At 60.9% G+C, this 57,085-nt stretch carries 48 protein-coding genes and 1 pseudogene (2 of these 49 cut by a window edge); 20 read left to right on the top strand and 29 right to left on the bottom strand.

The window, feature by feature from the left end:
• On the top strand, window positions 1-511 hold the 3' end of the coding sequence (locus ATI14_RS23375; RefSeq protein ID WP_080520558.1) for a molybdopterin cofactor-binding domain-containing protein. The gene continues 3,014 nt to the left of window position 1, outside the view; only the last 511 of its 3,525 coding nucleotides appear in the window; its start codon lies off the left edge, out of view; the stop codon is at window positions 509-511.
• A gap of 23 nt (window positions 512-534) precedes the next feature.
• Here the strand turns inward: ATI14_RS23375 and ATI14_RS23370 are convergent, their stop codons facing one another.
• Window positions 535-1,176, bottom strand: coding sequence for a TetR/AcrR family transcriptional regulator (locus ATI14_RS23370; protein WP_016969398.1), 642 nt, complete (start codon window positions 1,174-1,176; stop codon window positions 535-537).
• A 160-nt stretch (window positions 1,177-1,336) separates the two neighbouring features.
• On the opposite strand from ATI14_RS23370, the gene ggt reads away from it, so the two are divergent.
• Window positions 1,337-3,061 (top strand): gamma-glutamyltransferase, encoded by a 1,725-nt coding sequence (gene ggt / locus ATI14_RS23365; RefSeq protein WP_016969397.1) that lies wholly within the window; start codon window positions 1,337-1,339, stop codon window positions 3,059-3,061.
• 59 nt (window positions 3,062-3,120) lie between these two features.
• Here ggt and ATI14_RS23360 read toward each other — a convergent pair whose 3' ends face one another.
• Together ATI14_RS23360 and pnuC are read right to left on the bottom strand one after the other, a co-directional pair.
• Entirely contained in the window at window positions 3,121-3,645 is a 525-nt protein-coding gene (locus ATI14_RS23360) for an AAA family ATPase (protein ID WP_016969396.1), read from the bottom strand.
• A complete protein-coding gene (pnuC, locus tag ATI14_RS23355; protein WP_080520557.1) occupies window positions 3,642-4,205 on the bottom strand; it encodes a nicotinamide riboside transporter PnuC in 564 nt (187 codons plus the stop codon). Before pnuC ends, ATI14_RS23360 begins: the two co-directional genes overlap by 4 nt.
• Before the next feature lie 314 nt (window positions 4,206-4,519).
• Here pnuC and ATI14_RS23350 point away from each other — a divergent pair, with 314 nt between their 5' ends.
• Window positions 4,520-5,350, top strand: coding sequence for an undecaprenyl-diphosphate phosphatase (locus ATI14_RS23350; protein WP_016970869.1), 831 nt, complete (start codon window positions 4,520-4,522; stop codon window positions 5,348-5,350).
• Window positions 5,347-5,730, top strand: a complete 384-nt coding sequence (locus ATI14_RS23345; protein WP_016970868.1) for a DUF1294 domain-containing protein — start codon at window positions 5,347-5,349, stop codon at window positions 5,728-5,730. Before ATI14_RS23350 ends, ATI14_RS23345 begins: the two co-directional genes overlap by 4 nt.
• On the opposite strand, the gene ATI14_RS23340 is transcribed toward ATI14_RS23345, so the two are convergent.
• From ATI14_RS23340 to ATI14_RS23330, 3 genes are all read right to left on the bottom strand, one after another.
• Window positions 5,719-6,075, bottom strand: a complete 357-nt coding sequence (locus ATI14_RS23340) for an MmcQ/YjbR family DNA-binding protein (protein ID WP_016970867.1) — start codon at window positions 6,073-6,075, stop codon at window positions 5,719-5,721. The genes ATI14_RS23345 and ATI14_RS23340 overlap by 12 nt on opposite strands.
• Complete coding sequence (locus tag ATI14_RS23335) at window positions 6,072-6,980, bottom strand: LysR substrate-binding domain-containing protein (RefSeq protein WP_016970866.1); 909 nt, start codon at window positions 6,978-6,980, stop codon at window positions 6,072-6,074. Before ATI14_RS23335 ends, ATI14_RS23340 begins: the two co-directional genes overlap by 4 nt.
• 172 nt (window positions 6,981-7,152) lie before the next feature.
• Window positions 7,153-8,532, bottom strand: a complete 1,380-nt coding sequence (locus tag ATI14_RS23330; RefSeq protein ID WP_080520556.1) for an NAD-dependent succinate-semialdehyde dehydrogenase — start codon at window positions 8,530-8,532, stop codon at window positions 7,153-7,155.
• Between the two features lie 157 nt (window positions 8,533-8,689).
• Between ATI14_RS23330 and ATI14_RS23325 the strand changes: the two genes are divergently transcribed.
• The gene (locus ATI14_RS23325) at window positions 8,690-9,616 is read left to right on the top strand and encodes an AraC family transcriptional regulator (protein WP_016970865.1); all 927 of its coding nucleotides are present in this window, start codon (window positions 8,690-8,692) and stop codon (window positions 9,614-9,616) included.
• On the opposite strand, the gene ATI14_RS23320 is transcribed toward ATI14_RS23325, so the two are convergent.
• Entirely contained in the window at window positions 9,582-10,772 is a 1,191-nt protein-coding gene (locus ATI14_RS23320) for an MFS transporter (RefSeq protein WP_080520555.1), read from the bottom strand. The two genes, ATI14_RS23325 and ATI14_RS23320, sit on opposite strands and share 35 nt — an antisense overlap.
• A 232-nt stretch (window positions 10,773-11,004) precedes the next feature.
• Here ATI14_RS23320 and ATI14_RS23315 point away from each other — a divergent pair, with 232 nt between their 5' ends.
• Window positions 11,005-11,616 (top strand): FMN-dependent NADH-azoreductase, encoded by a 612-nt coding sequence (locus ATI14_RS23315; protein WP_016970863.1) that lies wholly within the window; start codon window positions 11,005-11,007, stop codon window positions 11,614-11,616.
• A 228-nt stretch (window positions 11,617-11,844) separates the two neighbouring features.
• The gene (locus ATI14_RS23310; protein WP_080520554.1) at window positions 11,845-12,882 is read left to right on the top strand and encodes an alpha/beta hydrolase family protein; all 1,038 of its coding nucleotides are present in this window, start codon (window positions 11,845-11,847) and stop codon (window positions 12,880-12,882) included.
• On the opposite strand, the gene ATI14_RS23305 is transcribed toward ATI14_RS23310, so the two are convergent.
• The 3 genes from ATI14_RS23305 to ATI14_RS23295 form a co-directional block, all read right to left on the bottom strand.
• Complete coding sequence (locus ATI14_RS23305; protein WP_016970861.1) at window positions 12,876-14,051, bottom strand: MFS transporter; 1,176 nt, start codon at window positions 14,049-14,051, stop codon at window positions 12,876-12,878. The genes ATI14_RS23310 and ATI14_RS23305 overlap by 7 nt on opposite strands.
• 250 nt (window positions 14,052-14,301) lie before the next feature.
• Entirely contained in the window at window positions 14,302-15,888 is a 1,587-nt protein-coding gene (locus ATI14_RS23300) for an ABC-F family ATPase (RefSeq protein ID WP_026083083.1), read from the bottom strand.
• 141 nt (window positions 15,889-16,029) lie between these two features.
• Window positions 16,030-17,268 carry an MFS transporter gene (locus tag ATI14_RS23295; RefSeq protein WP_016970859.1) on the bottom strand — a complete coding sequence of 413 codons (1,239 nt, stop codon included), beginning with the start codon at window positions 17,266-17,268 and terminating at the stop codon, window positions 16,030-16,032.
• A gap of 83 nt (window positions 17,269-17,351) precedes the next feature.
• On the opposite strand from ATI14_RS23295, the pseudogene ATI14_RS31515 reads away from it, so the two are divergent.
• Window positions 17,352-17,483, top strand: a pseudogene (locus ATI14_RS31515) (SAM-dependent methyltransferase); the annotation flags it as partial.
• 140 nt (window positions 17,484-17,623) lie between these two features.
• Here ATI14_RS31515 and ATI14_RS23290 read toward each other — a convergent pair.
• Window positions 17,624-18,010: a TIGR03067 domain-containing protein gene (locus ATI14_RS23290; protein ID WP_016970857.1), complete on the bottom strand. Its 387-nt coding sequence runs from the start codon at window positions 18,008-18,010 to the stop codon at window positions 17,624-17,626.
• A 288-nt stretch (window positions 18,011-18,298) separates the two neighbouring features.
• On the opposite strand from ATI14_RS23290, the gene lpxO reads away from it, so the two are divergent.
• Entirely contained in the window at window positions 18,299-19,198 is a 900-nt protein-coding gene (gene lpxO, locus ATI14_RS23285; protein ID WP_016970856.1) for a lipid A hydroxylase LpxO, read from the top strand.
• A 20-nt stretch (window positions 19,199-19,218) separates the two neighbouring features.
• Here lpxO and ligD read toward each other — a convergent pair whose 3' ends face one another.
• Window positions 19,219-21,702, bottom strand: coding sequence for a DNA ligase D (gene ligD, locus ATI14_RS23280; protein ID WP_080520553.1), 2,484 nt, complete (start codon window positions 21,700-21,702; stop codon window positions 19,219-19,221).
• 15 nt (window positions 21,703-21,717) lie between these two features.
• Window positions 21,718-22,551 carry a non-homologous end joining protein Ku gene (gene ku / locus ATI14_RS23275; RefSeq protein ID WP_016970855.1) on the bottom strand — a complete coding sequence of 278 codons (834 nt, stop codon included), beginning with the start codon at window positions 22,549-22,551 and terminating at the stop codon, window positions 21,718-21,720.
• Between the two features lie 184 nt (window positions 22,552-22,735).
• Here ku and ATI14_RS23270 point away from each other — a divergent pair, with 184 nt between their 5' ends.
• A complete protein-coding gene (locus tag ATI14_RS23270) occupies window positions 22,736-23,050 on the top strand; it encodes a hypothetical protein (RefSeq protein ID WP_016970854.1) in 315 nt (104 codons plus the stop codon).
• A 12-nt stretch (window positions 23,051-23,062) separates the two neighbouring features.
• Window positions 23,063-24,220, top strand: a complete 1,158-nt coding sequence (locus tag ATI14_RS23265) for a PQQ-dependent sugar dehydrogenase (protein WP_016970853.1) — start codon at window positions 23,063-23,065, stop codon at window positions 24,218-24,220.
• Between the two features lie 162 nt (window positions 24,221-24,382).
• Here ATI14_RS23265 and ATI14_RS23260 read toward each other — a convergent pair whose 3' ends face one another.
• Entirely contained in the window at window positions 24,383-24,862 is a 480-nt protein-coding gene (locus tag ATI14_RS23260; protein ID WP_016970852.1) for a nuclear transport factor 2 family protein, read from the bottom strand.
• Window positions 24,863-24,916: 54 nt separating this feature from the next.
• A complete protein-coding gene (locus ATI14_RS23255) occupies window positions 24,917-25,480 on the bottom strand; it encodes a TetR/AcrR family transcriptional regulator (RefSeq protein ID WP_016970851.1) in 564 nt (187 codons plus the stop codon).
• A gap of 125 nt (window positions 25,481-25,605) precedes the next feature.
• Here ATI14_RS23255 and pssA point away from each other — a divergent pair, with 125 nt between their 5' ends.
• The 3 genes from pssA (at window position 25,606) to ATI14_RS23240 (ending at window position 34,542) form a co-directional block, all read left to right on the top strand.
• Window positions 25,606-26,949, top strand: coding sequence for a CDP-diacylglycerol--serine O-phosphatidyltransferase (gene pssA / locus ATI14_RS23250; RefSeq protein WP_016970850.1), 1,344 nt, complete (start codon window positions 25,606-25,608; stop codon window positions 26,947-26,949).
• Window positions 26,950-27,114: 165 nt separating this feature from the next.
• Entirely contained in the window at window positions 27,115-30,564 is a 3,450-nt protein-coding gene (locus ATI14_RS23245) for a hypothetical protein (protein WP_130886704.1), read from the top strand.
• 306 nt (window positions 30,565-30,870) lie between these two features.
• Entirely contained in the window at window positions 30,871-34,542 is a 3,672-nt protein-coding gene (locus ATI14_RS23240) for a hypothetical protein (protein WP_231124373.1), read from the top strand.
• 53 nt (window positions 34,543-34,595) lie between these two features.
• Here ATI14_RS23240 and efeO (ATI14_RS23235) read toward each other — a convergent pair whose 3' ends face one another.
• The 4 genes from efeO (ATI14_RS23235) to efeU are packed head-to-tail and all read right to left on the bottom strand — an operon-like array spanning window position 34,596 to window position 38,823.
• The gene (efeO, locus tag ATI14_RS23235; RefSeq protein WP_016973977.1) at window positions 34,596-35,414 is read right to left on the bottom strand and encodes an iron uptake system protein EfeO; all 819 of its coding nucleotides are present in this window, start codon (window positions 35,412-35,414) and stop codon (window positions 34,596-34,598) included.
• A gap of 31 nt (window positions 35,415-35,445) precedes the next feature.
• Complete coding sequence (gene efeB / locus ATI14_RS23230) at window positions 35,446-36,750, bottom strand: iron uptake transporter deferrochelatase/peroxidase subunit (RefSeq protein WP_031320369.1); 1,305 nt, start codon at window positions 36,748-36,750, stop codon at window positions 35,446-35,448.
• 14 nt (window positions 36,751-36,764) lie between these two features.
• Window positions 36,765-37,967: an iron uptake system protein EfeO gene (gene efeO, locus ATI14_RS23225; RefSeq protein ID WP_016973979.1), complete on the bottom strand. Its 1,203-nt coding sequence runs from the start codon at window positions 37,965-37,967 to the stop codon at window positions 36,765-36,767.
• A gap of 10 nt (window positions 37,968-37,977) precedes the next feature.
• The gene (gene efeU / locus ATI14_RS23220; protein WP_016973980.1) at window positions 37,978-38,823 is read right to left on the bottom strand and encodes an iron uptake transporter permease EfeU; all 846 of its coding nucleotides are present in this window, start codon (window positions 38,821-38,823) and stop codon (window positions 37,978-37,980) included.
• Between the two features lie 166 nt (window positions 38,824-38,989).
• Between efeU and ATI14_RS23215 the strand changes: the two genes are divergently transcribed.
• Window positions 38,990-40,006 carry an AraC family transcriptional regulator gene (locus tag ATI14_RS23215; RefSeq protein WP_016973981.1) on the top strand — a complete coding sequence of 339 codons (1,017 nt, stop codon included), beginning with the start codon at window positions 38,990-38,992 and terminating at the stop codon, window positions 40,004-40,006.
• A gap of 264 nt (window positions 40,007-40,270) precedes the next feature.
• Here the strand turns inward: ATI14_RS23215 and ATI14_RS23210 are convergent, their stop codons facing one another.
• Both ATI14_RS23210 and fabF read right to left on the bottom strand, forming a co-directional pair.
• Complete coding sequence (locus tag ATI14_RS23210) at window positions 40,271-40,651, bottom strand: RidA family protein (protein ID WP_016973982.1); 381 nt, start codon at window positions 40,649-40,651, stop codon at window positions 40,271-40,273.
• 72 nt (window positions 40,652-40,723) lie between these two features.
• Window positions 40,724-41,992, bottom strand: a complete 1,269-nt coding sequence (gene fabF, locus ATI14_RS23205) for a beta-ketoacyl-ACP synthase II (protein ID WP_080520551.1) — start codon at window positions 41,990-41,992, stop codon at window positions 40,724-40,726.
• A 107-nt stretch (window positions 41,993-42,099) separates the two neighbouring features.
• Here fabF and ATI14_RS23200 point away from each other — a divergent pair, with 107 nt between their 5' ends.
• Window positions 42,100-42,582 carry a winged helix-turn-helix transcriptional regulator gene (locus tag ATI14_RS23200; protein ID WP_080520550.1) on the top strand — a complete coding sequence of 161 codons (483 nt, stop codon included), beginning with the start codon at window positions 42,100-42,102 and terminating at the stop codon, window positions 42,580-42,582.
• Here the strand turns inward: ATI14_RS23200 and ATI14_RS23195 are convergent, their stop codons facing one another.
• The gene (locus tag ATI14_RS23195) at window positions 42,583-43,905 is read right to left on the bottom strand and encodes an OprD family porin (RefSeq protein ID WP_016973984.1); all 1,323 of its coding nucleotides are present in this window, start codon (window positions 43,903-43,905) and stop codon (window positions 42,583-42,585) included. It lies immediately after the preceding gene.
• 386 nt (window positions 43,906-44,291) lie between these two features.
• Here ATI14_RS23195 and ATI14_RS23190 point away from each other — a divergent pair, with 386 nt between their 5' ends.
• Window positions 44,292-45,239: a LysR family transcriptional regulator gene (locus ATI14_RS23190; RefSeq protein ID WP_231124372.1), complete on the top strand. Its 948-nt coding sequence runs from the start codon at window positions 44,292-44,294 to the stop codon at window positions 45,237-45,239.
• Here the strand turns inward: ATI14_RS23190 and ATI14_RS23185 are convergent.
• Window positions 45,224-45,997 carry an SDR family NAD(P)-dependent oxidoreductase gene (locus ATI14_RS23185; RefSeq protein WP_016973986.1) on the bottom strand — a complete coding sequence of 258 codons (774 nt, stop codon included), beginning with the start codon at window positions 45,995-45,997 and terminating at the stop codon, window positions 45,224-45,226. The two genes, ATI14_RS23190 and ATI14_RS23185, sit on opposite strands and share 16 nt — an antisense overlap.
• A gap of 220 nt (window positions 45,998-46,217) precedes the next feature.
• On the opposite strand from ATI14_RS23185, the gene ATI14_RS23180 reads away from it, so the two are divergent.
• A complete protein-coding gene (locus ATI14_RS23180; protein WP_016973987.1) occupies window positions 46,218-47,114 on the top strand; it encodes an AraC family transcriptional regulator in 897 nt (298 codons plus the stop codon).
• A 163-nt stretch (window positions 47,115-47,277) separates the two neighbouring features.
• Window positions 47,278-48,033, top strand: a complete 756-nt coding sequence (locus tag ATI14_RS23175) for an SDR family NAD(P)-dependent oxidoreductase (RefSeq protein WP_016973988.1) — start codon at window positions 47,278-47,280, stop codon at window positions 48,031-48,033.
• A 110-nt stretch (window positions 48,034-48,143) separates the two neighbouring features.
• Here ATI14_RS23175 and ATI14_RS23170 read toward each other — a convergent pair whose 3' ends face one another.
• The 5 genes from ATI14_RS23170 to ATI14_RS23150 form a co-directional block, all read right to left on the bottom strand.
• A complete protein-coding gene (locus ATI14_RS23170) occupies window positions 48,144-49,013 on the bottom strand; it encodes an isocitrate lyase/PEP mutase family protein (RefSeq protein WP_016973989.1) in 870 nt (289 codons plus the stop codon).
• A 139-nt stretch (window positions 49,014-49,152) separates the two neighbouring features.
• Window positions 49,153-50,139: a nucleoside hydrolase gene (locus ATI14_RS23165; protein ID WP_080520549.1), complete on the bottom strand. Its 987-nt coding sequence runs from the start codon at window positions 50,137-50,139 to the stop codon at window positions 49,153-49,155.
• A gap of 33 nt (window positions 50,140-50,172) precedes the next feature.
• Window positions 50,173-51,183: a LacI family DNA-binding transcriptional regulator gene (locus ATI14_RS23160; protein ID WP_016973991.1), complete on the bottom strand. Its 1,011-nt coding sequence runs from the start codon at window positions 51,181-51,183 to the stop codon at window positions 50,173-50,175.
• Between the two features lie 160 nt (window positions 51,184-51,343).
• Window positions 51,344-52,672, bottom strand: coding sequence for an OprD family outer membrane porin (locus ATI14_RS23155; RefSeq protein ID WP_016973992.1), 1,329 nt, complete (start codon window positions 52,670-52,672; stop codon window positions 51,344-51,346).
• A 125-nt stretch (window positions 52,673-52,797) separates the two neighbouring features.
• The gene (locus ATI14_RS23150; protein WP_016973993.1) at window positions 52,798-54,192 is read right to left on the bottom strand and encodes an MFS transporter; all 1,395 of its coding nucleotides are present in this window, start codon (window positions 54,190-54,192) and stop codon (window positions 52,798-52,800) included.
• Window positions 54,193-54,607: 415 nt separating this feature from the next.
• On the opposite strand from ATI14_RS23150, the gene ATI14_RS23145 reads away from it, so the two are divergent.
• The gene (locus tag ATI14_RS23145) at window positions 54,608-55,414 is read left to right on the top strand and encodes an EAL domain-containing protein (RefSeq protein ID WP_016973994.1); all 807 of its coding nucleotides are present in this window, start codon (window positions 54,608-54,610) and stop codon (window positions 55,412-55,414) included.
• Here the strand turns inward: ATI14_RS23145 and ATI14_RS23140 are convergent.
• Window positions 55,394-57,085 carry the 3' portion of an efflux RND transporter permease subunit gene (locus ATI14_RS23140; RefSeq protein WP_016973995.1) on the bottom strand. Its footprint extends 1,374 nt past the window's final position, so the window shows 1,692 of its 3,066 coding nt (coding positions 1,375-3,066); its start codon lies off the right edge, out of view; its stop codon occupies window positions 55,394-55,396. The two genes, ATI14_RS23145 and ATI14_RS23140, sit on opposite strands and share 21 nt — an antisense overlap.

The following is a 57,085-nucleotide window of genomic DNA, read 5'->3' as shown; positions in this document are numbered from 1 at the left end:
ATATTTGAGCACGGGCTATTCGCAGGCCCACGGCGTGGCGGCAGGGCCCATGGGGCCGGTGGTGAGCGAGCTGTCGAAGCTGCCCAAAACCGATATTCGCGCGATGGCGGTGTACCTGGCTTCGCTCAACGGTGATGCGGCGGCCAAAGCTCAAACCGTGGCGGCGAGCGTGCCGAATCCGAATGGCCGCCGTGTTTTTGAAGGTTCATGCAAGGCTTGCCATGCCGATGGCCTGGGGCCGAAGTTATTCGGCGTCAGCCCGTCACTGGCCACCAATACTAATGTGCACAGCGATCGGCCGGATAACTTGATCAAGGTGATCCTGCAAGGCATCAGCAACCCGGCGACCCGGGATCTGGGGTATATGCCGGGGTTCAAGGACAGTTTGTCGAATGGCCAGGTGGCGGATTTGGTGGCGTATCTGCGCGGGCAATTTGCGCCGAATGCGCCGCAGTGGCAGGGCTTGGAGCAGAAGGTGGCGCACCTGCGGGCCAATCCCGGTACCCACTGACACGCCACAGTTTGATTCGGTTTCTACAGTGGCGTAACGCCGCGTATCACCAGGTCGGTGATGAAGGCCAGCCAATCCCGCTGCTGCCCCTTGTCCGCCAGGTCTTCACCCAGAAACGAACTGAGGGTATGGCGGTTGGAGTTATAGAAGTAACAGAGCGAAGCAATCATCAAATACACATGCTTGAGGTCCACATCCTCGCGGAACACGTCTTGGGCCTGGCCTGCTTCAATGATGGGCCGCAGCACGCCCACCGCTTCGCCGGACAACCGGCGCATTTCCCCCGATTGCTGCGCGTGCTTGCCCTGATGCAGGTTCTCGACGCTCAGGATCGCCACGAATTCCGGATGCTTGACGTAGTAGTTCCAGATAAACGCCACCAGGTCGCGCAAGGCCTGCGCGGGTGCGGTGAGGTCGAGCTTGAGCTTGCTTTCGGCTTTGTTGAATTGCTCGTAGATGTGTTCCAGCACGCAGACGAACAGGTGTTCCTTGCTGCCGAAATAGTAATAAAGCATGCGGTCGTTGGAGTCGGCTTCCTTGGAGATGGTGTCGACGCGCCCGCCGGAATAACCGTCGCGGGTGAACACCTTGACTGCCGCCTGCAAGATGCGCGCGCGCGTCTGGTCCGCCTGTTGGGCACGAATGCCGGTCTTCTTGATCACCATGTGAAAGCGCCTTGCACGACAGTCAGGGCGCGAAATATAGCATGGGGTTTTTCGCGTCCGTTCTGTGACCGACAAGTTCTGTAATAAAAACGCCATTGCGCTGGGGCTTGGATCCAGGAAGGGCTATTTTGGTGCGTCTCAATAACTAGAGTAGCCATGGATGAAATACCAACCGTTCAATCGCACATTAATTGCCACTGCGCTGGTCTTGACGGTCAGCGGCGTGCAAGCCGCGTCCCAGGCCCCGGTGGCGGGTGAAAATGGCATGGTGGTGACCGCCCAGCATTTGGCCACTCATGTGGGGGTGGATGTGCTCAAGGCCGGCGGCAACGCGGTGGACGCAGCCGTCGCCGTGGGTTACGCGCTGGCGGTGGTGTACCCGGCTGCCGGTAACCTGGGCGGCGGCGGTTTCATGACCGTGCAACTGGCCGACGGGCGCAAGACCTTCCTCGACTTCCGCGAAAAAGCCCCGCTGGCGGCGACTGCCGACATGTACCTGGACAAGGACGGCAAGGTCATCGACGGCCTGAGCGCCAAGGGCCATCTGGCCGTGGGCGTGCCCGGCACCGTGTCCGGCATGGAGCTGGCCCTGAGCAAATACGGCACCCTCAAGCGTGCGAAGGTGATTGCCCCGGCGATCAAGCTGGCGGAAAACGGCTTTGAGCTGGAGCAGGGGGATATCGACCTGCTGCACACCGCCACCGGCGAGTTTGAAAAAGACAAAGACATGCGCGGCATCTTCCTGCACAACGGCCAGCCGATGCAGGTCGGCCAGAAGCTGGTGCAGAAAGACCTGGCCAAGACCCTCAAGGAAATCTCCGCCAAGGGCAGCGATGGTTTCTATAAAGGTTGGGTGGCCAAGGCACTGGTGGATTCCAGCCAGGCCGGCAAAGGCATCATCACCCAGGCGGACCTGGACAAGTACAAGACCCGTGAACTGGCGCCCATCGAGTGCGATTACCGTGGCTACCACGTCGTCTCGGCGCCGCCTCCGAGCTCCGGTGGCGTGGTGATATGCCAGATCATGAACATCCTCGAAGGCTACCCGATGGCCGATCTGGGCTATCACTCGGCCCAGGGCCTGCACTACCAGATCGAAGCGATGCGCCACGCCTACGTGGACCGTAACAGCTACCTCGGCGACCCGGATTTCGTGAAGAACCCGATTGCCCACCTGCTGGACAAGGACTACGCCGCCAAGTTGCGCGCCGCCATCGAGCCGCAGAAAGCCGGGGATTCCCAAGCGATCAAACCGGGTGTGTCGCCCCATGAAGGCAACAACACCACGCACTATTCCATCGTAGACAAGTGGGGCAACGCGGTATCGGTGACCTACACCCTCAACGACTGGTTCGGCGCGGGTGTGATGGCGAGCAAGACCGGGGTGATCCTCAACGACGAAATGGACGACTTCACCGTCAAGGTCGGAGTGCCGAACATGTACGGGCTGGTGCAGGGCGAAGCCAACGCTATCGCGCCAGGCAAGGCGCCGCTGTCGTCGATGAGCCCGACCATCGTGACCAAGGACGGCAAGGCCGTGATGGTCGTCGGTACGCCGGGCGGCAGCCGCATCATCACCGCCACCTTGCTGACCATCCTCAATGTCATCGACTACAAGATGAACATCCAGGAGGCCGTGGACGCGCCGCGTTTCCACCAGCAATGGATGCCTGAAACCACCAACCTCGAGACCTTCGCGGTCAGCCCCGACACGCAGAAGATCCTCGAAAGCTGGGGTCACAAGTTTGCCGGGCCACAGGATGCCAACCACTTGGCGGCAATCCTGGTGGGCGCTCCGTCGCTGGGTGGCAAGCCGGTCGGCAATAATCGTTTCTACGGCGCCAACGACCCGCGTCGCAACACGGGCCTGTCGTTAGGCTATTAAAGCCTCACACGCTCAAAAATGTGGGAGCGGGCTTGCCCGCTTCCACAGGGTACGTAGGGTTATGGTAGAAACAACTGCGCTACCGCTGTAAACGCTGCCCGCCTGCGCTCATCCCAATCCCCTCGAATCACCACCACCGGCTGCCGGTGTTGTTGCATCCACTCCAGGCTGTCTTGAAAAAAAGCCCGACGGTCCGCCAGGTCCGGTTGGCAGCGCTGGCCGTCGGCGGTCCATTCCACGTCTTCGGGGGACAACAGCAGGTGCAGGTCGTAGTGGCGCGCGAGCAATTCGCTGTCGAGCCAGGCCGGGTAGTCGCCGAACAGGGTCTGGCTCCACAGCTTGTTGGTCAGCAAATGGGTGTCGAGGATCAGCAGCGCAGGCCGTTCGGCGCGGGCCGCATCCTCCCAGGCCAATTGGCCACGGGCGATGGCCGGGATGTCTGCCAGGGTCGTGTCGCGTTGATGGTGGTCGATGAAATACCGCACGTATTCGCCCACCATCCGGCCACCAAAGTGCGCTTGCAGTTCTGCCGCCAGCCAGCTTTTGCCGCTGGATTCGGGCCCGGCCAGTACCACTGTCTTCATGCGTGCAGCGCCGGGTCGGCGCGCCATTCACGCCAGCCCTGCACGGCGATCGCGGTGAACAAGGCATACAGCGCGGCGGTGAGGTACAGACCCTTGTAGAGGAACAGGCCGACGAAGATCACGTCGACCGCAATCCACAACGGCCAGCACTGCACGCGTTTTTGCGCCATCCACATTTGCGCCACCAGGCTGAAGCCGGTGAGGGCCGCGTCGAGCCATGGCTGGGCGGCGTCCGTCCAATGGGCCATGGCGGCGCCGAGCAAGAGGCTGAACACGGCGCCGACCGCCAGGCTGAGCATGATCGCCGGCACGCCGAGGCTGGTCACTTGACGGCCTTGTTTGACGTCGCCGGCACGGGTCCATTGCCACCAGCCGTACACTTGCAGGGCGGCGTAGACCACTTGCAGCAGCATGTCGGAGTAGAGTTTTACGTCGAAAAATACCCAGGTGTAGAGCAACACCATCACCAGGCCAATGGGCCAGCACCAGGGGTTCTGTTTGACCGTCAGCCAGACAGCGATCACCCCCAGGGCGGCGGCGAACAGTTCAAGCCCGGACATGGCGGTTCCTTGGAGGAGTGGGAGAGGGCGGTGATTGTAACCAGAGGTGAGCCATCTTCAAACTGCTGCAGGCCGACTGTTCATCGTCCTGTCACCCCCTGCTTTTTATAATTGTGGGTGCCGCATCGACATTTCCGACTTGTCTGATAGGCTTTCGGCCAATGATCGAAAAGCCTGAGTACTGCCTGATTTTTCACGGAATTTTTGCAGCCCAGCGTTCATCATTCCATGCCTGGCCTTCAGTGCATCTTGCGTCAGTGAACCACTAAAAAAGACTAACGAGGCATGCCGCGCGCGTGACCTTTGGGGGAAACATGGATCTTTGGACCGCCATTCAGGCATTGATACTGGGCGTGGTGGAGGGGCTGACGGAGTTCCTGCCGATCTCCAGCACCGGCCACCAGATTATCGTCGCCGACCTGATCGGTTTCGGTGGCGAACGCTTTGAAGCGTTCAACATCATCATTCAATTGGGCGCGATCCTGGCAGTCGTCTGGGAGTTCCGGCGCAAGATTTTCGACGTGGTGATCGGCTTGCCGACCCAACCCAAGGCTCAGCGTTTTACGCTCAACCTGATCATCGCCGTGCTGCCGGCCATCGTGCTGGGCGTGATTTTCGCCGACCTGATCAAACACTACCTGTTCAATCCGATCACCGTGGCGGCAGCGTTGGTGGTGGGCGGCGTGATCATGTTGTGGGCCGAGCGCCGCCAGCACGCGGTGCATGCCGAGACTGTGGACGAAATCACCTGGAAGGACGCGGTCAAGGTGGGCTTCGCCCAATGCCTGGCGATGATCCCGGGCACGTCGCGTTCCGGCGCCACCATCATTGGCGGTCTGCTGTTCGGCCTGTCGCGCAAGACCGCCACCGAGTTCTCGTTCTTCCTGGCCATGCCGACCATGGTCGGGGCGGCGGTGTATTCGGGCTACAAGTACCGCCACCTGTTTCAGCCAGATGATTTGCCGGTGTTCGCCATCGGCTTTGTGACTTCGTTTGTCTTCGCGATGATTGCCGTCAAGGCCTTGCTCAAGTTCATCGCCAGCCACAGCTATGCGGCATTTGCCTGGTACCGGATTGCGTTCGGCCTGGTAATTCTGGCGACCTGGCAGTTCGGCTGGATCGACTGGTCTGCGGTCAAGCCATGAACATTCAGCACCCGCGCTTGAAGGCGCTGATCTTCGTGTTGCTGTGCGCTGCGCCGCTGCTGGGCTCGGTGCTGCTGTGGCACCGCGGTGAAACGCTGATTCCGCTGGTGGCCTATGGCGTGGTCAGTGTGGTGGCGTTTTTCCTGTATTGGGGGGACAAGCGCAAGGCTCAGACCGACGGCCCGCGTGTACGCGAAAACATCCTGCACGCCGTGGAACTGGCCGGCGGCTGGCCGGGCGCGTTGATCGCCCAGCAAGTGTTTCGTCACAAGACGCGCAAGGTGTCTTACCAGGTGTTGTTCTGGGTGATCGTGCTGCTGCACCAGGTGTTCTGGCTCGATCAGTTGTTTCTGGGCGGCACGTTGCTGTCAGTCCTCTAGCAGCAAGCCGATCTGCGTGCGCTTGGGCAGTTTGCTCACCACCAGCTGGTGGGAACGCTGCAACAGGCCACGCAGTTCTTCGGCACCCAGCGGGTAGGGCGTGTTCATGATCACCCACTGGGCCCGCGCCAGGTACGGCGCCGGGTGAATGCCGGGACGGTCTACGTGGCCGAGGAATAATTCCTTGTCGACCTTGAATGCCAGCGACTCGCCGCGCAGGTTCTGCAGGGCGAACATCTTGTTGCCGGCAATCGAAAACACTCGCACGCCGCCCCATTTATAGTCTTCCCGCGCACCCGGCAGGCTCAGGCAGAACGCGGCCACCTGGGCTTCGGTCATTTTCATAACAAGCGATCTCCGCAGCCGTTGAAGGCTTCTTCCAGGTAGTCGATCCACGCCCGAATGGCCGGCAGCACGCCACGCCGGTGCGGGTACACCGCCTGCAGCCAGCCGCCCGGCGAGGACCATTGCGGCAGCAGTTGCACCAATTGGCCGCTGGCCATTTCCTCTTCGCAATACATCATCGGCAGCACGGTAATGCCCAGGCCCTGCAGGGCGCAGGCTTTGCGTACGATGAAGTCATCGATGCCCAGGCGTGCTTCCAGTGCCAGGTCCTGGGGGTTGCCTTGCGGGTCGATCAGGCGCAAGTGCACCAGGCGGTCGGCCTCCAGCGCGCCGAGCACCGGCAACTGCTTGAGGTCCTCCAGGGTGTTGACCTGCTTGCCTTGCAGCAGCGCGGGGCTGGCGACCAGCAGCGTCTGGGCCTGACGCAGGCGTTTGGTCACCAGCAGCGGGTCTTCGTCGCCCAGCTCTCGCACGCGCAGGGCCACGTCAATGCCTTCGGCGACCAGATCGACGCGGCGGTTGACCAGGGTCATTTCAAGTTGCACCAAAGGGTGGGCCGCCAGAAAGCCTGCGACCATACCCGGCAACATGTGCTGGGCCATACCCACCGGGCAGCTGACGCGCAGCCGTCCACGGGGTTCGCTGGACATGCTGGCCACGGCCTCGTCGGCCATTTCCGCTTCCAGCAGCATCGCCTGGCAATGGCGCAGGTAGCGCTCGCCGACGGCGGTGAGGGTCAATTGACGGGTGGTGCGTTGCAACAGGCGAGCACCGAGGCGTTCTTCCAGCTCGGCGATGCGCCGTGACAACCGTGATTTCGGAATTCCCAGGGTGCGGCCCGCCGCCGCAAAGCCGCCGGCTTCCACGACTTTGGCGAAATAGTAGAGGTCGTTGAGGTCTTGCATGGTCAACCTGTTGTCCTGTCAGTGGGACGAACTATCCGCGTCTGACGGGAGCAAATCCACTACAAATGTAAACGGGTAGAGGCCTGATTGTGGCGAGGGCGTTTGCTCGCATTTTTTTTGGGGGCGCTGCGCACCCCAGCGGGAGCAAGCTCCCTCGCCACAGGTGGTGGGTTTAGAACTGCGCGCCCGCCGTCAGCACATACTTGACGTGCACGTACTCCTCAATCCCGTAATAACTGCCCTCACGGCCATACCCGGACTGCTTGATGCCACCAAACGGAACCGACGCAGTGCCGACCGAGCCCGAGTTCAAAATCACCATGCCGGCCTCCAATTGGCGTGACAGGCGCAGCGAACGGCCCAGTGCGCTGGTGTAGGCGTAAGCCACCAACCCGAACTCGGTCTGATTGGCGCGGGCGATGACTTCCTCTTCATCCTTGAAGGAATAGAGAGCGAACACCGGGCCGAAAATCTCCTGAGTGGCCAGTGGCGAATCATCCTGCAAACCGGTCAGCACCGTGGGCTCGTAGAACAGGCCGCCCCTGGCGTGAGGCTTGCCGCCCATCAGCACCCTGGCGCCGGCGGCTTTGGCGTCTTCCACCAGGCTCACCACCTTGTCGAAGCCCAACTGATTGACCAGTGGCCCGACCACAAAGTCTTCACGCAGGCCTTGATCGACTTCGATGTTGGCGACAGCGGCCTTCACGCGCTTGATGAAGTCTTCAAGAATGCTGTGTTGCACAAAAATCCGGTTGGGCGAAATACACACCTGCCCGGAGTTGCGCAGCTTGGCGCTGACCAACCCCTTTACCGCCTCATCCAGGTTGGCGTCCTGGAACACGATAAAGGGTGCATTGCCGCCCAACTCCAAAGTCATTTTCTTCACCGTCGCCGCGCATTGGGCTGCGAGCAGTTTGCCCACCGCCGTCGAACCGGTGAAGGTGATTTTGCGGATACGCGGGTCGCCGGTCAGGATCAGGCCGATTTCCTTCGGGTCACCGACCACCACTTCCAACACGCCTTCGCCGATACCGGCCTTGCGCGCGTGTTCCAGCAGTTTGAACGCTGTCAGCGGCGTGTCTTCCGCGGGCTTGATCACCATGGTGCAGCCGGCGGCCAGGGCGGTGGCGACTTTGCGGGTGATCATCATGAACGGGAAGTTCCACGGGGTGATCGCGGCGACCGGGCCGATGGCTTCCTTGGTGACCGTCACGCTGGCATTGCGGTCATGGGTGGGAATCGTGTCGCCGTACACGCGTTTGGCTTCTTCGGCGTACCACTCGATAAAACCCAGGCCGTAGTCGATTTCCCCACGGGCTTCGGTCAGGCATTTGCCGTTTTCACGGCACAGCAGTTCGGCGAAGGCTTCCTTGTCGGCCTTAACGCTGTCGTGCCAGCGGCGCAGGATCGTGCTGCGTTCACTGGCCAGTTTCGCCGACCAGTCGGGGAAGGCAGCGCAAGTGCGGTCGACAGCGGCCCTGACCTCGGCTGCCGAGCTGTTGGCAACGCGGCCGACTTCTTCACCGTTTGCAGGGTTGTAGACGATAAGCATGGGGAATCTCCGAGGGCTGAAAGTGCTGTTTCAGGCTACGGAAAAGGGCGGTTCGGGCGAATATCCATTCCAATGTGCTGATTGCCTGATCCTATGAGTCAGTAGCCACGGCCGGATGCGCGCAGTATCGTGCGGTTTTGCGCCGGAGCCTGTGAACATGGGCCGTACCCAACGCATCATCGAATTGATGGGCCGCCTGGCACCTGTCGAAGGCTATAACCTGACCGCTCTGGACGACGTACGCTTCCTGCGCTCGAACCGGCCCCTGCACCGCGTGCCGGTGCTGTACGACCCCGGCATTGTGATTGTGTGCCAGGGGCAAAAGCGCGGGTATCTGGGCGATGAGGTTTACCTGTATGACGCCCAGCATTATCTGGTGGTGTCGGTGCCGGTGCCGTTCACCATGGAGACTGAAGCCACGCCTGAGGAACCCATGCTGGCGGTGTACCTGCGCCTGGATTTCACCCTGGCGGCGCAGTTGCTGGTGGCGCTGGAAGACTTCCCGGAACTGGTCGAGGCCAAGCCGCGCGGCATGTATTCCTCGCCCATGGACGACAAGCTCAGTGACTCGCTGCTGCGCTTTCTGGAGGCGATGAGCACGCCGATGGATGCGCAATTGCTCGGCCCGGCGCTGGTGCGCGAGATCTATTACCGGATTATCACGGGCGAGCAGGGCGGGTCGATGCGCGCGGCGCTCACGCGTCAGGGCCAGTTCGGCAAGGTGGCGCGAGCGATCCGCAAGATCCACGCGTGTTATCACCAGCACCTGGATGTGGAAGCGCTGGCCGGGGAGGCGATGATGAGCGTGCCGAGCTTTCATGCGCACTTTCGCACGGTGACCGACACCTCACCCATGCAGTACCTCAAGTCCACGCGCCTGCACCAGGCGCGTTTGCTGATGCTGCGCAGTGACATCACGGCTGCCACGGCCTGCGCCAGGGTGGGCTATGAAAGCGCCTCGCAGTTCAGCCGTGAGTTCAAGCGCTTCTTCGGGCGCACACCGCAGGAAGAAATCCAGTGGATGAAACGCACCTACGCGCTGCCGGCGCCTACGTCGGCGTCGATTTACGTGTCGTCCCACTGAGCATCGTGATCAACAGGGCCAGCCCGGCAAACCCGGCGCCGGTCAGGGCCTGGCCTTGCCAGCCGTAATGGTCCGAGGCAAACGCTCCGGCCGCCGAGCCCAGGGCGCCGCCGATAAAATAGACCACCATGAACACGGTGTTCAGGCGGCTGGTGGCGGAGGGTTCCAGTGCCAGTACGCGAGTCTGGTTGGCCAACTGGTTGATGCGGTTGCCCAGGTCGAGGAAGGTCGCGGCCACCAGGATCGGCGCCCACCAGCCACGCGGACCGAAGGCGAAAATCAGCACGAAAGCGCTCAACACGGTGCCGATGCCCACCAGTTCCAGCAGGCTTCTATGGCGCTGGGTCAGTTGGCCGATTTTGGCGGCACACAGGATGCCGACAATCGCCGACAACCCGAGCAGGCCGGCCTGCGCGCTGGAAAAACCATAAGGCGGCGCAGCGAGCAAGGCGGCCATCGAGCCCCAGAACACGTTCAGGGCGCCGAACACCAGCGCCGCCTTGATCGCCGACTGGCGCAGGGTCGGATACTGCGTGGCCAGGCCCCATAAGGATTTGAGCAAGGCGCCGTACGCCAATTTACTGGTGGAAACCGACACCGGCATGCGCGTCAGGATCGCCATGAACAGCAACACATCCAGCGCCGCCGCCAGCGCAAACATGCCGCGCCAGCCCAGCCAGCCGCTGACCACGCCGCTGACAGTCCGGGCCAGCAAGCCGCCGGCCGATAAACCGCTGACCATCAAACCCAACACTGCGCCTTTTTGTGACGGTTCGCTGAGGTCGGACGCCGCCGGAATGATCACCTGGGCGCTGATGCCTGATAGTCCCAGCAGCACGCTCGCCACCAGCAGCAAGGAATACGAGGGCGCCGTGGCCGACGCCAGCAGCGCGACGAAGTTGATGCACAGCACGGCCAGGATCAGCGTGCGCCGGCTGATGCGGTCACCCAGTGGCACAAACAGCAGCAAGCCGCTGGCGTAGCCGAGCTGGGTGAGCATCGCGATCTGCCCGACGTGGGCGGTAGACACCTCAAAGGTATTGGCAATCAGCGGCAGCATCGCCTGGTTGTAGTAGATGGTGGCGACTGAAAACCCGCAGCAGATGGCGAGCAGCAGGGTCAGGCTTTTGGTCAGGGTCGGTGCGTTTGCGTGCATGGTGCGCCCAGTGGCTGTCGGAACTGCGGCGAGAATGAAGTGAAGCGTGGCTGAAATCCAGCGTTGCAGAGGATTGGGCAATAACCCCGTTGGATTGGATTTCGGTTGAGATGGGATTGTCCTGTCAGTGAGACGAACAATCGCATTTTAGCCCTCTAATCGTCTATTGGCGCCACCTGTAGGATTAACCTCAATTGATCGCCCAGTGGCGATCCTCACTTGGAGATCCCGTATGAAACTGTTGCATATCGATTCCAGCATCCTCGGCGACAACTCGGCTTCCCGCGCGCTCAGCGCCGGTGTGGTCAAGGCCTGGCAAGCGGCCGAGCCGGGTGTGCAAGTGACCTACCGTGACCTGGCAAGCGAAGGCATCAGCCACTTTTCCGGCCTGACCCTGGGCGCGCTCGGTACCGCCGCCGAATTGCGTGATGCCGTGCAGAAGCACGAAGCGGACTTGAGCGCGCAAACCCTGGCCGAATTCCAGGCTGCCGACGCGATCGTATTGGCGGCGCCGATGTACAACTTCACCATTCCAACCCAACTGAAGGCCTGGATCGACCGCATTGCCGTTGCCGGTCAGACCTTCCGTTACACCGAAAACGGCCCTGAAGGCCTGTGTGGCGGTAAAAAGGTCATCATCGTTTCCACCTCCGGCGGCCTGCATGTCGGCCAGCCTACCGGCGTGGCTCATGAAGACTATCTGAAAGTGCTGTTGGGCTTCCTTGGCATCACCGATATCGAAATTGTGCGGGCCCACGGCCTGGGCTACGGCGAAGAAGTGCGCAACAAAGCCTTGAGCGACGCTAACGCCGTGATCAACGAACAATTGTTCGCTGCCGCGTAAGGCTTGTGTAAATTTCGCCTGCTCCCGGTATCAATCTGAAACCGGGCGCCTAAACTCTGTATTCTGGTCGCCTGAAACGACCGGAATACGGAGTTTTTTCGTTTGCCCGCTGTCTTTACTTTGGCCCAGGTTATGCAGGCATGGGTTTATCACCCGGTGCGAGCACCTTGAACCATGGACTTTTCATATAGACATGCTGGTAGTCGTGCGGCAAAGGTGGACATCCCCATGATGCGTCTTTGTGCTGTTTTGGTTCTTTTCCTGCTCGGTGGCCTGATTTCAGTGCAAGCCGCCCCCGCGCCGCACCCGCACTGGAGTGTGGGCTTTCACCGCATGAAGTTTCTCGACCCGCTGGATCTGCAGCCGATGAGCGCCATCGCGTTTTATCCGTCCACGGATGTCGAGCAAACCACGCAACTGGGGCCTTACCACGTTGCCGCCGCTCAGGATGCCAAAGTCGCCATCGGGCGTTTCCCGATGCTGATGCTGTCTCACGGCAACACCGGTACGCCACTGGCGCTGCACGACCTGGCGACATCGCTGGCGCGCAAGGGCTTTGTGGTGGTTGCGGTGCTTCACCCTGGTGACAACTACAAGGATCACAGCCGACTGGGCACATTGAGCAACCTGTATGGCCGCCCGATTCAAATTTCCGAAGCCATCAGCGCCACCTTGGGCGACCCGATGCTGTCGCCGTTCGTCAACGTTGATCAGGTGGGCGTGATCGGCTACTCGGCCGGTGGCGAAACCGCGCTGATCCTGGCAGGCGCCAAGCCGGATTTCGACCGCCTGCGCCGTTATTGCCTGGAACGCCCGGAAGATCGCGATGCCTGCACCACCAAGGGCGAACTGGTGGTTGACCGTGACGACCTGCAACCCCAGGCCGACCCGCGTATTCACGCGTTGATGCTCATGGCGCCGCTGAGTTTGATGTTTGGTCGCCAGACCCTGGCGGACGTCCATGTGCCGGTGCTGCTGTACAGCGGCGATGGCGACAAACTGGTGCCCGTGGACAAAAACGCGGCGGCGCTGGCGCGCAAACTGCCGGAACCACCGGATTTCAAACTGCTGGCCGGCGCGGGGCACTTTGTGTTCATGGCGCCGTGTGACAGCGACCAACTGGCGGCCATGCCGGCAATCTGTACGGATGCCGACGGCGTCGACCGCGAAGGCATTCACCGTGATCTGATTTCAGAGGCAGGGCGTTTTTTCGTCCACACGCTGGGTCAATCGACCCGCGCCGGTTTGCAGACGGCTGATCAATAAGCGCGGCGTTTGAGCATCAGCGTGAGGCTCAGCGCGGCCACTGACAGCAGCGCGGCACAGAAGAAGATCCAGCCGTAGCCGAGGTTGAGCGCCACGGCCCCCATCAACGGCCCGGCGATAGCCAGGGCCAGGTCAAAAAACACCGCGTACGCACTCAACCCGGCGCCACGGCTGCTGTTGGGCACCTGTTTGATGGCTTCCACGCCCAGTGCCGGATACACCAGCGACAAACCGAAACCGGTCAGCCCGGCGCCGATCAGCGCGACGCCGGTAGACGGCGCCAGCCACAGCAGCGTGAGGCCCAGGGTCTCGATGCTCATGCAGGCAATCGCCGCGCGGAACCCGCCAAAGCGGCTGATTGCCGAGATAAACACCAGCCGCGACAGAATAAAACACAGGCCAAACACCGTGAGGCAGTACGCTGCGCCGGCCCAGCCACGGTTGAGGTAGTACAGCGTGATGAAGGTGGTCAGCGTGCCGTAGCCGATCGATGCCAGGCACAGGCTGGCGCCAAACGGTGCGATACGGCCGAACACGGCCCAGAAGGGTAGCCGCTCGCCCCGTACCACCGGCACCGACGGTTTTTTACGAATCAGCAACAGCCCCAACGCTGCCAGCACCGACAGCGCAATGCCCAGGCTGGTATAGCCATAATCCGCGACCATCACTACACCCAGCGGCGCGCCGATCGCAATGGCGCCGTAGGACGCGATGCCGTTCCATGAGATTGAGCGCGCGGTGTGCTCGGCACCCACCGCCCCCATGCACCAACTGATGGTGCCCACGCCGATCAGGCCCTGGGCCACACCGAGCAACAAGCGGCCGACGATAAGAATGCCCAGGCTGAGCGCCGGCAGGTTGTCGACCAGCGTTGCAAGGAACGTCAGCACACCGCTGACCAGAATTCCCGCCAACCCCAGCACAATCGCGCGCTTGGTGCCCACATTGTCCGACATGCGCCCTGCCATCGGGCGGCTAAGCAGGGTGGCCAGGTATTGCGAGCCGATGGTCACCCCGGCCACCACGGCGCTGAAGCCCAGTTGCTCGTGGACATAGCCTGGAATCACCGCAATCGGCAGGCCGATGCAGATAAAGGCGATGAAGGTGTAGAAGACGATAGAGACGATCTGCAGGGTGATCGACAGGGAACTGGGGGCGGCGGCAGGCATGGTCACTCGTTCGCGGGCGGGCGGTGACGGCATGATGGCAAGGGATTGGGGGAAAGGAAAGCAGGCTAACTATGGAGAGCAGGCCTGTTGTGACGAGCAGGCTTGTCCTGCATTGGGGCGCGCAGCGGCCCTGAAATCAAACACCGCGTTTTGCCAGGCAGAACGCGGTATTTTTATTGGGGCCGCTTCGCAGCCCAACGCAGGACAAGCCTGCTCGCCACAACGAGCCGGCCAGCCATGCAGGGCGTGTTTAGAACACTACGCCCTGGCTGCGCAGGTAGTCGTCGTAGGTGCCGCTGAAGTCGATCACGCCGGTGGCGCTCAGCTCGATGATGCGGGTGGCCAGGGACGATACGAACTCACGGTCGTGGCTGACAAAGATCAGCGTGCCCGGGTAATTTTCCAGCGCCAGGTTCAGCGCTTCGATGGATTCCATGTCCAGGTGGTTGGTCGGTTCGTCCATGATCAGCACGTTCGGCTTTTGCAGGATCAGCTTGCCGAACAGCATGCGGCCTTGCTCACCACCGGAAATCACCTTGACCGACTTCTGGATCTCGTCGTTGGAGAACAGCATGCGGCCCAGGGTGCCGCGGATCATTTGCTCGCCCTGGGTCCACTGGCCCATCCAGTCGAACAGGGTCACGTCGTCTTCGAAGTCATGGGCGTGGTCCTGGGCGTAGTAGCCCAGTTCCGCCGCGTCGGTCCACTTGACGCTGCCGGCATCCGGGGTCAGTTCATTGACCAGGGTGCGCAGTAGGGTGGTCTTGCCGATACCGTTCGGGCCGATGATCGCCACGCGCTCGCCGGCTTCCACCTGGAAGCTGAAGTCCTTGAACAGCGGCTTGCCGTCGAAACCCTTGGCCATTTTTTCGACCATGACGGCCTGGCGGTGCAGCTTTTTGTTCTGCTCGAAACGGATGAACGGGCTCACACGGCTCGAAGGCTTGACCTCGGCCAGCTGGATCTTGTCGATGGCCTTGGCGCGGGAGGTGGCCTGCTTGGCTTTCGAGGCGTTGGCCGAGAAGCGGCTGACGAAGGATTGCAGCTCGGAGATCTGCGCCTTCTTCTTGGCGTTGTCCGACAGCAGTTGCTCCCGGGACTGGGTCGCCACAGTCATGTACTCGTCGTAGTTGCCCGGGAACAGGCGCAGCTCGCCGTAGTCCAGGTCAGCCATGTGGGTGCACACGCTGTTCAGGAAGTGACGGTCGTGAGAGATGATGATCATCAGGCTCGAGCGCTGGGTCAGGATGTTTTCCAGCCAGCGGATGGTGTTGATGTCCAGGTGGTTGGTCGGTTCGTCGAGCAACAGCACTTCCGGGTCGGAGAACAGTGCCTGGGCCAGCAATACGCGCAGTTTCCAGCCTGGGGAGACTTCGCTCATCGGGCCGAAGTGTTGTTCCAGGGGAATGCCCAGGCCCAGCAGCAGTTCGCCGGCACGGGATTCGGCGGTGTAGCCGTCCATTTCGGCGAACTCGGTTTCCAGCTCGGCCACGGCCATGCCGTCTTCTTCGCTCATTTCCGGCAGCGAGTAGATGCGGTCGCGCTCGGCCTTGACCTTCCACAGCTCCTCGTGACCCATGATCACGGTGTCGAGCACGGTGAATTCTTCGTAGGCGAACTGGTCCTGGCGCAGTTTACCCAGGCGTACGTTCGGCTCCAGCATGACCTGGCCGCCGGACGGGTCAAGGTCGCCGCCGAGGATTTTCATGAAGGTCGACTTGCCGCAACCGTTGGCACCGATCAAACCATAACGGTTGCCGGCGCCGAATTTGACCGAGACGTTCTCGAAGAGCGGCTTGGCGCCGAACTGCATGGTGATGTTAGCTGTGGAGATCAATTACTTTACCTATCAATGGGTTGCGAGCGTGGCGGCAGGAGCCTTCAGGCATGCGTCAACAGCGACATCAAGGCGCGAAACCCGGTCGCTGAGCAGAAATTTGGGATGTGTGTTGGAATTTGGCGCGCATTGTCGCATATGTCAGGCGACAGTTGTATGGCAGCCGAAAGATGGTTTCTCCAGCGTCTCGGGCATCGCCAGCCAGAGCAGCGCCAGCGCCACCGCCGCCACACCGGCCAGGGTCAGGAAAGCTGCGTTGTAGCCGGCCTGTTGCACCACGAACCCCGCCAGGCTGCTGCTCAGTGCCGCGCCCAGGCCGAATACGGTGGACAGCGCGCCGAGGCTGACATTGAAGCGCCCGGTGCCCTGGGTCAGGTCCTTGACGATCACCGGAAACAATGCACCGAAAATACCGGCGCCGATGCCGTCGAGCATTTGCACCGCCACCAGCCAATACGGGTCGCTGGACAAGGTGTACAACACGCCGCGCAGCGGCAAAATCAGAAAACCGGCCAATAGCAGTGGCTTGCGCCCCCACACATCGGCTTTCAACCCCACCAGCCAGGCCATCGGCACCATCACCAGTTGCGCGGCGACAATGCACGCCGAGGTCAAGGGCGTGGCCATGTGCAGGTTGATCTGCGCCAGTTTCTGGCTGACCAGCGGCAACATCGCGGCATTGGCCAGGTGAAACAACGCGCAGCAAATGGCAAACAGCAGAAGAGGGCGGTTGGCCAGCAATACCTTGATGCCCGACGGCTGTTCATGATCGGTGCGGTGGGCCGGGTCAAAGCCGCGGGCCACTTCGTGGTCGATGGCGGCTGCCGATACACAACTGATTGCCACGACACTGGCCACTGCCATAAAGGCCATCAAGTAAAACACCACCACCGGACCAAACAGGTAGGCCAAACCGCCGGCCAGCAAGGCTGCGACAGCATTGCCGGCGTGATTGAAGGTTTCGTTGCGCCCGGTTCGGCGTGTGAAGGCGCGCGGACCGGTGATGCCCAGGGAGATCGCGGAAATCGCCGGGGCGAACACCGAGGCCGCCACCGCGCTGGCCGCCTGGGTCAGTGCCACCCAGGTAAACGAGCTGACGAAGGGCAATAACAGGCAGCTGGCGGTGACCAGGATCGCGGCGATGGCAACCACCGCGCGTTTGCTGTGCGTGCGATCGATCAGCGCACCGGCAGGGCCCTGTGTAATCAGCGCGGCAATGCCGGCCAGGGTCATGACCACGCCGATGCTGGCCGGGTCCCATTTATGCACCGCCAGCAGGTAGATCGCGAGGTATGGCCCAAGGCCGTCGCGTACATCCGCCAGAAAGAAATTCAGGCTGTCCAGAGACAAGGTATTGCGCAGGTCGGAGTCAGAGGCCACGGCGAGGTCTTCGGGGGGCGGCGTTCAGGAGCTGAACACCCAATGGCCTAGTGACCTGTGGGTTTTGTGTTTAGTTTCCGGGTGCGGGCGTGCAGATCGAGCATTTGCAGGAATACCCGCATTCCAACCGTGAAGAACTTTACGACAGGTACGAGCATCAACCGGCGCAGCTGCCGTTGTGTTTCACCCTGACGGCCGTCAAACATCGCGTCTGAACCGGGTTTTGCCCGCGCAAAAAAAAGGCCCGCGAGGAGGAGCGGGCCAAGTGATTCACTGGAGTAGGTAAGCCAGACCCTACAGGCCCGAAAGTGAAGGCCATGTGAAAACGCTGTCGCAAATTCGCAGGTTGCGCTGGTCAAGCCCTGCGTATAAACGTGCGCATGGTTTGCCCGGGGCCTGTGCTGAAGGCGCTTGGCCGGGGCATGCCTTCATCCGCCGCAATGAAAACAAATACATCGCCTTCAAGGCGGTAGCTGGCAGGCAACCGTTTGCCGGCGTCATCGCCGATCGAGTCGATCCAGGTGATGCTCTTGGGCGTGGTGCTGCTATCGAGCGAAAAACGCCCGGCCAGTAGGGTTTCACCCTGAGCGGTCAACACCTCGAAGCGGTCGCCACGAATGGTGGTCAGGGCGCCGGGTGCGCTGTGGGCGTCGACAGGGTTCAGTACACCGTTGTCTTCAAGCGAAGTCTGCTCCCAGGTTCCTTGCAGGGCTTGGTAATCAACGTCGGAAACGAGTGACATACAAATTCCTTTTTGTTGTAGGCGGGGGTCAACACTGCAACATGGCCGCGTCGCAAGGCAAGCGCAAGCATTGACCTGGCACAGGGAATGGACAGCTTTTCACAATTCTTAGTTAACCTTTGGTTACAAACTGTGGCTAAATAACTGCCAATGGCCATGAACCGGTTGTTCACTCAGCCGCTTGTGCCGCGTGTATGTGAATTGTGATTTCAGGTGCTGCTTATTCAATCCTCGGCCGTTGTGGGCACGCAGGAGCAGCCTGTTCTCTACTGACTTGTGACGAATCCCTTGAAACTCATCATTGTTGCTCTCTACGTTGCCTCCATCGCGTATGTACACCTGCGTGGTCGGGTGCGGCACAAGCTGGGTCGCCAGCTCAGCGATCACTCGACGTTCCTGGCGCCGATCAACTGCTTTCTTTATCTGTTCTCGAAGCAGCCCAGCCGCCCGTACTTGTCGCCCAGTGATTTTCCGGACCTGAGCCCATTGCAAGCGCACTGGGAAGAAATCCGCCAGGAAGGCCAGAACCTGCTGCGTGCCGGTGAGATCAAGCGTTCGGACCAGTACAACGACGTGGGTTTCAACTCATTCTTCAAGTCAGGCTGGAAGCGTTTCTACCTCAAGTGGTACGGCGACAGCCATCCTTCAGCGATGAAGCTGTGCCCGCGCACCACCGAACTGGTGCAAAGCATTGGCTCGATCAAGGCGGCGATGTTCGCCGAGTTGCCGCCAGGCTCCAAGCTGGTGCGCCACCGCGACCCCTATGCCGGCTCCTACCGCTATCACCTGGGGCTGGACACGCCTAACGATCCCGGCTGCTACATCAATGTGGATGGCGAGAGCTATTACTGGCGCGACGGCGAGCCGGTGATGTTTGACGAGACCTACATCCACTACGCGGAAAACACCACGCAGCAGAACCGCATCATCCTGTTTTGCGATATCGAGCGGCCGATGAAGTATCGGTGGGCGGCGGCGTTCAACCGCTGGTTCAGCCGTAACGTAATGGCGGCAGCGGGTTCGCCCAATGATGACGGCGACAAAACCGGTGGCCTGAACCGCGCGTTTACCCGCCTGTACAAGATTCGTCTGCGCGGCAAAGAACTGAAAAAACGCAATCGTGCGCGCTACTACCTGGAAAAGTGGGCGATTTTTGCGGGTCTGGCGCTGATTTTCATCCTGATCTGACGCCCACCCCCGGGCGCGAATCACTGCGGTGGTTGCGCGCCCAGCCTGTCCCACATCTTCTTGCTGATCTTCTGCCGGTTGGCATAGCCGGCCCACGGGTCAGCCTTCAAACCCAGCAAGCGCTGCAGCAGATTGGCGATTGTCCACTGTTGGGCTGAGCGCACATCCTTCAACTCTTCCCGGCTGACCGGCACCGACACCGGCAGGCCGGGGCGTGCCCGCACCGAATACGCCGCCACCGTACTCGCGCCGCGCGCGTTGCGCAGGTAGTCGACGAAGATCTTGCCGACGCGGTTTTTGGGGCCGGAGGTGGCAGTAAAGCGCTCGGGTAATTGCTCGGTCATAAACTGCGCGATGGCTTTGGCGAAGGCTTTGACCGTGTCCCAGCCATCGCGCCGCGCCAGCGGCACGATGATGTGCAAGCCCTTGCCGCCGCTGGTTTTGACAAAGGCGTCCAGGCCCAATTCATCCAGGACCGAGAGGGTCAGTTGCGCAGCTTCCAGCATGGTTTTCCATGGCAGCGCCGGGTCCGGGTCGAGGTCCAGCACGAACAGGTCGGGCGTTTCTATCTTGTCCGCGGTGGCGCCCCAGGTGTGCAGTTCCACCGTGCCCATCTGCACGGCACCGAGCAGCGCGGCTACGGTGTCGATCTCCATCAGGCGTGCGTGAGCGGGGTCCAGCGTCTGGTCCAGCTGTTTGATATGGGGAATGGCCAGACGCTCGGAGTGCTTCTGAAAGAATTGCTCGCCCTCGATGCCTTCCGGCGCGCGCAGCAGCGACACCGGGCGGTGGCGCAGAAAGGGCAGGATCCACTCACTGATCTCGGCGTAAAACGACGCCAGTCGCTGCTTTTGCGTGCCGCTTTGCGGGTCGATCACACGCTCGGGGTGCGTGACCGTCACCTCATTGCCGGTATTGCGCGCCTTCGCAGGCTTGAGCGATTTGGCCGTACGCGGTTGTTCATGAATGATCTGCGCGACGGCCTTGTCAGTGCGCAAGGCAATGAACGAGGCTTGGCGCACCACGCCTTCACGGGTCCATTCGGCAAAGTGCGCTTCGCCGACCAGGTGCGGCTCCACCCAGTGCACGCCGCGCGCCTGGGCGCTGGTCAGCGGCTTTTCCAGGGGCGAGGTCTTGCGTTCAAGCGGCTTCAATTGCGCGTAAATGGTGTCAAGCGAGGCCTGATCAAACCCGGTGCCCACGCGCCCGGCATACACCAGCCCGGAATCGTCATTGACTGCCAGCAGCAGGGCGCCGAAACCACTGCGCGAGCCTTTGGGAAATGTGTAGCCGACGATGACGAATTCCTGGCGCAAGCGGCACTTGAGCTTGATCCAGTCGGCATTGCGCGTGGACGCATACGGGCTGCCCGCGCGCTTGCCGATCACGCCTTCAAGCGCCAGGTCGCAGGCGCTTTCAAAGATATCGCGCTGGTTGGCCACAAACGCTTCGGAAAACCGCAGCAGTTTACTGCGGCTGCCGGAAAGTGCCGATTTGAGCGCCGCGCGGCGTTCTTCCACCGGGGCTTTGCTCTGGTCTTGCCCGTCGAGGAAGGGCGCGTCAAACAGGTAGTACACGATGTCCAGGCTGCGGCCGATATCGAATGCATTTTGCAGCGCGTGAAAATCCGGCAAGCCGTCCCCGTTCAGGCTGACCACTTCGCCATCCAGCCAGCTGTCCTTGAGCTTGAGCGCCTGCAGCGCCTTGACCTGGCGCGGCAGGCGCTCGGTCCAGTCGTGGCCGTTGCGCGTAAACAGGCGAACTTCACCGCCCTGAATGCGCGCGAGCATGCGGTAGCCGTCGAATTTGATCTCGTAGTGCCAATCGCCGTCGGGCGCCTGGTCCACCAGCGTCGCCAGTTGCGGGCTGAAGTGCTCGGGCAGGTCGGCAACGGCTTTGCGCGGCGAGGCCCGCGACTTGGCCCGTGCCTTGGGCTTGCCGACGGTGGCGTCGCTCAACACGCTTTTCGGCTGGTCCTCGACGATGTCGTAATCGGTGGCGGGGCGGGCCTGATCGTCTTTTTCCTTGATCAGCAGCCATTGTTCCTTGTCGCCGCTGCCCTTGAGGCGAGTGCGTACCAGAGCCCAGTCGCCGGCCAGCTTTTCGCCGATCAGGGTAAATTTGAGTTTACCCGCGGCGTACGCCTGGTGCGGATCGTCATGGGGCTGCCACACGCCCCGGTCCCATACGATCACGTCGCCGGCGCCGTATTGTCCCGGTGCGATATTGCCCTCGAAACTCCCGTAACTCAGGGGGTGGTCCTCGACGTGCACCGCCAGGCGCTTTTGCGTCGGGTCCAGGCTGGGGCCCTTGGGTACCGCCCAGCTTTTGAGAACGCCATCGAGTTCCAGGCGAAAGTCATAGTGCAGGTTGCGCGCGTCGTGCTTCTGGATCACGAACGATAAAGCCTGCGCCTTGCGCCTGCCGGCGGGCGCCTTGCCCGCAGGTTCGGCGGTGACCTTGAAATCGCGCTTGCGGTTGTACTCGCTCAAGGGTTTGGGCATTGGAGATTCCCCGACTCAGGAGGCTTTGGTGGATTTCTTCGCGACCGGTTTCTTGGCAGGCTTGCCGGCCAGGCTGCGCTTGAGCAGTTCGGTCAGGTCGATAACGTCGGCCGACTTGCGCTCGTCGCTGTCTCGGGTGGTTTCCACGTCCTTGATCTTGCCGGCCTTGGCCTTTTTCTTCACCAGCGCCATGATCTTTTCCTGAAAGCTGTCGCGGTAATCCTCGGGTTGCCAGTCGGCGCTCATGTCGTCGACGAGCCGTTTCGCCATGTCGAGTTCGCCTTTGGCGAGGGAAGGCTTGGTGACGTCGGCACTCAGCTCCAGTTCATCCAGGCTGCGCACTTCGGCGGGCCAGCGCAGCATCACCAGCACCAGTGCCGATTCCAGTGGCATGAGCGCCGCGAGATGTTGTTTGGTGTGCAGCACCACATTGGCCAGGGCGACCTTGCGGGTTTTCTTCAGGGTTTCGCGCAGCAGGGCGTAAACCTTGCCGCCACGTTTGTCCGGGGCGAGAAAATAGGGCGTGTCGATGTTTTGCAGCGGAATCTGGTCGCTTTCCACAAACGCGATGATCTCGATGGTCTGGGTCGATTTGGGATGCGCCGAGCGAATTTCCTCTTCACTGAGCACCACGTAACGACCTTTCTCAAAAGCGACGCCCTTGACGATATTGTCTTTGGTGACTTCCTTGCCGGTCTTCTTGTTGACCCGCTTGTAGCCCACCGGGTCCATGCTGCGCTTGTCCAGCCAGTCAAAATCGACGCCTTGGGAAGAGGTCGCCGAAACCAGTGAAACCGGGATATGGACCAAGCCGAAGCTGATCGCGCCTTTCCAGATTGCCCGCGGCATAGGTTCGTTTCCTTGAGAAGAGCCTGTGTTCTGGTGACTCGCAGGTGCGGGCAAAAGTTTCGACTGGCAGATGCGCGGACAGATTGTGTTACACCTGATGAGAAACTTTTTAGTGTCGCAGGCCGAACCCAAGGCGTAGCGTGTTATCGAACCTACGTATGACCTGTCCTTGAGAGGTTTTGTAATGAAAAGCTGTGTGCGTCACGTTGCAGTGCTGGCATTGGCTCTGGTGCTCGTTCCATTGGCCCAGGCGCAAAGCCTGCCTGGTCGTAGCGATGCCAATAACAGCCCTATCCACCGGGCCAACCCCAACAGCATGCAGGGCACTCAGCCCAATGCCCCGGCCACTCGCGGGGTTCAGATCGGCCCGACCAGCCCGCCGCCGACGCTGGAAAACGGCGGTATCGGCAATCGTTATCCCAAACGTGATACGGCGCCCAGCCGCCCCGCGACTGAAACCAAAGCTCCCACCTATGATGCCAACGGCAATCGCCGGTAAGGACTCTGCCTTATGTTTGCACGCAAAACCCTGTTAGCTGCCATTTGCGCCTCTGTCATGCTTCCCTTGTCGGCGGCGTATGCCGTTGATGCCCAACAGTTTCCCAGCGAGCAAGGCAGCATCTCTGCCACGCCCATTGCCAAAGGCCTGGATCACCCTTGGGCGGTAGCGTTTCTGCCGGATAAGCAAGGGTTTCTGGTGACCGAGCGCCCGGGCCACCTGCGCTTTGTCAGCCCGGACGGCAAACTGTCGGCGCCGCTGACCGGTGTGCCTGACGTGTGGGCCAAAGGGCAGGGCGGCTTACTCGATGTGGTGCTGTCACCCGACTTCAAACAGGACCGCATGGTTTACCTGTCGTACGCTGAGGGCGGCGGCAAGGGGGGCACCGCCGGGACCGCCGTGGGCCGTGGACGATTGGCCGATGACTTGAGTGGTTTGAACGACTTCAAGGTTATCCTGCGTCAGGAACCCAAGCTTTCCACCGGCAACCATTTCGGCTCACGCCTGGCGTTCGACCGTGACGGTTACCTGTTCGTGACCCTGGGTGAAAACAACGACCGCCCGACGGCTCAGGACCTGGACAAGCTGCAAGGCAAGGTGGTGCGGATCTTCCCCGACGGTCGCGTGCCGGATGACAACCCCTTTGTCGGCCAGCCGGGCGTGCGCCCCGAGATCTGGTCCTACGGCCAGCGTAACCCCCAAGGCCTGGCGCTGAACCCATGGAGTGGCACGATCTGGGAGCATGAGCATGGCCCGCGAGGCGGCGATGAAATCAATATCATCGAGCGCGGCAAAAACTACGGCTGGCCGCTTGCCACCCACGGCATCAATTATTCCTTGACGCCAATCCCGGAAGCCAAGGGCAAAGAGGTGGAAGGCACAGTGGCGCCCCATCACGTCTGGGAAAAGTCCCCGGGCATCAGCGGCATGGCGTTTTATGACGCCGACCGCTTCAAACCGTGGCAGCACAACCTGTTTATCGGTGCCTTGGCCAGCCAGGAGCTGATTCGCCTGCAGTTCGACGGCGACAAGGTGATCCATGAAGAACGCTTACTGGGCGACTTGAAGGCACGGATACGGGACGTGCGCCAAGGCCCGGACGGTTATCTGTATGTGCTGACGGATGAAGACAAGGGTGTGCTGTACAGGGTGGGGCTGAATCAGGACTGAACAACTGGGTTACTGTGGTGAGAGCACTCGTTGTGGCGAGCAAGCTTGCTTGCGCTGGGGTGCGCAGCGCCCCCAAAAAAAAGCCGAAGACTGCTGCGCAGTCCGCGGGAGCAAGCTCCCTCGCCACGGCAAGCCAGCTCCCACAGGTTAATCGTGTCGCGCTTACAGGCCCAAGTCGGACAACCCCGGATGATCATCCGGGCGCCGCCCCAGCGGCCAGTGGAACTTGCGTTCACTTTCCTTGATCGGCAGATCGTTGATGCAGGCAAAGCGGTTGGCCATCAGGCCATTCTCGTCAAACTCCCAGTTCTCGTTACCGTAGGAGCGGAACCAATTGCCCGAGTCGTCGTGCCACTCATAGGCATAGCGCACGGCAATCCGGTTGTCGGTGAATGCCCACAGTTCCTTGATCAGCCGGTAATCCAGTTCCTTTGCCCATTTGCGCGTGAGAAAACCCTTGGCTTCCTCGCGGCTACGCACGAACTCGGCGCGGTTGCGCCATTGCGTGTCCAGGGTATAAGCCAGTGAAACCCGCTGCGGGTCACGGGAATTCCAGCCATCTTCGGCCAGGCGTACTTTTTCAATGGCCGTTTCACGGGTAAACGGCGGCAGTGGCGGGCGCGTTTCGTTTGTCGAGGTCATTCGGCAGCTCCTTAACACAATAAGGTTGAATCGAAGGTTGCAAGTTGAAGGCGTTCAAAGTCCCAATAACGTTCGCGCCATGCATTGCGCATCATCGGCCGCAGTTGAATCGCCCATCACCAGGGCAACGGTAATGGCGCCATCGATCAGGATCAGCAGTTGCGCGGCCTGCCGGTGCGGGTCGGGGGTGCCATGTGCTTCACACAGTTCGAGTGCGTACTCGAAAAGTTTCTGTTTGTGCGCCTTGGCCAGCAGGCGCACCGGGTCTTGTGCGTCGCCGGTTTCACCGCTGGTGTTGATAAAGGCACAGCCGCGAAAGTCCGCCGAGCCGAACCAGCTTTTCAGTGCGCCGAATAGCGCCAACAGACGTTCGCCGCTGCCTTCGCTGCGTTCCACTTCGGTGCGCAGCCACTGCATCCAGCGTTCATCACGGCGTTGCAGGGCAGCGATCACCAGTTCGTCCTTATTGGCGAAATAGCGATAAATACTTTTGCGCGACACACCAGCGGTTTTCACCAGAAAGTCCATGCCGGTGGCGGCGATGCCGTGGCGGTAGATCAACTTTTCAGTGACGTCGAGAATGATGTCGCGGGTTTCATTACGGGTCATATCGTTCATGTGGCACACAGTAGAACGGTCGTTCTCCATGGTCAATTAAAATTTTTCCATCTGTAACAGCGAGACCTCGGCACCCCCATGGTGTAAGCTCAGGCCCTCTTCGGATTCGACCCTTTGCGAGCCTTATGCCGTCGTTCTTCAAACGCTCCCTGTTGCCCAAACTGCGCGGTTTCCCACTTTCCAGCGACGCCATTGACGTGTTGCCCGGCGCCGATGCTTTCCGGCGTTGCCTGCTGGAGAAAATCCCCCAGGCCACGCGGCGCATCTACATCGTCGCGCTGTATCTGCAGCAGGACGAGGCGGGGCAGGAGATTTACGATGCCTTGCACGCCGCCAAGGCCGCCCGGCCGGAACTGGATATCGTGGTGGTGGTCGACTGGCTGCGCGCCCAGCGCGGCCTGATCGGCGCCGGCAAACAACCCGGCAACAGCGCCTGGTACCAGGCGATGACTGCCTCGCACAGCAGCGAAGTCCCGGTGTACGGCGTGCCGGTGCAAACCCGCGAACTGTTCGGCGTGCTGCACCTCAAGGGCTTTGTGATCGATGACAGCGTGTTGTACAGCGGCGCGAGCCTGAACAATGTGTACCTGCACAAGTTCGATAAATACCGCTTTGATCGTTATCACCTGGTCCACAGCCAGCCCCTGGCCGACTCGATGCAACACCTGATCGAGCACGGGCTCGTCGCCTCCAAGGCGGTGCATCGCCTTGACCTGCCAAATCCTCCGACCACCCGCAGCCTGCGCAACGACATCGGCGACCTGCGCAGCCGACTCAAACATGCGGCCTACGACACCACCGCGGGGCAATTGCCCAATGGCCACTTGTCCGTCAGCCCGTTGCTCGGCGTGGGCAAGAACAACCCGCTCAACCGGGTGGTTCTGGAGTTGATCGCCAGCGCCCAGCACCAACTGACCATCTGCACGCCCTATTTCAACCTGCCATTGCCGGTGACGCGGGAAATCAACCGTGCCCTGGCGCGCGGGGTGAAGGTTGACATCATTGTCGGCGACAAGACCGCCAACGATTTTTACATTCCGCCGAGCGAACCGTTCAAGGTGATCTCGGCACTGCCGTATCTGTATGAAATCAGCCTGCGCCGTTTCGCCAAACGGCATCAGCCGGCAATCGACAGCGGCCAACTGAACCTGCACCTGTGGCGCGATGGCGACAATTCCTATCACCTCAAAGGCATGTGGATTGACCAGCGTTACACCTTGCTCACGGGCAACAACCTCAACCCGCGAGCGTTCCGGCTGGATCTGGAAAACGGCCTGCTGATCGATGACCCTCAGGGCGAATGGTTGGGACCACGGCGTACCGAGCTGGCACACATTTTCGAGCACACCTGCCGTATCGAGGGTTACCAGCAGTTGCAGTCACTGGTGGACTATCCGCCGGCGGTCGGCAAGTTCCTGCGCCGTGTCAGCCGTGTGCGGATTGAGCGCCTGCTGTATCGCATTCTTTAATCATCACGTTGTGCCCATCTGAGACCGTGCCTGCACCGGGCGCTGGCTTTTAAGGCTTGGGATATTCCCTACGCCGCCGTCAAAAACGGCGGCTTAAGGTTGTCCTGGCTGCTTTGCCGTGCAAAGCCGTTGCTTTAATTGTCCAAACTCAGTGGGAGAGTCGTCATGCCTGTTTCCGGCATCAGTGCTTCCAGGACGTTTAATCAAAAGGACTTTATCGACCCGCAGGCATCACACACGCCTGCATCGCAATCCGCTGCTCGCGTCAGGCGCAGCACCGCGCAAGACGCATCAAACCAGGAGAAAAGGTCCGGCTGGACCTTTCTCCCTCAATCATCACGCCGCAATAGCCTGGCACCACTGGGCGACCGCGAGTTGCAAGACGCCATGCGCGGGGCGGCTTTGGGCGGAACGGCGGACAAGCGCGTGCAGGTGCCTGACAGGTCCAGCATTTATCCCGTCTTTGACGCCTATCGCAGTGCAATCAACAGTCCCGAAGCTAGAGCCTGGTTCGCCCGGCAAGGCATGGACATGTCCACTGTCGTGGTTAAACCCGGTTCAGTGTCCGGCAACGTGACGCGTGACGGTGTCACACGCCTGGAGACGTTTACTGCCACGGATGCATCCGGCTGGTGGCGTATCAGCCCGCGGGTGAATGCCACTGCCGCTGCGCTGGATGTGGAAGGCAAGGGGTTGCCCTACCTCAGTGACGACAGCGATGTGTTTTCGCGCAACATGATTTTGCGCTGGTACGGGGTAAAACCACCCACCCACGATGGCGACCTGGGGCGGGTGCGCAACGAGCTGGGCATATCAGACTGGTTCACGCTGCCGGCGAACACCAAAGCAGAGTTGGCGAAACGAATAGAGACAGCCAGAACCGCTGTCGACAGCATTGACCAGCGCTCGATCCTCGCCACTCAGTTGGAAGCGCTCCTGGGTAGCAAGCCCGACGATGAAGTGCTGGTGCTCAGCGGGGTGATGGTGCCCATCGGCAGCACGTCAGCGCTCGCCAGTGGCGGCGCGACCGAGGCCTCGCTGAGCGCTGTACTGCAATCGCTTGGCCTGCCACTGCCCGAGACTGCAGCGCAATTGCGCAATGTCCTGCGCTGGCTCCATGCTGGTCTTCCACCCGCGCCGGCTTTGGGCAATTACGCACAATTGATTTCAAACCCATGGGCGCCGGGCGTCCTGTCCAATGCCGACAAGGCGTATCTGGCTGGGTTGACCCAGGTAGACCCTAATCACAAAAATCCTTCGCGTGACCTTTTCTCCGGGGGGATTCTCGATTCAAAGACCCCGGAAGAGCTGCGCGATCGGGCGGAGTTTTTTATCAGCCAGGCACTCAGCCGGGCCCGCCCGCAGGCCGTTTGGGAGCACATTGCACTCAACCGGCACTTTCGGGGGGCATCGGGCACTACCGGCTACTCATCGCAGGAGCTGATGCAGTGGGCGATCGCCGCGATCCTGCTGCAGATTGACCCCGAAGCTCCCGGGACACCGGGTACTGTCGCCGGCTATGACGTCTATTCGCCCGCCAACACCGGGCGTTCGCTGGCCCAGGTTCGTGAGGATATCGAGGCGCACCTGCGGCGCAAACTCGGTAACGATGCCAAGGCTGCACCGTTGGTGGCCCATCTGTTCCTGGCCAGTGCGGCCCCCGAATTTCTGGTCCGGGGTGTTCCCGCCAATTTGCGAATAGGTTCCAGGGAATGGGCAGACCTGCGTCTGGGAGTGACCTTTGCCGAGCGGCAAGGGGGAGCGGGGTGTTCTCGCGGGATGCGCTATGCGCAGGTCATGGCACTCAGCCGTCTGGACGCGCGCAATCCGCAAGAGGCCGCGTTGCTGGATAACTACGGCGTCAACGTATTGCTCGATTGGGGGCTGATGCAGGGGCTCTACACCAAACCGGCAGGGGGGCTGTACACACCGCAGCAGCATCAGCAGGCTGCCGGCGCCTTCGACGCGCAGCGTAGAGACCTCATTCAGGCCCTGAGTGCATTCAAGGCACCGTTGCCGACGCGGCGCGACCTCGCGACCGACTATCTGCAAACAGTATTTCCCGACTTGAATATTGCACAGCTGCAAGCACTGAGAGTGTCCATCGCTGACCCGGACGAGCGACGTAATATGAAACTCTCGGAGCCAAGAACCCGCTCCCTGATTGAGACCTACATGAGTGGCGACCTGACCGCAGGCCGTTGGATGCTGCTGGCACCGGGCGAGCAGGTCCCCCAACCGCCTGCGCCGAAAACACCCTATGGCGCTAAACCGAAGCTAAGCAGGTCTGACCAGGCAGCCGTCGACCAAAACGTCAAGGCGTTGAATGCCAGGATCGCTCGACTGCCGGATGTACAAGCGCTGCTGGCTGGAAAAGTCGACACCTACCTGGCTAACCTCAAGCAGGGTTTGAGCACCACTACCCGCCAGCTGTTTGCAAATCTGCCCCTGGAAGATCGCCAGGCGCTGGAATGGGGCGATGTCGAACTGTTTGCCTTGCGCAGCGAGGTCGACAACGTGCCGACCGTGGAGCAGACGGGCCAGCAGGTTGAGGAGCGAAAAGGGCGCAAGGGCACCCTGGTACGCAGTGAGTACAAGGGGATCGTGCGTTATTTCGAGGTGTTCCCGGACAAGATGCTGATCGTGAAACGCGAGGATCTGCCCGCTAGGCTCAAGCTTGGGGGCACACTCGAGGATGGCCTGACCACCTACGGACGCTGGGCACCCTCCGTCACGCAGCTACAGAAAGGTTCGCAAGAGCCGTTTGATTTTACGGCGTACAGCGCTGATTCAGTGCCCAGACCCGGAGTGAAGTCCGATGGCGTCATCATCGAGAAACTGGGCGCTACCCTAACGGGCGTTGCGCCCGTGCAACAGGGCGACGCATCGGCCCTTGTGCCCGACAGTTTTTCTTCAGAACGATCCGTCGCGATTGTCGACCGGATCATGCAAGGCAATTTTGTTCACCACCGCGATACCGTGCTGGCGGCTTCCAGGGGCGCGTTGGGGCTGGAGCAACAACGTGAAGTATTGCGGCGAAATGACGGCATTCTGCTGGGCATGATTCCGTTCGTCGGTGCAATCATGGAACTGGCCAAGGGCAACATTGTTGAGGGCACTCGTGGGCTGATTATCGACACGGTGGGCGCTTTTGTGGGGGGCGCAGGTTCCGGCGTCAGTACCTTGCTCAAGTCCACGAAAGTGGTGGCCCCGTTCGGCTCGAAAGTCTTTCGTGTTTTGGAAAAAGGCGTGGCGGCTGTGAGCGGTTTTCTAAATCCACTGGATGGCAGCGCTGACCTGCTCGCCCTCGGGGCGAAAGGAGTGTTTGTGGTGCCCAAGCTTCTGAGCAAGACGCCCCGATCGTCAGTGTTGACGGCGCTGGGAGGCGTGGAGGAAAAGCTGCGCACTTACCTCGGTGTGGAAGCGGGGCTCAAGCAGATCAATGCTGACGTGGGCGGCCAACAGAGTCGAGGAACCTTTAGCGGGCTTATCAACGGCATCGGCGTCAATGCGTTGCACGTCGAAGGACAGTGGTATGCCACGCATCCTGAAACCGGCTTGCCGGTCGGCACACCGCTGGAGGGTGTGCGAGAGCTCGTTACAGCGGCGGCGTAAAGCGTCGCCCCGGGTCGGGTTTTCCTGGCCCGGATACTTTCGCCACGCCTTAAGTGTTTTCCTACGGCACCGCCTGGGGGGGTATTTGTAGGCTCTCGGTTGACGGGTCTCACGGAGGAGAACGCTCGCCCCTCCAACCGGTAAAGAGAAACCTCAATGTCGACAATCCTTGCAAAAGGGAACGGCGCAATTTTCAGTCAACCCCTGGTACCTCAAGCGTCCACAGCGCATTTGACCACCTGCGACATTCCCCTTTCCCCTCCCGCAGGGGGCTCTGAAAACCGGCCTCGCGTTCAGGCGCCTCACGTGCCTTCATTGCGTCAGTTATCCCTGGATCCGCCGGGTGGCCGGGCCAAACGTGATACGAGCAAAGCAGGCGCAGCGCCGTCTGACAAAGGCACCAGGCCCCCGCGCCGATACCCCGCCGCAGCGAACGCTGAAAAGGCGGACGCCAAATTGCAAAAAAACCTGATTCAGTGGCTGAAAACCGGGAGCGAAACGGGCAACACCGTTCCGGCCAAATCATCCATCGCTCCCTTCATCGAGCGGTATACCCAGGCCCTCAATGAGCCGACCTTGCAGGCATGGTTCAAGGCCCAGGCGCTCAAACCTTCGACGGTACGTGTGTTCAGCGATTGCGTGACCGGCATTGTGGTGCGCGATGGCAAAGAGATTTTCCAACGGTTGTCCACCACTGATGGTTCGGGCTGGGGCCTGGTCGGCAAGCACATCAGTGCTGCGCAGAGGGTGCTATCCCCGGATGACCGGGGGATACCCATCAATGCGGGGGTAACCCACAGCTTGATCCCGCGTGAAGTGATACTGAGCTTCTATGGCGTGAAGCCGCCCGCCAATGAACAGTCTGCGCCACAACTGGCCAAACAGCTCAAACAGCAGGGGTGGCCCGAGATCTCATCAGCGCAGCGCGACACGTGGGGGAGCCAATTCAAGCGGTTGCTCCAACAGCAGGCCGACAGTGCCGTACGCGCGCAAATAGTGGAACAGTTGCGACCACTGCTTGAAGGCAAGCCCGACAGTGAAGCTCTGCGCTTGCAACAGCAGAGCATGGCCGTCGAGCCCGGCTCAACCCTGGACCGGCGAAGCATCAAGCCGCGAAAGTTGTTTGTCGAATTTCTCGCATCGGCGCCGTTTCAGGCATTTCTGAAGAAAACCGGATTTGCCGAACCCGGCCGTCAATTCAGACTGTCGGCGGGCGATCTGCAAATGCGCAATGGCGCGGGCCAGTGGGTTTCTCTGCAGCGCGCTTTCGACGATGAGGTGGGTAAAGTCGGCGTCGCCGGCAGCGCAGACGAGAAAGCCGCAGCCAGCAAGATGAACGAAGATTTGGCGCAATTGGTAAAACTGAGCAAGAAAACCGGAAATGCTCTGTACACCACACGCACTTACGACGCGCGCCAGGTGCTGAAGTTGTACCTACCTGACGCCGTGAAAACCGTGGGCCAGTTGCGCGTGGCGCTGGAGTGGCTCGACATCCAATTGCCGTCGCCACCACTGGCCGGTGACTATGCCGCAATGACGCCCTATGTGCACAGCACACAGGCGCTCTCGGGCACGGCGCTTGAAACGCTTAAAGGCGCCTCGGGACCAGTGATGGCTCTGTTCAAGAATTTCACTGCGAAGGCCTCAGGGTTTGAGTCCTTTACGGATCCGGACAGCCAGTTCGCTGCATTTTTTGATTCGCCCCAGGCTATCGCACAAGCCGAAAGCCTCGCCAGGTCCCTCCAGTTGTATGCAGTCGCCGACGGCCAGACGCTTGCAAAAGCCGATCGTCATCAACTGCTGGCAGCGGCTCTCAAACTGAACGTTGATGCTACCTTGCCCGGCAAGCCCGGTACGGTTGCCGGTTACGGTTTATATCAGCCAGGCAACAAGGGGCGCACCCTTAAGGAAGTGCGTTCAGACGTGGAGAAACACCTTCAGGGCAAAGGTCTGGACGCCAGCGTTTCGTCATTGATGGCGCACTTGTTTCTGGCCCAATCGGCACCGGAGATGCTGATCAAAAAAGACCCGACAGTGCCAGCGGATACGGCTCAGTTACTCAATCAGGACCCGGAGAGCATCAAGGTCGGCTCCACCGGTTGGCTCAATCTGCGGCTGGGTTGTGCTTTGGTTGATTCTTTTGCGACCGCGGGCAGTTCACGCGCCATGAACTTTAAACACATCATGGCGCTCGCGCGGTTGAGTGCTACAGGCCCGGAGCAGGAAACCTTGATCAAACAATTGGCTGCCCAGCCGCTGTTGGATTGGGCCGTGATGGCGGGAGTGTTACCCGCGAGCCTGGATGGAAACTATTCTGCGGACAATTACGAGACCGCCGCGAAAGCGTTCACCGAGCGCGAAAATCAGACACAAAAGGCCTTCGCCACTTTAGTGAGTGGGTCGCCGACTCAGGCTGATCTGCTGGTCAAGGAGCTTGTGCGGCTGCTTCCGGAGATGACTGAGGATGAAATTCGCAACATAAAGCTGCAAAGGGAAAACCGTGCCGACGGGGTTGTTCTCGGTAATCAATTTTCGACACATTTCGATTCCCCCAAATCGCTGACGGATGTGATTTTGATGCTCCAGGCCGAGAGTGACTCGCAGCCTGGGCTGAGCGAAGACTGGGTGCGAGCCCTCAATCTCAAGATACCTTTTGCCACTCTCAAAGAGCGTCTGGAACGATTGCCCAGGATCGCGCCATTGGTTGCACCCGCGGTCGACCGCTATATCGCCGAAGCCAGAACTGCGCAGGCCACGGTTTTGAAGCAGATGATTGACCAACTGCCCTTGCAGGACCGTAAGGCGTTAGCGGCGGGGAAAATCGAATTTTTCAGCGTGCGCAAGGAAACCGGGGACGACCTGGAGGCTGACAGGGGGGCGGAGTCGAGTGTTGCCACGAAAATGGGGCGCCATGGCCTGTTGATGCGCTATGAGACGGGGGCGGTCGAGCCAAGAAATGGCTATTTCGAGGTTTTTCCAGGTTCCATGAAAATGGTCAAGCGAACGGACTTGCCCGAACAGTTGCCACTGGGTGGAAACATTGAGAACGGAAAGAAACCCTTTGGTCCCTTCGCCTATGTCAACGCCAAATTTCGTAGAGGCACGGAATTGCCCTTCGACTTTGAGGCTTATCACACCAGCGACGCACCGCGACCGGGGATGAAGTCCAAGGTCATCATTGAACGGCTGGGCAGCGCATTACCTGAAGCTCCCTCCATTTCACCGGAGCACACGCCTGACACGTTTGCTTCTTCCAGAACCGCACAGATTGTGGAAAGGCTTCAGGCCCACAGCTTTGTCGACGACCGTGAAGCGCGCATTGCCTACGCCAACGAGCCGTCGGCGCTGCATAAGCGCGAGCATCCCTTGGCGACGAGCAAGTTATTCACAACGGAAAATGCGCGTGCGCTACTCAGCCTGATTCCCTATGTAGGGGCAATTGCCGACTTGGTGGAGGGTAAAATAGAAGCCGGGGTGAAGGGGTTACTGATCGACCTTGCGTCTCTTGCCGCCACAGGCGGACTCTCGGCTTTCAAGGGAGTGGCGAAGGGGCTAAGAATGTTTATTCCCTTCAGCGGCAAACCCTTCAGCATGGCGGGTCTCAAAGGTGCGGGGGCATTTTTCCGGGGCCTGTTCAATCCGCTGGAGAGTGTTCCGGAGATCCTGCGGTCGGCCCCGAACGGCCTGAACGCGCTGAAAATGATCGCCAAGGGTCAGACGGTTCGTGTCGGCTCCAATATCTTTCTTCCGGTCAAAACGTTTGAGCAATGGCGATGGGCGCTGGGCGCGCGCGATACGCTGCTGGCAGGGGAAGGTCGATCACCCAGCCAATGGCCGGGCGCCCGGATGGGTGCCAGCGCAGATCGAGAGGTCTTGGCGGTTCAGAAGAATGGCGCGTGGTATGCCATCAACCCATTGAGCGGCAAACCCGAAGGGGCGCCACTGGAGCGGTTCACGCCTGAGGCGGGCGAGATGTGAAACCGCTGGCATTCGGGCGTCCTTGAGGGCCGTCCGAATGCCAGCGTGATGAATCAGTTCAAGCCCAGCTTGCCACGCAGTGTGGACAAGTCTTCAGCCAGGGTATTAACCGGGCCGACCAGCGCCTTGCGGTCGTTTTCCTTGACCTTGTCGTAGGTCTCATAGCCGCCATCCTTGGTCTTGTACTTGGCCAGGATTTTGTCGACGGTGGCGAAGTTCTTGTCGACCTTGGCCAGGAAGGCCTTGTCCTGCTTCTCGATCTGGCCACGGAACAGGTCGACGATTTTCTTCGCGCCGTCGATGTTGCCCTGGAAGTCGTACAGGTCGGTGTGGCTGTAGCGGTCTTCTTCACCGGAGATCTTGGTGGCGGCGACTTCTTCCAGCAGCGCTGCCGCGCCGCCCACGACTTTTTCAGGCGGGAAGGTCAGGCCGTCAACGCGGGTTTTCAGGTCGTTGACGTCGCTGTTGAGCTTGGCGGTCAGCGCTTCCAGACCTTTGGTGGTTTTCTCGGAGAACAGGGTGTATTCGATGCGGTGGAAACCGGTGAAGTCATCGGCCTTCACGCCTTTTTCGTGGTCGTCGACACGGGAGTCGATGGAGGCGTCGAGGTCGCTGAACAGCTCGGCGATTGGCTCGATGGACTCATAGTGCACACGGGTCGGCGCGTAGAGCTTTTGCGCGGTCGCCAGGTCGCCCTTGTTGATGGCGTCGGTGAAGGCTTTGGTCTGGGTGACCAGCTCGCCGATTTCTTCGGTCACGTAGATTTTGTAGTCCGAAACCGGGCCTACCAGGTCCAGCGGTGCGGTTTCGGCAAAGGCTGCCAGCGGCGAAAGGGTCATTAACAACGACAACGCAATAGTCGACTTCTTCATGGGACGGTTTCCGCTCTGAGGTTTGTTTTATTTAAGCTTTGGCAGTGGTTTGAGAGTGCGTTGCAGCGAGCAGCGTACGCCCGAGGAAATCCTTGGGCCCCGTGACTCCCGGCAAGGTGAAGAAGTACCCGCCGCCGACCGGCTTGAGGTATTCCTCCAGAGGCTCGCCGTTGAGCCGGGTTTGCACGCTGATAAAGCCTTTCTCCAGGTCAGCCTGGTAGCAGATGAACAGCAGCCCCATGTCCAGCTGACCGTTTTTGTTGACGCCGTTGGAGTAATTGAACGGCCGACGCAGAATCAGGTTGGCCTGGGTCTGCGGGGTACGCGGGTTGGCCAGCCGGATGTGGGCATCGAGCTTGGTCAACTTGCCTTCAGGGTCCTTGCTGTAGTCGGGAACCTGGGTTTCCTTGTCGCCATCCATCGGTGCGCCGGAAGGTTTGACGCGGCCGATGATGCTTTCCTGTTCTTGCAGCGGGGTACGGTCCCAGCGCTCGACAAAGTTGCGAATGATGCGCACGGCCTGGTAGCTGCCGTTCGCCGCCCAGGCTGGCTCGTCGCTGCCCGGCTGTACCCAGACAATCTGGTCCATCGCCTTGTCGTCGTTGGAGTTCGGGTTGGCCGAACCGTCACGGAAACCGAGGAAGTTACGCGCGCTTTGCGCCGGCTCACCCGGTTTGGCGGGGGCCTGTGGCGGCACGCTGCCTTCCTGTTTCCAGCGCACCAGCAGCAGGTCCGGAAGGTTCTTCACGATGTCGCGCAGGGCGTGAATGTTGGTGTCCGGGGTGTTGGACGAAAATTGCAGGCTCAGGTCGCCGTGGCACTGAGCCGGTTCCAGTGCATCGTTGGGAAAGCCGACCATGCGGCTCAGACGCTTGGGCTTGGCGGCGGTGAGGCCGAAACGCTCATCGAACAGTGACTCGCCGACCGACACGGTGATGGTCAGGTTGTCCGGCGTGACCACCGGGCCGAGGATGCCGGAATCGGTGGGCGGCAGTTTCGGGTCGACTTGCGGCACGGTGCCGCCGGTCATCAGAAAGCTGATGCGCTCGTTCAAGGTGCGGAACAGGCGCTCCAGGTCTTCACGGTCGCCTGCCAGCACGTCGAAGGCCACGATCATGCCGCACGCCGGGCGCGGGGTGACGATGCCGGTCTGATGCTTGCCGAAAAAGTCGTGGTGGTCCTGGGTTTTGTCACTGCGCGGCGCCGTGGTGACTTGCTCGGCCGCAGCCGCCATGGCCGGGCAGGTCAGGGTGCTGCCGGCAATCGCCGCGCCGGTAGCCGCCATGCCCAGCAGGACGCGGCGGCGCTGAAGGTTAAGCTGTTCTGAATCACTCATCTGTGCGGTCGTCTTCACTGCAGGCCGGAAAGGCCAAGGGCGGGGTCGATTCCATCGAGTGCAACGGCCAGAGCCTTGGCCTTGTCGGCGATCTGCTTGCGCTGATCGGCGGTAACGCTGTCATAAGCGCTGTAACTGTCATTGACCTTGAAGCCCGCGAGTTCGGCATCGAACGCGTTGAGGGCACTGTCGATTTTCGGCAGCAAATCGGCCGCCGATTTGGCCAGCAGCGGCCGCATCAGCTCGACCACTTTGTGGGCGGCTTCCAGGTTGGCGGCGAAGCCGTTCAGGTCGATGTGGCTGTAACGTTCCTCTTCACCGCTCGCCGCGCGCACGTCGGCCAGACTGTTGAGGTTGCGCACCACAATGCTCACCAGCTGCTCAGGTGGCAGAGACTGCGACAGCAGTTGTGTCTTGAGCGTGGTGACGTCGCTAACCAGGCGCTGGGCGACCGGGCTCAGGCCATCGAGGCTGCGTTGCTGGAACAGGCTGTATTCGATGCGGTGGAAACCGCTGAACGCCGGGTCCTGTTCGCGTTTTTCAAAGTAGTCGGCGCGGGCATTGATGGCGTTGTCCAGCTCGGCCAGTCGTTGCGATGCCGGTGCCAGTCGCTGATAGGCCTCGCGGGCCGGCACGTACAGCGCCTGAGCCTGGGCCAGGTCACCGGCGTCGATGGCTTGTTGCAGTGCGGTCGCAGCCTTGATCAGGGCGCCGCCCTGACTGCTCAGGTACACGCGAAATTCCGACAGCGGGCCGATAAACGCCACCATTGATGGCTTCGCCTTGGCCTGTGCATCGGATTCGGCGGTTGGCGTTACATGCAAGGTGCCGCGCGGGTTGCTCAACAGGCCGCAGGTGATCGCGTAATCGCCGGGCAACAGGTTGGCGTTGATCACCTGGCTGAGGCCCGGTGCGATGTTTTCGCGTTCTTCGATCACCAGCACGCCGTCGAGGATTTCCCATTCCACGGCGCGGTCGGAACGGTTGATGATGCGAAAGCTCGCGCGCCCGGCGGGCACGGTCAGCTCGTTGGGTTCGCAGGCATGGCCATGGATGGTCACCGCGATTTCGTTGTGGTTGGTCTGGCGCTTGGCGGCAGCCAGCTGCGAGGCGTAATAAAACAGCGCACCGGCGGCGATCATCACGACCACCGACCCGGCCACCGCCCAGCGCAGGGCGCGGGAAGGCGGTGCCGGTTGAGGGGTTGGGTTGGACAAGAGACGGTCCTTACTGGCTGGAAACGGAAGAGGTTTTGGCGACAGGCTTGGCGGGGGCCGAGGGCAGGAAGAACATCACCAAAGCCACCACCAGATAAATCAGATAAGCGCCCAGGGTGCTCACGGTCGGCGCCTCCTGGTAGCCGAACATACCGGCGAGCACTGAACCCAACGGGCTGTCCATTGGCAAAGCGGAGCTGAAGTCGAACAGCACGGTTTGCAGGTGGTTCCACACCCCGGCTTCATGCAGGGCCTGCACCGAGTTGGCGAGAATGCCGGCGGCCACCACAAGGATGAACAGGCCGGTCCAGCGGAAAAATGCGCCGAGGTTCAGGCGCATGCTGCCGGAATAGATCAGGAAACCCACGACGATGGCCAGAATCAGGCCGAGCAGGGCGCCAATCGGCGCGCCGGGGCCTTCACTTTGCTGGAACACGGCGAGCAGGAAGAACACGGTTTCCAAACCTTCACGGGCCACGGCGAAAAACACCATGGCGATCAGCGCGATCACCTGATGTTTGGAACCGGCCAGTGCATGGTCGAGGGATTCGTGCAAGGCATGCTTGATGGACCGCGCGACCTTGCGCATCCAGAACACCATGGAACTGAGAATGCCCACCGCCACCAGGCCGACCACGCCTTCAAACAGTTCCTGTTGTTTTTGCGGGAATTCCGCGCTGACCAGCTCAAGGCCGCCGCCGACCAGCAGGGCCAGGGCAGCGGCGAGGAAGACGCCGATCCACACGGCAGGCATCCATTGGCCGCGGCCGGTTTGTTGCAGATAACTGGCGATGATGCCAACGATCAATGCGGCTTCAATGCCTTCGCGCAACATGATTAAAAAGGGAACAAGCATTCGGCACCGCGTCGAGACTGTTAGGATGCTAATTTGTAACATAATGATACTCATTACTAAACAGCGAATATTGACCTTTGCTGAACTGCTGCTGAACGGTGGTGGCAAATCGCGACCGCCCTTATGATGCACGCCACGTTTCTGGATAGCGGAATAGCCAAATTTCATGGCGGAAAAAGACACCATTTCCATTCACCTGGTGCGTGAAGCCTTGTTGCAGAGCTGCGCGCCCGGCGCTGCGACACTTGAAGCCCTGAACAAGGCCGGTATCGATCCGGCGTTGCTCACGCAGCCCGATGGGCGAGTGCCGGCCACCACCTATGCACGCTTGTGGCGCTTGCTGGCAAGGCGTCTGGACGATGAGTTTTTCGGCATGGACCCGCGCAAGCTCAAGTCCGGCAGCTTTGAATTCCTGTGTCGTACCGCCATGGCGCAGCCGAACGTGGGTGCAAGCCTGGCAGCCGGCCTGCAGTTTTTGTCGTTGATGCTCGACCAGTTACCCGCGCAACTGGTGCGTCAGCAAAGCCTGGCGGAAATCGTGCTGTTGGAGCCCGAGGTTGCGCCACGACGCGCTTTTACCTACTTCGCCTACTGGATGATCGTGCACGGCGTGGCCTGCTGGCTGGCCGGACGGCGTATTCCGATCCTGGCGATTGAGCTGCGTTGCCCCCAGCCGAATTTTTGTGATGACTACCGGGTGATGTTTTCCGACAACCTGCGGTTTGATCGGCCGCGCACGCGGATGATCTTTTCGGCCGATTGCCTGGACCTGCCCGTCAAGCGCAGTGCCGAGGAGTTGAAGCGGTTTCTGGCCCATGCACCGGCCAACATTCTGGTGAAATACCGCGACCCGCAAAGCCTGGCGGCGCGGATCAAACACGATCTGCGGCAAATGCCTGCCGACACCTGGCCGGAAACCGAGGGGTTAGCGGCTTCCTTGTGCATCTCGGCCTCGACATTGCGCCGCCGGCTGGCGGAAGAAGGGCAGACTTATCAGGGGCTCAAGGACAGCGTGCGCAAGGAGTTGGCGATTGTGTGGCTCGCCGAACCCCAGATCAGCTTTGCCGAGATTGCAGCACGGTTGGGGTTTGCCGATGCGAGTTCGTTTTACAAGGCATTTCGCAAGTGGTCGGGGTCGAATCCTGGACATTACCGCAGCCTGATCTTGAACGAGGCCGGTTGAAGTTTTTGCAGCTGAGCGTTTCTGGGGGAGCTGGCTTGCCTGCGATGCACACACCGCGGAGTAATCCGGAACCCGGTCGATGCCATCGCAGGCAAGCCAGCTCCCACACTTGACCGCATTTCAACGGATGAACGCGGTCCCCTGTGGGAGCTGTCGAGCCCCGGCGAGGCTGCGATGGCGGCGGCATGGGCGAAATCTTTGTTGGCAATGCCACCGCCTTCGCAGGCAAGCCAGCTCCCACAATTGATTCAGGGTGACGAGGGGTCAGGCTTTGGCGGCCATGGCGGTGACTTCCACGCGCATGCCTTCGACCGCCAGCGCGGCCACGCCCACAGCGGCACGTACCGGCCACGGTTTGGCGAAAAAGCGCTTGTAAACTTCGTTGAACGCCGCACGGTCAGCCATGTCGGTGAGGTAGATGGTCAGGTGCATGACCCGGTCCATGGAGCTGCCGGCTTTCTCCAGCGCAACTTTCAGCGCTTGCAGGGTGCATTCGCTTTGCAGGGTGATATCGCCCAGTTCCAGGCTGCCATCGGCGCGGGTCGGCACTTGGGTCGAGACCAGGATGCCGTTGAAACCGATGACGTCGGAGGAAATGGAATCGGCATCCGGGTCGGGAGTGAAGGACAGGTCGTGGTTGGCCATGGGCGCCTCTTGTTGGCTAAAACGGAAAGGCGCCCATGGTCCCCGAAAATCACCTCAGGGGCAAACCACCGGTTAGGGCCAGCGCTTGAACAGCACGCTGGCATTCACCCCGCCAAACCCGAAGCCGTTGGACAGCGCGTATTCAATCGGCAAACGCCGCGCTTCACCGCGCAGCATGTCCAGCCCGTCGGCGAGGGCGTCCGGGTTGTCCAGGTTCAGCGTCACCGGGGCTATCTGATCGCGCAGGGCCAATACGGTGAAGATCGCCTCGATACCGCCCGCTGCACCGAGTAAATGGCCGGTGGCGGATTTGGTCGAGCTGATCGCCGGGGTGCCACTCGTGCCGAAGACACTCTTGATCGCCGCCAATTCGCCTTTGTCGCCCACTGGGGTGGACGTGGCATGGGCGTTCATGTAGTGCACGTGCGACGCTTCGATTCCGCCCTGGCGCAACGCTTGAACCATTGCCCGCCGTGCACCGTCGCCGTCTTCGGGGCCTGCGGTCATGTGATAGGCATCGGCGCTGGTGCCGTAACCCACCAGTTCGGCGATAGGTTGCGCGCCGCGTGCCAGGGCGTGTTCCAGTTCCTCAATCACCAGGATGCCCGCGCCTTCACCCATCACGAAACCGTCGCGCGCTTGATCAAACGGCCGTGAAGCGAGCTGCGGCGTTTCGTTGAAGTCACTCGACAACGCCCGCGCCGCCGCAAAACCGGCCAGGCTGACGCGGTGAATGGCCGCTTCCGCACCTCCGCACACGGCCACGTCGACTTCCCCGGCGCGGATCATCCGCGCCGCGTCGCCAATGGCCTGCACGCCCGCCGCACACGCAGTCACCGGCGCGCCCAGCGGGCCTTTCAAACCGTAGTTGATCGATACATGACCGGCGGCCATGTTGCTCAGAAACGACGGAATGGTAAACGGCGACAGGCGTCGCGGGCCTTTGCTGTCGGTGGTGCGCACGGCGTCGGCAATCGCCGGAAAACCGCCCACACCGGAGGCGATGATGGTCGCGGTGCGTTCCTGTTCCAAAGCGGTTTTCGGTGCCCAAGCGGCTTGTTTTAAGGCTTCATCCGCCGCAGCCAGGGCGAACAGAATGAAACGGTCCATTTTGCGCTGTTCCTTGGCGGCCAGCAGTCGGTCAGGATCGAAGCCGGCTTCAGGGTCTTGCGCCACGCTTTGGACCTGGCCGCCGATGCTCACGGCCAGGTCCCCGATCAATTCCTCAGGCAGCCGCCGAATCCCCGATTGCCCGTTCAGCAGACGTTGCCAGGTGGCTTCCACATTCGCCCCAAGTGGCGTCAATGCGCCCATGCCTGTCACGACGATACGTTTACTCATGATCAATCGACTCCTGTTGCGTTGAGGGATACACAGCGGTGGACGTCACTATCATCATGAAAGTAACATGGCGTCACACAACTTTGTAATCACCCACGGGAAGCCTTATGCAACGCAAGTCCCTCACCAGCGACGAATGCCCCATCGCCCGCAGCCTCGAACGGGTCGGCGAATGGTGGAGCATGTTGATCATGCGCGATGCGTTGCAGGGCCTGCGCCGCTTCGATGAGTTTTCCCGCAGCCTGGGCATCGCGCCGAACATGCTGACGAGACGTCTGAACGCCCTGGTTGAGGCCGGAATGCTGGAGCGCAGGCCATACAGCGAGCGCCCGCCGCGTTACGAATATGCGCCGACGGCCAGGGGCGAGGACTTCCGGATGGTGCTGATGGCGTTGGTGGCGTTTGGCAATCGGCATTTTGCCGAGGAGGGCGCCAGCGTCGAGTTGATCGATCACGAGACAGGCTGCGCCGTGCAGCCAATGCTGGCGAATGCCGAGGGGGAGGTGGTGACGCTGGACCGCTGCCGGTTGCAGGCCGGTCCAGCCGCCAGCGCGGGAATGCGCCAGCTGTTGGAGTCGGTGCCGCGGTGATTACAGCAGGGTGAAGGGGTAGTCGACGATCACCCGCAGCTCGTTGAGCTTGCCATCGCGCTGGTCGGCGTTGGATGAAACCATGGCGTCACGCAGGCGAAACGACAGGTTTTTCGCCGGGCCGCTCTGCAGCACGTATTTGGCTTCCACATCCGTTTCGTGGTGGTCGCCATCGGCGCCGTAATCGCCGGCATAGGCGCTGCCCACCGGGGTATGCGTGCCGTTGATGTCGGTGCCGTTGACATAACGGGTCATGAAACTCAGGCCCGGCACGCCGTAGCTCGCCATGTTCAGGTCATAGCGAATGCCCCACGACTGCTCGCCCGGGCCGTTGAAGTCGCCCCACTGGATCGAGTTGGCCAGGAATACCGAGTCGCCACCTTCACCCGCGCCGTTGTTGCCGGTGCCGATATAGTCGAACGGCGTGTCGCCGTGCACTTTCTGGAACGACAGCGTCAGCGTGTGCGCCTGCAGGAATGAGTAGGCCGCCGCCAGCGAGTAGGTGGTGTTATTGATCGCCCCGGCCTTGGCGCTGCCGGTATCCAGGGTGCGGTACAGGTTGCCGTCCAGAGCCAGCGACTGGTCATGGCCCAGCGGCAGCACATAGTTGAGGTTGGTGTAGTACTGGCGCCAGATGTCTTCCAGCTCGCCCGCGTACACCGTGGCGCTCAGGGACGGCGTGAAGGTGTATTTGCCGCCGATGAAGCTAGCGCTGTTGGCGGCCACGTTGGCGTACGTCGCGTAAATGTCGTGGTCATGGTTGCTGGTCATGCCGCTGTTGGTGCTGGTGAAGTGCCCGGCTTCCAGGTCCAGGCCGGCGATCTCGCTGCTGGTCAGGTCAAAACCGGTGGCCGTCTGCGGCAAAATGCGCGTGCCGCCGGTGGCGAATACCGGTGCGGTGGGCTGCATGTCACCGAACTTCAACTGGGTTTTGGAAATCTTGATTTTCACCGCTGCGCCCACAGAGCCGTAACCGTCTTTGGGGTCGCCATTGCGGTTGGTCGGCAGTTCGCCGGTGTTGTTGTCTTCATGGGTGGCGTCGAGTTTCATGGCGCCGTAGGCGTAGGCGTCCACGCCAAAACCGATGGTGCCCTGGGTGAAGCCCGAGGCGTAGTTGAGCATCGCGCCCTGGGTCCAGTCGCGGTTGTCGGCCTTGCCGCTTTGGCGGTCGCGATCAAAGTAGTAGTTGCGCAGCAGCCCGGTGACGCTGCTGCCTTCGATGAAACCCTTGGAATCGGCCTGATCGGAAACCGATTCGGCGAGGGCGACCTGGCTGATACCGGCGCACATTGCCAGCGTTAACAGGCTCAACTGTTTGATCATGTTTTTACTTCCCCGGAATAATTAACGCGCGCACAGAAACACCGCACTTTATTTGGTCAATGCATAGGATTTTATGGGCAGGGTTTGAAGTGGGACGTTGCCGTTTTTATTGTGTTCGACGTGTTTGCCGAAGCTGATTCTAAGCACAGTTTGCGCGGGGTGCAGCGATGAAACCGATTAAACTCGATTAATTAAACTTCACGTTCTTTAATATCTGGCAGGCGTAGCGTTGCTCCTGTCTTAGCCGCTCTGCTTCGACAAAAACCTTTGGTTTGCCGCCGCAGGCTCTGCGGCGGATTTTTTTGTGAACGCGATTTTTGTGCCCAGGGTTAGTTGAACTAATTTATGCTGGCGTCCCTGTTTGGACAGTTGATTCGAGACGCCCCATGAGCATGAAAACCACGCTGCCCGAGGCCATCCCCGGCGCTCGCCCGGTGCATTTGCCGGCGTTGGTCGCCTTCGAGTGCGTGGCGCGGCACATGAACTTCGCGCGCGCCGCAGCCGAGCTTGAAGTCACGCCCACGGCCATGTCCAAAACCATCAAGCAGTTGGAGGCGCAACTGGGCGTACGCTTGTTCAACCGCACCACTCGCAGCGTGGCGCTGACCGAATCCGGCAACCAGTTGCTCGACACGCTGGCGCCGGCGTTGGAGCAGATCCGCTTTTCGGTGCAACAGGTCCACGATACCGCGACGCGGCCTTACGGCGAGCTGAAGATCAACAGTTCCTACGTTGCCTACGCCTCGCTGATCGAGCCGCACGTACCGGCGTTTCTCGCGCTCTACCCGGACATCACCCTGGACATTTCTCTCGACAATGGCCTGAGCGACATCATCGGTGAGGGCTTTGACGCCGGGGTGCGTCTGGGCCAGGCCTTGCAGCGCGACATGATCGCCGTGCCGCTGGGCACTTCACAGCCGATGGTGGTGGTTGGAACGCCGCAGTATCTGGCGCAATCCGCGCCGCTGAACACACCTGAAGACTTGCTCAAACACGAATGTATCCGCCAGCGTCTGAGCCGTCGCGGGCCGTTCATGGATTGGAGCTTTCGCATCGGCAAAGCCAATGTCGAGATCGAGGTGAAAGGGCGCCTGGTGCTGGATGAAATGCGCACCACCTTGTCGGCGGCGCAATTGGGCTGCGGCCTGGCCATGGTGTTCCGGCCTTTTGCCGCGAAGGAAATCGCCAGCGGCCAGTTGGTGGCCCTGTTGGAAAAATACGCGGCGCCCGCCGAGACCTTCCACCTGTACTACGCCAACCGTGCGCAAATGCCCGGAAAGCTCCGGGCATTTATCGACTTCTTTCAAGCCCGCAACCGTCAGGCCACCGAGTAACCGCCATCGGCGAGCAGGGCGTGGCCCGACACGTAGCTTGAATCCTCCGAACCCAGGAAGGCCACCACCGTCGCCATCTCTTCAGCCGTGCCAAACCGGCTGGCCGGTGTGCCGGCTGCAAACGCGTGTTGAGCCTCAACCGATGGCCAGATTCCGCGATGGTGGAACGGCGTTTCAATCAGCCCGGGGCACAGCGCATTGACCCGTACGCCGTGTTTGAACCACTCGATGGACGCGGTTTTCGTCATGCCGACCACCGCGTGCTTGGTGCCGATGTACAGCGCCGCCGTGTCGAAACCGATCACGCCGCCCATGGAGGCATTGTTGATGATGCTGCCGAAACCCTGTTCCAGCATGACCCTGGCTTCGTACTTCATGCAGTTGAATACCCCGCGCACATTGGGCTCGAATACCAGGTCGAAACGCGCGTTGTCCTGCTCGACCAGAGGCGCGAACACACCTTCGGTGCCTGCATTGTTGAAGGCAATATCGAGTTGGCCGTAGGTGGCCACGGCGAATTGAACCATGGCGATGATGTCGGCTTCTTGGGTCACATCGACCACGATGGACGAGGCGATGCCGCCGCTGGCGGTGATCTCGGCGACCACCTCGTCGAGTTCACTCTGGCGGCGCGCCGCTGCGACGATTTTGGCGCCGCGCCTGGCAAGCACAAGGGCGGCGGCGCGGCCGATGCCGGAACTGGCGCCAGTGATCAGCGCGACTTTGCTTTCAAGTTGGCGGGCAGTGGATGAGGTCATTTGGAACTCCGTTTGTGTGCGGCGCAAGGCGGTATGCTCGCGCTGTGGGCACAGGTTACGGCGACGGATTACCGCTGATAATCCACGCAAAAGTCACAGAGTTATGTGCCTGTAGTTCACTATCGGCATGGGCTTCGAACACCACACTGGCGACCTTCACATGAGGTGGCGTAACCTCAACCGTGCCATCCCTCCCGAATCGCGCGTTGACAGAGAACCCATGACTGCCACCTTGCTTGACACGGTTCGCCGCTACATTGAGGCCCACGCGGATACCACCGGCATCGCCCGGACGCCAGTGCCCGGCTTGACGACGATTCGCTCCACCACCCCCAGCGGTCTGGTGCATTCCATGCCCAACCCGTTGATCTGCCTGGTGCTTCAAGGTGCCAAGCAAGTGACGCTGGGCACCCAGACGTTTACCTTCCAGGCCGGGGATTCGCTGCTGATCACCGCCGACGTGCCGACGGTGAGTCAGGTGATGCATGCCAGCCCTGAGGTGCCCTACCTGTCGATCGTACTGGACCTTGATCCAGCAGTGATTGCCGAGCTTTCGCTGCAGATAAAGCCGCAAACCGCCTCGGGCGGCATGCCCGTAAAAGCCGCGGAACGTACCGACGCTCACGTGGTGGATGCGGCACTGCGCTTGATGCGAATCCTGGATTTTCCGGATTCCGGTCCCGTGCTTCACACGCAGTTGGTGCGTGAGTTGCACTATTGGCTGCTGGTGGGCCGTCATGGCGCCGCGATCCGTCAGCTCGGCTGTGTCGAAGGCCAGGCGCAACGCATTGCACGGGCCGTCGCGGTGCTGCGGGCCGACTTCAAACGGCCGTTGCCCGTGAATCAATTGGCAGCCACTGCGGGCATGAGTCCGTCGTCATTCCATCGGCATTTTCGTGCGATCACTTCGTTGTCGCCCCTGCAATTCCAAAAAAACCTGCGATTGATCGAAGCGCGTCGAATGATGATGGCCGAGGGGGCGTCGGCCAGTAGCGCGGCGTTCAATGTCGGGTATGAGAGCGTGTCGCAGTTCAACCGCGAATACGCCCGCATGTTCGGCCTGCCGCCGATCAAGGATGTGGACGCCGCGAAGGGGTGGACGAAGGCGTCCGCCTGATGTACGGGTAGAGAACACACTGATTGTGGCGAGCAGGCTTGCCCTGCTTTGGGCTGCTCGGCACGACAGTTGGGAGGATTGAGCAAACACTCTCCAGTTTCCGGCAACGTCTTTCCCTGTACACCTTCCTATCATGGCCTGACACCCACTGAGGAGTTTTGCCATGACCCGGATCACACTCGTCACCGGCGCCAGCCGTGGCCTCGGTCGCAATACCGCTCTAAGCATTGCCCGCCATGGCGGGGATGTGATCATCACGTATCAGCGCAGTGCGGCAGAGGCGCAGGCGGTGGTTGCCGACATCCAGGCGCTGGGCCGCAAAGCCGTGGCCTTGCAGCTTGATACCGGCAACGTCGCAAGCTTTGCCGCATTCGCCAGCGGCTTGCGCTCAGCGCTGCGTGACATCTGGCAGCGTGAATGTTTTGACCACTTGGTAAACAACGCTGGCCACGGCGACTACGCTCTGATCGAGCAGACCACCGAAGCACAGTTCGACGGCCTGGTGAACGTGCATCTCAAGGGCGTGTATTTCCTGACCCAGACCCTGCTGCCACTGATTGTCGACGGCGGCCGTATCGTCAACCTGTCCAGCGGGCTTACCCGCGTGTCGTTCCCGGGTTACGCGGCGTATGCCGCGGTCAAGGCGGCCGTTGAAGTGCTGTCGATCTACATGGCCAAAGAATTCGGCAGTCGTGGAATCGCGGTGAATACCGTGGCGCCAGGGGCCATAGAGACCGACTTTGGCGGCGGTGCGGTGCGCGATAACCCTGACGTGAACAGGATCTTTGCAGACATGACCGCTCTGGGCCGCGCCGGTGTACCGGACGACATCGGCCCGATGATTGCCAGCCTGTTGTCTGCCGACAACCGTTGGGTCAACGCCCAGCGCATTGAAGTGTCCGGCGGCCAGGGCATCTGAACGAACATCCCGCAAGACTCAACGAGGTTGTACCCATGTTTGTTCACGGTTTGACGCTGGCCTGAAAGACAAACACCTCCTTTGCGGAGGTGTTTGTGTGGGGCGGGCTTTTACTCTTTGACGTCCATGAACTCTTCGGCCCAGGCGACGTAGTTTTCAGGCCGCGTGTAGGTGTGCGTCAACTCTGTTGCGCCAAGATTGGAGGTGCTGTGAGTCAGTTTGCGCTGGGCGCGCAGGCTGTCGTACGTGGCCTTGATCGACGCAAAGTAGGCGCCATGACCTGCCACCACAATGCGCACGCCGAGTTTGGCCAGACGCTCGCTGTCATTGAGTTTCGGATTGCCGTAGGTGACCAGCATCAGTGGCACGGTGAGGTTTTCGGCGATCTGTTCCAGGTGGTCGAAGTCTTTGACGCCTACCATGCAGATGCCGTCGGCACCGGCTTTTTCGTAAGCCTGGGTGCGCTCGATCACTTCTTCGGTGGGCAATACACCGGCGTTGGTACGGGCGATGATCGACAGCTCGGGATCGACGCGTGCTTCCAGGGCCGCCTTGACCTTGCCGATACCTTCCTGGATGGAGATCAGGTCGGTGGATTTACGTCCAAATTGCGCAGGCAGCAGGGTGTCTTCAATGGTCAGCGCTGCCACACCGGCGCGCTCCAGCTCTTCGACGGTGCGCATCACGTTCAGGGCGTTGCCGTAGCCGTGGTCGGCGTCGGCAATGAACGGCAACTGCGCGACTCGCCCGATACGGGTGGCCTGCTCGACGAACTCACTCAAGGTAATCAGCGCGAAATCGGGGGCCGCAAGTACCTGCAAGGATGCGACGGAACCACCGAGGATGCCGACTTCAAAGCCAAGGTCAGCAGCGATGCGCGCGGACATGGGGTCAAAGACGGAGGCGGTTTCTACGCAGATGGGCTTTGCAAGCAGTTCACGGAAATTGCGGCGCAATGCTGAGTGAGAGATTTTCGGCATGTTCTTTCCTGGCTCTGGTCATCGTCGAGTGACGATCAATGTCTATTCGTGGTGGCGCGAGATTACCATGCAGACGAACCGGAGATTATGACGTTTGAGCATGACGCATGCGCCAAACATATGGATCTTGTCATCACGGTTAGGGGGTGGACAGGCCAAGATGCCGCTCTATGAGTGCAAGCAAACGGTGGTTGTCCACGGTTTTCAGCACATTGACGGGTTTGCCGGCAGGCGCGGCGATGCCCACATCCAGGCGCAGCGCAAGCGAATGGCGCCAGGTTTTTCCACGCGTGCGGCCGGCACGCAACTCCACATCGACATGGTAGGGCGCGGCGCTAGCGAGGTCGGGGTCCAGTAACCAGGCGATCACCAGAGCGTCATGGATCCAGCAGCCGGGCAGGCCGCGTGTGGCCATCGAGTAATCGATCCACGGCCGGAAGGTTTCGCAGATAAATCCGGCGAGGGGTGTACCCAGCGAAGCGATACGGTCGAGGTCGGCGTGGGTCATCAGGGTTTGGGTGGTCACGTCCAGCGGCACCAGCGTGATGTTCGCGCCGCTGGTGAGCACCTGGTGGGCGGCTTCGGGATCGAAGCCGAAGTTGGTGTCCTTGATGTAGTCGTCAAGAGCAAACACGCCGCCCATGATGACGATCTGGCTGACGGCGGCGGCCATGTCCGGGTAGCGTTGCAACGCCATGGCGACATTGGTCAAGGGCCCGATGGCGACGAGGGTGATGTCGCCGGGGTTGGCGCAGATCAACTGGCCGATTGCGTCTGCCGCATGCAAGGCGGGTGGCTGAAAGACTTGCGGTGGGCGGACGTCTTGCCACAGATGCGCGAGATGGTGTTTGTGCACATTGTTGTCCAACACGTCGCGCCAGGGTGCGTCCGGTTCGTGCAGTGCCCGGGTGCTGCCTTGTACCACGGGAATCGCGCGGCCGACGCGGGCCATCAAGTCTTTGGCGACGTTGTAGCCCACGGCGCTCGGCGTGTTGCCTGCGACGGTGGTGACCAACTCAAGAGACAGTTCGGGTGCCGCCAAAGCGAGCGTCAGTGCCAGGCCGTCGTCAACATTTGCCCCTGCAATCCCGTTACCGGGGTCGCAATCAATGATTAAACGCTTCATTTCACCTTCTTGTTTTCAGGTTCGCGGTGTTTCTCAAGGCGTGCATCCGCAGGATTCACCCAGGACCAGGCGGTGGGAAAACTCCTGCAACTTCACTTCCCCATCCCAGGCGAGCAGCATCGAAATGGCTGCCTTGGCCATGTCGTTGACCGGCTGGCACACGGTGGTCAATGACGGCGTGCAAAACGCCGAAGCTTCAGTGCCGTTGAAGCACACCAGCGCGATGTCCTGGGGCACTTTGAGGTGATGTTCCGACAGCGCCCTGACGCAGCCGATGGCTTGTGCCTCGTTGGAGCAGAACACCGCGCGGGGAGGACGGCCGCTGGCCAACATCTGTTGAGTGGCTTCATAGCCGCCCTGGCGGGTGTAGCTGGCGGGGAAGATCCATTCGGGGTGCTCTTCAACGCCGGCACTGGCCAGCGCATCGCGCCAGCCGTTGAGACGGTCCTGGGCGTTGAGCATGTCCGGCTGGCCGCTGATGATGCCGACGTCGCGGTAGCCATGGCTGAGCAGGTGGGTAGTGACTTGTCGGGCGGCCGCACGCTCGTCCACGCGCAGCATATTGACGCGCAGTTCGGGGTCGACGCGGTCGAGCATCACAAACGGCGTGCCGCTGGCCTGAATCAGGTCGATGTGCGGGTGGCGGTCGACGCTGGTGTAGAACAGGCCGTCGACGCGTTGGCTGAGCAGGCTGTTGATCAGGCTCAGTTCACGGGTGCGGCAGTCGCCGGAATCGCCCAGCAGGATCACCAGCCCGTTATCCAGCGCCTCTTGTTGCAAGGCGTGGGCAAAGGAGGCGATGAAGGTATTGGAGATGTTCGGCACGATCAGCCCGTAGGTTTTGGTTTTGCCGGAGGCCAACGCCTGGGCCACGCCGTTGGGGCGGTAGCCGGTGGTTTTGATGGCGTCGAGTACGCGTTGCCGGGTGGCTTTGGCCACGGGCCGTGGGCCGTTGTTGATCACATAGCTGACCACCGCTACCGAGGTGCCGGCTTCACGGGCGACGTCATCGCGCGTGGCGCGACTGGTGTGTTGTCGGGTCAAGGCAACCTTCCGAAAATAAGGACAGTGGCCAGAGGTCTACCCGCGTAGACCCAGGCACTAAAAAAATAGAAAAGGCAGGGCAGGCGAAGGGCGCAGCCAGCTTTTCATAAACGACATTATCCCTGCGGTTTTATTGCAGTTTGATGACCTGCAGAGGTTTTCAGAAGATCGCGTAGGTGTAGCTGAATATCACCCGCGCCTGGTCAACCGCGCCGACGTTGGGAATGCCACTGCGAAAGCTGCCTTCACGCAGCGACGCGCCCAAGCCTTTGAGGGCACCGCTTTGCACCACGTAGTCGATACGCGCATCACGCTCCCATTCCGAATAGCGCTCGCCGCCGGCGGAGCGAATGTTGTCGCCATGCAAATACAAAACCGACGTCGTCAGGCCAGGAATGCCCAGCGCCGCGAAATCGTAGGAATATTGACCGAAGTTGGTGTTTTCACCGGCGCGGATGAAGGAGTTGTCCATCACATCGGTGATCAAATACACACTGGCGCCGCCGTTGCCTTCGTTATTGCCGGCGCCGCCCAGCACGTTGCCCTGGTTGAGGTACACCACGCCGCCGGAGTCGGACACTTGTTGGCGACCCAGCATGAACGCGTGGCCACCCAGGGAGTAAGTGAACGCGGCGCTCCAGGTGGTGTTGTCGACTTCGCCGGGTTTACTCGCGTAGCCGCCGTTGTTGTTGAACATGTAGCCGGGCTGGCCGTTTTTGCCTTGAGAGGTGCTGTTGAAGTAGCGCAGGTCGGTTTTGAAACGCGAGTTTCCGTCAAGCTGGGTGGTGTTCAGCAAGCCGAGAAAGGTCTGGTTGTAATAGTCGCTGAGGTTGGCGCGGTACAGCTGCACGGTGGTGTCTTTGTTGAGCTTCCAGTCGGCGCCGGCGTAGGTGAATTTGCTGCCTTCGGTGCCGCCTGCGACCGCGAGCTGAGTGGAGTTGGACGAGGCACGACCGGTGGATCGGCCGAGCTGCCCGGCGTTGATCGTCAGGTTGTCGATTTCTTTGGAGGTCATGGTCACGCCTTCAAAGGTTTGCGGCAGCAAACGGCCGTCGTTGGCCACCAGAATCGGCAAGTTGGGAGAGAGTGCACCACCGGCGTGGAATTCAGTTTTGGACAGCCGCACCTTGGCATTGCCGGCCAGGCGGCTCCAGTTGTCGACCGGGCTGCCGTCCGAGCTCACCGGGGCAAGGGAGTTCTGCGTCGTGGCATTGGGGTGTTGGGTGCCGCCCGACAGGTTGAACGCCTGCATCGCCTGCAGATCAAGGCCAAAACCCACGGTGCCCTGGGTAAAGCCTGACAGGTAGTCGAGCTTGAACCCCTGGGTCAGTTCGTTTTGATCGACGCCGGGTGTGTTCGGGTTATCGCTGCGCAAGTAAAACGTACGCGCGCTGATGGCCGCGCTGCTGTCATCGATAAAACCGGCGGCCAGCGCTTGTTGGGCGAGTGCGCTGGCGGTGATGGCCAGTGCGAAGGTGGATCTTTTCATGACGACGCTCCTGTTAGTGTGCCGTTTTTCAGGCATGGCTATGCGCGGCTGTGGTGTCACAGTCGTGCGGGTTGACGCCTTCTCTGAGGCGTTGCGGTGCTGGGTACTACGAAAGGGAAGCGGTGCTAGATCGCGTCTTCCACGGCATTGAGGTCACGACCGCGGGTTTCCGGGGCGATGAAAGTGGTGAAGAAACCGATGCCGGCCATCGCGGCAAAGTAGGTTGCGATCGGCCACCAATGGCCGCTCCACGACAACAGCGCCGCCGCAATCAACGGTGCGGTACCGCCGGAGAGAATCGAGCCGAGTTCCTTGGCCATCGCCAGTTTGGTGTAGCGGTTTTTTACACCAAACAGCTCGACGCCCCAGGCGGCTTGCACACCGAAAATGCCCAGGGACGCCAGGCCCATGCCGATCACCATGGTGGAGGTCACAATCAGCGGGTCGCGCGAGTCCAGCAACATGAACGCCGGGAACGCGTAGAGCATCAGCAACAGGCAAAACCAGCGGTACACCACGCGACGGCCGAAACGGTCGGAGAGCCAGCCGGCCAGCGGAATGATCAGGAAACCCAGGATCGAGGCAATTAACACGGCCTGGGTGGCGACCGACTTGTTGACGGTGAGCACTTTCACCACGTAGCCGACGATAAAGCCCTGCGCCAGGTAGGACGGGCCGTTTTCACCGATGCGCAAACCCACCATGGTCAGGAACGCGCGGCTGCCTTTCCAGAACCCGGCAGGCGGGGCATGCAGGGGCAGGGCGGCCCTGCCGTTGTCCCGTTGCGCCTGAAGCTCGGCCTTGCGTTGCTCGAACACCGGGGTTTCACGCAGGTTGCGTCGCAGCCACAATGCCGCCAGCGCGATGAGCGAGCTGCACAGGAAGGGAATTCGCCAGCCCCAGTCCTGCAAGGCTTGTTGATCCATTTGAATGACCGCCAGCCATACCAGTGACGCCAGCAAAGTGCCGCTGTTGGAACCCAGCGCAATCACCGAAGACACCAGCCCCCGGCGCTTGGCCGGTGCAAACTCGCCGAGCATCACGGTGCCCGCCGCCAGTTCGGCACCCGCGCCAAAGCCCTGGGTAAAGCGCAGCAAGACCAGGCAAATCGGCGCCCAGATGCCGATGGATGCATAACCGGGGATCAAGCCGATCAAGGTGGTGGAGGCGCCCATCAGTACCACGGTGGACACCATCACCACCTTGCGCCCCTTGCGATCACCCAGCCAACCGAAGAACAACGCGCCGATCGGGCGGGCGACGAAGCCCACCGACCAGGTGGCGAAGGTCGACAACAAGGCCATGGCCGGTGTGACATTGGGGAAAAACACGTCACCGAAGATCAACCCGGCGGCCAGGCCGTACAGGGCAAAGTCGGCATATTCCATGGCGGTGCCCAGCCAGCAGGCGAGCGTGGCGCGGTACATCTCGCGGCGCCCGCGCGGCGTGTTCAAACTTTCGTCTGCCGCGCCACGGCCTGCAAAGGCAGCGGGGTGGGGGATACGTTCAAGCGTGGACATCAAAAACTCCCGATCTGTGGAGGTGCCGTACGCCACTCGATCCCCTTGTTCTACAGCGATCTACGCGCGTAGATTCCAATCCCTGAAAATCGGCCCGAAGATGAACCTCAAAGGCCGATGCTGACAATCGATGGCGCACTGTTTGTATGTAGGCGTGGGTGGAGACCTGCATGGCGGGTCTCCGGCCGGGATTTTAGGCAGGCTTTTGTTTCGGGCGAATGACAGCCGCGCTGAATGATCCGCGCGGTATCAATCGCCACATGAGTGGTGTGATTTCAAAAGTGCGATGAAGGCTTGTGTAGGACGATTCCCTAGAAACTTCAGAAAAGGCATCGCAGAATTACAGTTCTGTCTGACTGAGCGGCTTGTGAGAAACCCCCGACACTGGCGCCCCGTTTCAGTCGGAAAATGCGCCATGAGTTCTCCTGCCATTGCCCTGTCGGCCAGCGAATTCGAGGTCAGAAAAGCCTTGGTCGAGGGTCAGATACAGCCGTTTTTCCAGCCCAAGTTCAACTTGTGCAGCGATGCCGTGGAGGGGGTTGAGGTGCTGGCGCGCTGGGCTCACCCGCAGTATGGCGTGCTGACGCCCAAGGCTTTCATGGCCGCCGTTGGGCAACACGGGTTGCTGGATGAGTTGTTCTTCCATCAGTTGCACCACGGCCTGGCGCTGCAAAAGAAACTCCGGGGCAGGGGCCACACCGTGTCGTTTGCCTACAACCTTGAAGTGGAGCAGTTGGGTAGCCCTGGCTTCATCCGTCGGGTGGTATCGGCCCTGAGCAACCAGGGTTCGCCTGCGTCGGGCGTCACGTTTGAACTCACTGAACGCGGCGCCATTGAAACAGGATCAATCGAGCAGGAAACGTTGATGGATTTGAAGGCGCTGGGGTGCCGGTTGTCCATCGATGACTTCGGTACCGGTTTTTCGAACCTGCAACGCTTGCTCCAAGGGCCTTTCAGTGAAATCAAACTGGATTCGTGCCTGGTCAGTGGCGTGGTTGATGACACACGCTGCAAAACCCTTGTTGCGGCTGTCATTCAAGTGGCGCACGCGCTGGGCATCAGCACAGTGCTCGAAGGTATCGAGACCGAAGCCCAGCGCCAGGCCTTGATCGAGCTGGGCGGCACTGTTGGCCAGGGCTACCTGCACGCAAGGCCCATGAGCACTGGCGATTTGCTTGACTGGCTGGGCACCGCGCGCCGCTCAAGGGCTGGCGGACGGTAGTTCATCTTTGAGCGGATCGTTTTCCTGAGGGTGGGTCGCGCCAATAAACAGGTACATCGCCGGTACCATAAACAGGGTCAGCAACGTACCAATCGACAGCCCGGCAAAAATCACCAGCCCCATGTCATGGCGTCCGGCAGCGCCGGCCCCTGACGCCCATACAAGCGGCACCACGCCCAGCACCATGGCCGCCGTGGTCATCAGGATCGGGCGCAAGCGAACCGCCGCCGCCTCTTCAATCGCCTCGCGCTTGCCATGCCCTGCGCGCTGCAGCTCGTTGGCAAACTGCACGATCAGAATCCCGTGTTTAGTGATCAACCCCAGCAGCGTCACCAACCCCACCTGCGTGTACACGTTGATCGAGGCGTAGCCCATGGTGATAAACGCCAGTGCGCCGAACAGCGCCGGCGGCACCGAAAACAGGATAACCACCGGGTCGCGGAAGCTTTCGAACTGGAAGGCCAGGGCCAGATAGACAATCAGGATCGAGAACAGCAGCAACCCCACAAACCCGCCGGATTCCTGAATGAACTGGCGTGATTCCCCGGCGAAATCCGAGGTGTAGCCCGAGGGCGCGACGTTGTTCAGAATCGTGTTGAGCCTGGCCAGCAACTCGCCCTGCGCCACCCCGCTGACGCCGGACAGGGTCGCCGAGTTGAGTTGCTGAAAGTGGTTGATCGACTCTGGCTGCGTTGAAGTCTCGATATGCGCCACGGTACGCGCCGGAATCATCGCCCCGGACGGCGTGCGGATGTAGTAATCGAGGATCTGTTCCGGGTTGAGCCGGTCCACCTGCAGCACCTGGGGAATGACTTTGTACGAGCGGCCGGCGGTGGAAAAGTAGTTCACGTAGTTGCCACCCAGCGCAGCCGACAACGCCGCACCCACGTCAGCCTGAGTCATACCGAGGGCGGCGATTTTTTCCCGGTCCACCACCAGCCGGGCCTGAGGTTTGTCCAGCTTCAGGTCCATGTCGGCAAACCAGAACAGCTGCTGTTTCTGCGCCTCGGCCATGACCGCCTGGGCGACTTCATTAAGGTTTTCCACCGTGTCGGTGGTGGTGATCACGAATTGCACCGGCAAGCCCTGTGCACCCGGCAGCGACGGCAACGGGAACGCGGCAATGGTCGCGCCCGGCACCTGATTCCATTTCTGCTGCAAATCCAGAATCAGCTGAGCCTGGGAGCGCGTGCGGTCGTCCCAGGTTTTCAGCAGCACGCCGCCCAGGCCCTGATTCAGGATCGGCAACCCGGTAAGCTGGAACATCTGCGCGTATTCCGCTTCCTTGTTGGCGATCTGGAAGGCCTGGTCGGCAATCCGCTCCATTTGTTGCGGCGAGGCGGTGGGCGGGCCTTTGATCTGCATGAACACCAGGCCCTGGTCTTCGGTGGGCGACAGCTCGCTTTTGGCTGTCATGCCACTGGCAGCCACCAGCAGGAACAGCACGAACCCAAAGGTCACCAGCACCGGCCAGATGTCCAGCCCGCCGGATAACACGCGGTGGTAGCGCTTGCGCAGCCAGTCGAAGTATTGATCGAGTTTGCGTGCGAAGCGGCCTTCTTCCTGGCCGGATTTGAACAACCGTGAGGTCATCATGGGCGACAGGGTCAATGCAATCACCGCCGACACCGTCACCGCGCCGGCCAGCGAGAAACAGAACTCCTTGAACAG

Origin of the sequence: Pseudomonas tolaasii NCPPB 2192 (assembly GCF_002813445.1) — a bacterium.
Taxonomy (GTDB): Bacteria; Pseudomonadota; Gammaproteobacteria; order Pseudomonadales; family Pseudomonadaceae; genus Aquipseudomonas; species Aquipseudomonas tolaasii.
The sequence above is the reverse complement of the archived record's forward strand: the minus strand, read 5'-3'. Positions and strand labels throughout refer to the sequence as shown.

What these genes read in the sequence shown, in the direction of transcription:
- ATI14_RS23370 (WP_016969398.1), bottom strand. Translation starts at nt 1,176, where the DNA reads ATGGTGATCAAGAAGACCGGCATTCGTGCCCAACAGGCGGACCAGACG.
- ggt (WP_016969397.1), top strand. Translation starts at nt 1,337, where the DNA reads ATGAAATACCAACCGTTCAATCGCACATTAATTGCCACTGCGCTGGTC.
- ATI14_RS23360 (WP_016969396.1), bottom strand. Translation starts at nt 3,645, where the DNA reads ATGAAGACAGTGGTACTGGCCGGGCCCGAATCCAGCGGCAAAAGCTGG.
- pnuC (WP_080520557.1), bottom strand. Translation starts at nt 4,205, where the DNA reads ATGTCCGGGCTTGAACTGTTCGCCGCCGCCCTGGGGGTGATCGCTGTC.
- ATI14_RS23350 (WP_016970869.1), top strand. Translation starts at nt 4,520, where the DNA reads ATGGATCTTTGGACCGCCATTCAGGCATTGATACTGGGCGTGGTGGAG.
- ATI14_RS23345 (WP_016970868.1), top strand. Translation starts at nt 5,347, where the DNA reads ATGAACATTCAGCACCCGCGCTTGAAGGCGCTGATCTTCGTGTTGCTG.
- ATI14_RS23340 (WP_016970867.1), bottom strand. Translation starts at nt 6,075, where the DNA reads ATGAAAATGACCGAAGCCCAGGTGGCCGCGTTCTGCCTGAGCCTGCCG.
- ATI14_RS23335 (WP_016970866.1), bottom strand. Translation starts at nt 6,980, where the DNA reads ATGCAAGACCTCAACGACCTCTACTATTTCGCCAAAGTCGTGGAAGCC.
- ATI14_RS23330 (WP_080520556.1), bottom strand. Translation starts at nt 8,532, where the DNA reads ATGCTTATCGTCTACAACCCTGCAAACGGTGAAGAAGTCGGCCGCGTT.
- ATI14_RS23325 (WP_016970865.1), top strand. Translation starts at nt 8,690, where the DNA reads ATGGGCCGTACCCAACGCATCATCGAATTGATGGGCCGCCTGGCACCT.
- ATI14_RS23320 (WP_080520555.1), bottom strand. Translation starts at nt 10,772, where the DNA reads ATGCACGCAAACGCACCGACCCTGACCAAAAGCCTGACCCTGCTGCTC.
- ATI14_RS23315 (WP_016970863.1), top strand. Translation starts at nt 11,005, where the DNA reads ATGAAACTGTTGCATATCGATTCCAGCATCCTCGGCGACAACTCGGCT.
- ATI14_RS23310 (WP_080520554.1), top strand. Translation starts at nt 11,845, where the DNA reads ATGATGCGTCTTTGTGCTGTTTTGGTTCTTTTCCTGCTCGGTGGCCTG.
- ATI14_RS23305 (WP_016970861.1), bottom strand. Translation starts at nt 14,051, where the DNA reads ATGCCTGCCGCCGCCCCCAGTTCCCTGTCGATCACCCTGCAGATCGTC.
- ATI14_RS23290 (WP_016970857.1), bottom strand. Translation starts at nt 18,010, where the DNA reads ATGTCACTCGTTTCCGACGTTGATTACCAAGCCCTGCAAGGAACCTGG.
- ligD (WP_080520553.1), bottom strand. Translation starts at nt 21,702, where the DNA reads ATGCCCAAACCCTTGAGCGAGTACAACCGCAAGCGCGATTTCAAGGTC.
- ku (WP_016970855.1), bottom strand. Translation starts at nt 22,551, where the DNA reads ATGCCGCGGGCAATCTGGAAAGGCGCGATCAGCTTCGGCTTGGTCCAT.
- ATI14_RS23270 (WP_016970854.1), top strand. Translation starts at nt 22,736, where the DNA reads ATGAAAAGCTGTGTGCGTCACGTTGCAGTGCTGGCATTGGCTCTGGTG.
- ATI14_RS23265 (WP_016970853.1), top strand. Translation starts at nt 23,063, where the DNA reads ATGTTTGCACGCAAAACCCTGTTAGCTGCCATTTGCGCCTCTGTCATG.
- ATI14_RS23260 (WP_016970852.1), bottom strand. Translation starts at nt 24,862, where the DNA reads ATGACCTCGACAAACGAAACGCGCCCGCCACTGCCGCCGTTTACCCGT.
- ATI14_RS23255 (WP_016970851.1), bottom strand. Translation starts at nt 25,480, where the DNA reads ATGAACGATATGACCCGTAATGAAACCCGCGACATCATTCTCGACGTC.
- pssA (WP_016970850.1), top strand. Translation starts at nt 25,606, where the DNA reads ATGCCGTCGTTCTTCAAACGCTCCCTGTTGCCCAAACTGCGCGGTTTC.
- ATI14_RS23245 (WP_130886704.1), top strand. Translation starts at nt 27,115, where the DNA reads ATGCCTGTTTCCGGCATCAGTGCTTCCAGGACGTTTAATCAAAAGGAC.
- efeO (WP_016973977.1), bottom strand. Translation starts at nt 35,414, where the DNA reads ATGAAGAAGTCGACTATTGCGTTGTCGTTGTTAATGACCCTTTCGCCG.
- efeB (WP_031320369.1), bottom strand. Translation starts at nt 36,750, where the DNA reads ATGAGTGATTCAGAACAGCTTAACCTTCAGCGCCGCCGCGTCCTGCTG.
- efeU (WP_016973980.1), bottom strand. Translation starts at nt 38,823, where the DNA reads ATGCTTGTTCCCTTTTTAATCATGTTGCGCGAAGGCATTGAAGCCGCA.
- ATI14_RS23215 (WP_016973981.1), top strand. Translation starts at nt 38,990, where the DNA reads ATGGCGGAAAAAGACACCATTTCCATTCACCTGGTGCGTGAAGCCTTG.
- ATI14_RS23210 (WP_016973982.1), bottom strand. Translation starts at nt 40,651, where the DNA reads ATGGCCAACCACGACCTGTCCTTCACTCCCGACCCGGATGCCGATTCC.
- fabF (WP_080520551.1), bottom strand. Translation starts at nt 41,992, where the DNA reads ATGAGTAAACGTATCGTCGTGACAGGCATGGGCGCATTGACGCCACTT.
- ATI14_RS23200 (WP_080520550.1), top strand. Translation starts at nt 42,100, where the DNA reads ATGCAACGCAAGTCCCTCACCAGCGACGAATGCCCCATCGCCCGCAGC.
- ATI14_RS23195 (WP_016973984.1), bottom strand. Translation starts at nt 43,905, where the DNA reads ATGATCAAACAGTTGAGCCTGTTAACGCTGGCAATGTGCGCCGGTATC.
- ATI14_RS23190 (WP_231124372.1), top strand. Translation starts at nt 44,292, where the DNA reads ATGAGCATGAAAACCACGCTGCCCGAGGCCATCCCCGGCGCTCGCCCG.
- ATI14_RS23185 (WP_016973986.1), bottom strand. Translation starts at nt 45,997, where the DNA reads ATGACCTCATCCACTGCCCGCCAACTTGAAAGCAAAGTCGCGCTGATC.
- ATI14_RS23180 (WP_016973987.1), top strand. Translation starts at nt 46,218, where the DNA reads ATGACTGCCACCTTGCTTGACACGGTTCGCCGCTACATTGAGGCCCAC.
- ATI14_RS23175 (WP_016973988.1), top strand. Translation starts at nt 47,278, where the DNA reads ATGACCCGGATCACACTCGTCACCGGCGCCAGCCGTGGCCTCGGTCGC.
- ATI14_RS23170 (WP_016973989.1), bottom strand. Translation starts at nt 49,013, where the DNA reads ATGCCGAAAATCTCTCACTCAGCATTGCGCCGCAATTTCCGTGAACTG.
- ATI14_RS23165 (WP_080520549.1), bottom strand. Translation starts at nt 50,139, where the DNA reads ATGAAGCGTTTAATCATTGATTGCGACCCCGGTAACGGGATTGCAGGG.
- ATI14_RS23155 (WP_016973992.1), bottom strand. Translation starts at nt 52,672, where the DNA reads ATGAAAAGATCCACCTTCGCACTGGCCATCACCGCCAGCGCACTCGCC.
- ATI14_RS23150 (WP_016973993.1), bottom strand. Translation starts at nt 54,192, where the DNA reads ATGTCCACGCTTGAACGTATCCCCCACCCCGCTGCCTTTGCAGGCCGT.
- ATI14_RS23145 (WP_016973994.1), top strand. Translation starts at nt 54,608, where the DNA reads ATGAGTTCTCCTGCCATTGCCCTGTCGGCCAGCGAATTCGAGGTCAGA.